Genomic DNA, 55,698 nt, shown 5'->3' on the forward strand with positions numbered 1-55,698 from the left:
GACCGGTCGGGCGCGGACGTCCTGGCCGCGTGCGAGGAGGCGGGCATCGCGTTCACCGCCTACTTCCCGCTCGCCGCCGGCATGCTCCGGCCCGGGCTGGACCTGTCGCAGGCCCCGCCCGGCATGGCCCCCTCCCCCGAGCAGTTCGCCGCACTCGACGATGTCGCCGGCCGATACGGCGCGACCCGCGCCCAGGTGGCGCTCGCCTGGCTGCTCGGCCGTTCCCCGGTCACCCTGGCCATTCCCGGCACCTCCTCGCCCGCCCACCTGGAGGAGAACATGGCCGCGGCCCGGCTGCGCCTGTCCTCCGAGGACATCGCCCTGCTGGACGGGCTCGCCTGAGCCGCCACCCGCCCGGCCTTTCCGGGGGAGGGGGCCGGGCGGGCGCGGGCGAGGTCAGGACGTGAGCTGGGGAAGCTCCAGGTAGGACTTGCCGCGGACGAACCACTGGAAGTCGGCCGCGTTCCTGCCGCTCGGCGAGGGCAGCCCGGCCCGCAGGTTCACGGCCGTGTTGACCAGGCCCCAGTTGAGGCCGCAGCCCGACGCCTTCGGCACGGCGAACGTCGTGTCCTTGGCCGCGACCTTGAAGACCGGCGTCCCGTCGATCGACGTCAGGTCCAGCGAGGTGACCTCGGGGTTCAGCACGATCGGAGCGGCGTCGCTCCCGATGTAGCACTTCTTGCCGAGCAGCGAGTGGATCATCCGGATCTTGATGCCGACGCCTCCCGGGAAGATCGGGCCGGCCTCGACCTTGCCGGTGCCCTGGGTCTCCACGTACACGTCGGTGAGCTTGGGCACCTCGAACGGCTTGCCGATGAGGCCGCCGGGCACCTTCATCCGGCCGCCGACGACGCTGCCGTACGCCGCCGCCGTGCTGCCGTCGGCGAGCTTGCCCTGGGCCACGGTGATCCGCAGCGGCTCGCTGATGTCCTGGGTGATCGAGCCGAGCTTGATCGAGCCGCCCACGGTGATGATGAAGATGCAGCTCCAGGTGTCGGGTGTGGCGCCGGCCGGAAGCCGTGGGCAGTCGGCCCAGTCGGCGTCGCTCGGGTGGTAGTCGTAGGCGGCGGCCGCCTGGGCGGGCGCCGCCGAGCCGGCCAGCAGCGCCGCCGCCGCCACGCCGATCGCCAGGCGCCGGGCAAGAACGCTCATGGACTCCTCCTTGGGTCCGCGTCGGGGGGTGCGGACGTGGATGAGTCCCGGTATATCTGCGAAAAAGACGACTTTCTATGTCGCTTTCACAAGGTGCAAGGGCGGATTGTTATCACGATCCGCGTAAAAGGCGTCAGACGGCCGCGTGCAGCCAGCGCACCGGCGCGCCCTCTCCCGCGTACCGGAACGACTCCAGCTCCTCGTCCCACTGCTTGCCGAGCAGGCGGTCGAGCTCCTCCTCCAGGACGACCCGGCCCTGGGCGGCCATCAGCATCACGTTGCGTAGCCGGTCCTCGGGGACCAGGATGTCCCCGTTCGCGCCGACGACCGCCGTGAAGGCGCCCAGCGTCGGCGTGTAGGCGTGCCGGGAGCCGTCGACGCCCGGCGAGGCGTCCTCGGTTATCTCGAAGCGGATGCGCTGCCAGCCCATGAGTGAGGACGTGATCGCCGCCGCCGTGCCGGGACGCCCTTCCCACTCGGCCTGGGCCCGCAGGGTCCCGGGCGCGGCGGGCTGGGCGGTCCACGTCAGGTCGACGGGCACGCCAAGAACGCCTGCGACGGCCCACTCGATATGCGGGCACAGCGCAGGCTGGGCCGAGTGGACGTACAGGACGCCACGAGCAGCAGCCACCGGACCTCCCAATTCGCATGAGGTGCGCCTTCCCCAACGGCCTCATACTTGGAATGATCACGGTTGGATGACTGTAGGAGAGACTACCGTCCGTCGCAGCTCGGCACCAGAGGGGGGTCATACCGATTGGTGCTTGGCGACCAACCGAATCGGGAAGGACGCGTTCCGTAACCATCACGGAAAGGCTCCCCCGATGCGCAGCCGGCTCGTCGAACCCCTCCCAGGACGGCCCGCCCTCATCCGGCCGGACGAACTCCTGACCTCCTCCCCCGCCGCCGTCGCCCGGTGGGCCCTTGCCACCGAGCCCCTTCCGGGCGCCGGCCGGGTCCACCACGTACGGCTGCCGCCGGGCACCGATGTGATCGACCTGACGGCTACGCTCCGCGACCGCGGACATCCGGCCTCCCCCAACCACGTCCTGTCGGGCCAGCCGTTGTTCTTCGGCGGGCCCGGCGGACCGCCCGTGCCCGCTGCGGCGCCGCCGTACGAGCCGGGCGAGCCGGGCGAGGTCACCGTCGCGGTCCTCGACACCGGCCTGGCGCCGCACCCCTGGGTCGCGCGGTGGTACAGCGACGACATCGCCGAGACGCCCGACGCGGACGGCGACGGCGTGCGCGACCGGCAGGCAGGGCACGGCACGTTCGTGGCCGGGCTGATCCTGCGGCACGCGCCCGGCGTCCGGCTGCGCGCCCTGCGCCTCCTCGACAGCGACGGCGTGAGCGACGAGGCGGCGCTGCTTCGCGCGCTCGCCGTGCTACGCGGCGGCCGGGCCGACGTGGTGAACCTCTCCTTCGGCGGGCACACCTTCGACGACGCGCCGCCCCTCGGGCTGGCCGAGGCGCTCGCGGGCTTCCCCGCCGTCGTCGCGTGCGCGGGCAACACCGCGTCGTCGCGTCCCTTCTGGCCCGCGGCCCTGCCCGGCGTGGTCGCGGTCGGCGCGCTCGACGGGGACGCCCGGGCCGGCTTCTCCGCCTACGGTCCCTGGGTGGACGTCTGGGCCCCGGGCGTCGGCCTGACCAGCAGCTTCCTCGATCACGGCGACTTCCACGGCTACGCCACCTGGAGCGGCACCTCCTTCGCCGCCGCCGTCGTCACCGGCGCACTCGCCCGCCTGTGCCGGGAGGTTCCGCCGGGCCGTGCCGTACGGCGCCTGCTCGATGGCGGCCGGCGGGTCGCGGATCTCGGGGTGGTCGTGACGAGCGGGGATCGGTAAGGTTCCTGTCACCATACGCTTCTCCCCGAGCGCGCAGAGTGACAGATGCCGACAGACAACTCCTTCGCCACCATCGACCAGGCCACCTGGGAGGACCTGGTCGCCCGATTCGACGGCAGGATGTGGGCGGTCGCCCGGGCGGTCGGGCTCAGCGCCGCCGACGCGGCCGACGCCGTGCAGGGCGCATGGCTCCGGCTCGTGGAGAACGCGGGCGCGATCCGCGACCCCGAACGGATCGGCGCGTGGCTCGTCACCACTACCCGACACGAGGCGGCCCGGCTCAGCCGCAGGGCCCGCGGCGAGGTGGTCTCCGACCTGGACGTGCCGGACACGGCGCTGCCCGACCCGACCGCCGCGGTGGTGGACGCCGACTTCGGCAGGCAGGTGTGGCGCAGGCTCGACCTGCTCGGCGAGCCGTGCCGGTCGCTCATCCGCCTCTACGTGCTCCACCCCGAGGCGCGGTACGCCCAGATAGCGGTCCGTCTGAACCTGCCGGTCGGCAGCATCGGTCCCACCCGGGCCCGCTGCATGGCCCGGCTGCGCGCCCTCGTGGAGGAGGAGACCCGATGAGGGAGGAATACCTGCTTGCGGCCCTGCGCATGGGAGCGGGCGCCGATCCGGTGCCGGAAGGCGTGTCGGCCGCCGCCCGGGCGGTCTTCGGCCTGCGGGTGCCCGGAGGCGTGCCCGCCGGGCCGGTCGACCTCCCTGTGCCGCCGGGAGCCCGCTCCTCCCCTGCAGCCGGGACGACGCAGACCGGGACGACGCAGACCGGGGCCGCGCAGGCCGGCGTCCGGCGCTTCAGTGCGGACGGCCTGGTCATCGACGTCGAGACGGCCGTCGCCGGCGGGCGCATGGAGGTGGCCGGTCAGGTGTCTCCCGCGCCGGGGCCGGACGCCAGGATCGAGGTGCGGACCCCGCACATCTCCAAGGTCCGCGTGCCCTCCGGCAGCGGCCACTTCGCGGTGGCCGGCCTGCCGCCCGGGTGGGTCAGCGTCGTCTGCCACCGGCCCGGCCACCCTCCCGTCTTCACCCGCTGGGTCCACGTGCACCCATGACTTCTCCCGGGGGCCCTACTGAACATGGACCTGCTGGACGTGGACCTGCTCGGCAGGGCCGAGGCCGCCGTGCGGCTCTCCGCAACCGACCCTCGGCTGGCCCTCGCGGAGGCGAGAGCCGTACTGGACCTGACCGCCGGCGCGTACGGCGAGGCGGCGTCGGTGGCGCTGCGCGCGGCGGCGCTGGCGGCCCGTGAGCTGGGCGACCTCGAGCTCGCCGGAGAGCGGCTGGAGGAGGCGATCGGGGCGGGGCGGGGGTTCCCGCGCCGGGTGGCGCAGGCCCGGATGTCGCTCGTCACGGTCCGGGCCCAGCTCGGCGACCCCGAGGGCGGGCTGCGGCTCGCCGATCTCGCCGAGCGGGATCTCGTGGGAGCGGACCTCGCGAGATTGGCCGTGCAGCGGTCGGTCGCCCTGATCCTGCTGGGACGGCACGAGGAGGCCGTGCGGCACTGCGACCGGGCGATCGGCCTGCTGGACGACGATCCCCGCTTCCGGGCGGGCGGGCTGCTGAACCGCGGCCTCGCCCACGCCTACCTCGACCGGTACGGCGAGGCCGAGGCCGACCTGGCCGAGTGCGCCCGGGTCGCGAGGTCCGCCGGCCTCGACCACGTCGCGATGCTGGCGGAGGGCAACCTGCCGTTCGTGTCCGCCCGGCGTGGCGACGTCGCCGCCGCCTTCGCGCGATATCGGGCGGCCGAGACCACGCTGTTCGGCTACCCCGAACGGCTCGCGGTGATGCGCACGGACTTCGCCGAGGCGCTGGTGGCCGCGCGGCTGCCCGGTGAGGCGCGCACGATGCTCGAACAGGCCGTCCCCGAACTGGTGGCGGCCGGGGCGCAGGCGGCGGTCCCCGGCGCGCGGCTGCTGCTCGCCCAGGCCGCGCTCCTCGCCGGGGACGCCCCGCTGGCCGAGACGACGGCCCGCACGGCGCTCGCGGAGCTCGACGCGCAGGGCAGGACGGCCTGGCTGCCCCTGGCCAGGGAGGTCGTCCTGCGCGCCCGCCTCGCGGAGACCCCCGACTCGTCGGCAGCGCGCCCACACGACGCGGCGGAGGCCGAGGGCCTGGTCACCGACGTGATCACGTGCGCCGACGACCTCGCGGCGTGCGGCTGGCCCGGGGCCTCGGCGGCGCTGCGGCTCACCGCCGCGGCGGCGGCCGTACGGCTGGGCGCGATCACCCACGCCCGCCCGCAGCTCGGTCGCGTCGCCGCCACCGCCACCCGCCCGCTCGTACGCTGGCACGCGGTGGCGATGCGGCACCGTTTGGACGGGGACCTCGACCGGGCCCTGGCCGCCGCGGCCCGGGGCATCGAGGCCGTGCACGCCCCGGACGGCGACGCCGGCCCACGCGACCGCGACGCGGCACGGGACGCGGAACTGCGGGTGCACGCGGCGCGGCCGGCCGAGGATCTCGCCGCGTTCGGCCTGGAGATCGCCCTCGACCGGGCCCGGCGGACGGGCGACGCGCGGACGGTGCTCGAATGGGCCGAGCGGTGGCGGGCGGTCGTGCGCGGCGTCCCGGCTCCCGGCTCGGTGCTGCACGATGTCCCGCCCGCCGGGGCCGGGCTCCTCGTGGAACTGGTGCGGCGCGGCGACGAGCTGTTCGCCGTCACCGCCGGCATCGAGGGATGCACGCTGCACACGCTCGGCTCCTACCAGGCGGCGGTGGAGGCGACCGTGCGGATCAGGTACGGCCTGCGCCGCCGCGCTCTTCTCGACACCCTGCGCGACACCCCGGGCGACGCCGGCACCCTCCCCGGGACGGCGGACGAGGGGATCACCCGCGAGCTGTCCGCGCTCGACCGCGTTCTCCTGTCCGGTCCTGGCACCCTCGCGTCAGCGGGGAGCCCGCCCGGCGGGCCGGTGACGGTCGTGCCCACCGGAGCGTTGTGCACGCTGCCCTGGCCGCTGCTTCCCTCGCTGCGCGCCCGGCCGGTGTCGGTGGCGGCCGACGCCGCCGCGTGGCTCGCCCCGCGCCCGGGCCCGGCCGGCATCCCACTGGTGCTGTCGCTCGCGGGACCGGGCCTCGACCACGCCGCGGCCGAGGCCGACATGGTCGCCGCCGCGCACGCGCGGGCGCGGCGCGTCGGCGCCACCAGGGCGGAGGTGCTCCGCGCGCTGGAGCGGGCCGACGTGCTCCACGTCGCCGCCCACGGCATGTTCAGTCCGCGCGGGCCCATGCTGTCGCAGATCACGCTCGACGACGGGCCGCTCATGGCCTACGACCTGCTGACCGCGCGGCGGATCCCCCGTCTCGTCGTGCTGTCGGCCTGCGACGCCGGGATGGCGCACGCCCCCGTGGACGGCGCCGCGCTGGGCCTCGCCGGCGCCTTCCTCGACAGCGCCGCCCGCGGCGGGCAGGCCGCCTGCGTGGTGGCCGGAGTGGTGCCGGTGCGCGACGAGGAGGCGCTGAACCTCATGACGCTCTTCCACACGCTGCTTGCCGAGGGCCGCTCCCCGGCCGAGGCGCTGGCCCTGGCGTCCGAGAAGACGGCCGTGCCGGGCTTCGTCTGCTTCGGCGCCGGCGACCGGCCCTTCGGCACGGGCTGACGGCCCACTCCCCCAACCGGCGGAGGGCTCAGCCGGTCGCGACCGGCCTGCCGGGGTCGGCGACCCAGTTGGACCACGAGCCGACGTACAGGGATGCCGGCAGCCCTGCGACCTCCAGCGCGAGCACCTCGTGGGCGGCCGTGACGCCCGACCCGCAGTACGCGCCGACGGGCACGCCCTCGACCGCCCCGAGGCTGTTGAAGCGCTCGCGGAGGAACTCCCTGGTGTGGAATCGCCCGCCGGGCTCGACGTTCCCGCCGGTCGGGGCGCTGACCGCGCCCGGAATGTGCCCGGCGACCGGGTCGACCGGCTCCACCTCACCGCGGTAGCGCTCGGCCGCCCTGGCGTCGAGCAGCACGCCGTCGGACGCCAGCGCGGCGGCCTGATCGGCGTCGAGCACCGGCATCCCGCCCGGCCGTGCGGTGAAGTCGCCCGGGGGGACGGGACCCTCCTCCTTGGTCACCGGGAGCCCGGCCCGCGTCCAGGCCCGCAGCCCGCCGTCGAGCACGCGCACGTCGCCGTGGCCGAAGTAGCGCAGCGTCCACCAGGCCCTGGCCGCCGCCGTCGCGTCGGCGTCGTCGTAGACGACCACCGGCCTGCCCCCGGACACCCCGAGGCGGCGCATCGCCTCCTGGAACGCCTCCGGAGCGGGCAGCGGATGCCGTCCCGCCGGTCCCGGCGGGGCGGCGAGATCGGCGTCGAGGTCGCAGAAGACCGCGCCGGGGATGTGACCCTCGCGATACGCCTCGACGCCGGGCGGTCCGCCCAGCCGCCAGCGGACGTCGAGGATCGCGGCGTCGCCAAGCGCGGCGAGCTCCTCAGGAGTGATCAGCGGGCTCATGCCATCCCCTCGCCTTTGGATCCCTGTCGGACGGTGTCGCAGCCATTGTGCCAACCCGGCCCGGGCGCCACGCGCCTCAGGACGCGGTGGCGGCGAGCAGGTCGAGGATCTCGGCGGTGGTGCCGGTCTCGCCGAGGCGCGGGAAGATCTTCTCGACGCTGTGACGGTGGGCCTCGGGGTCGAGGTCGGTCATGGCGTCGGTCGCCAGGGTGACGTGATAGCCGTGCTCGTGGGCGGCGCGCGCGGTGGACTCGACGCCGATGCTCGTGGCCACCCCGGTCAGCACGATCTGCGTGACGCGGCGGCGGCGCAGGTGCAGGTCGAGGTCGGTGCCGTAGAAAGCCGACCAGTTGCGCTTGGTGACGACGACGTCTCCCGGATGGCCGGCCAGGTCGTCGGCGATCTCATCCCAGCCGTCGGGCCAGGCGCGCCCGGGGCGCGACAGGTCGGTGCGTCCCGGGACGGCGTCCGCGCCGTCGGCCGCGGCGGTGACGCGCACCAGGACGACCGGCAGGTCGCGCGCCCGGAAGGCCTCGGCCAGCCGGACCGTCCGGGCGAGCACGTCGCCCGTGGAGTGCGGGCTGCCGGGGGCGGCCAGCACGCCCTTCTGCAGGTCGACGACGACGAGCGCGGTCCTGGGGTCGAGCGTGGTCGCGGGCATGGGAATCTCCCTTTCTGATGTGCGGACGGGGGTGGTCAGGCGGTGGGGAGGCGGCCGACGCGGCGGAGCGACCGGTCGGCGAGGACGCCGGCCAGCAGCAGCACCGAGACGCCCAGCAGGAGCAGGCTCAGGTGGTGCAGCCCGAGCGTGGTGGCGCCGTGCCGGTAGAACGCCGCGTCGGCGGCCGAGGCGCTCAGCGCGCCGAGATATCCGAAGGTGCGCAGCAGCCCGGCGGAGGAGCCCATGCGGGCCGGGTCGGCCTGCGCGTACAGCGCGTTCTGGTTGGCCAGCCCGTTGAGGCCCTGCGCGACGCCGACGAACGCGCCGATCAGCGCCAGCAGCCACATCGGGCTGGCGGAGCCGGCCGTCAGCAGCGCGGCGCAGCCGGCGATCTGCGCCGCGGCGCCTCCGGCGAGCTTGCCGCGCACCTCGGCGCGGCGGCCGGTGAGGGCCGTTACGGCGATGGCCATCGCCGACATGGGCAGGAGCAGCAGCCCGGCGGCCGAGGGGGTGAGCGACCGGCCGTCCTGCAGCCACTGGGGGAACCCGTACATGAAGGCGTAGGAGGTCGTGTAGGCCAGCCACTGCCTGCCGTACGTGGCCAGCAGCGGCAGGTTGCCGCCCAGCACCCGCAGGTCGAGGAACGGCTGCGCCACCCGCAGTTCCCGTACGGCGAAGCAGGTCCCGGTGATCGCGACGATCACCAGCAGCCACCAGAGCCCCCACACCGGGTTCATCAGGAACGTCATGAACGCCGTGAGCGTGCCGGCGAACAGCGCCATGCCGATCACGTCCAGTCCGCCGTCGGGCCGGGCGGCCGCGGAGGAGGTCGTGGCGCGCCGGGGCAGCCGCCGCGCGCCGAGGACGAGGCAGGCGGCCGAGAGCGGCACGTTGACGGCGAAGATGAGATGCCAGCCGCCCGCTCCGATGAGCAGACCGCCCAGGGTCGGACCGACGACCGCGATGACCTGGTTGGAGATCGACAGCGCCGCCAGGATTCCGCTGGGACTTCGCATGCCGGTGCGGTCCGCCTCGGCCCGCAGCAGGAACATCGAGGCGGGGTAGGCGGCAGAGGTGCCGATCCCGAGCAGGACCCGGGACACGATCAGGACACCCAGGCTGGGCGCCGACACACCCAGCAGCCCGGCGACGCCGACCAGCGCCGTGCCGGTCAGATACAGCGGCCGCGGGCCGAAGGTGTCCACCAGCCGTCCGATGACCGGCTGCCCGACCGCGGTGGCCAGGTAGAGCCCCGTCACCAGCCACGCGGTGTGCGCGGGCGAGGCGTGGAACCACCGGCCGATCGGCACGAGCGCGACCGCCAGCATCGAGGAGTTGATCGGGTTCAGGATCGAGCCCAGGATCATCGGGGCGATCAGCCGGCGGTCGAAGCCGCCGGCGTGCGATCGGCGGCCGGCCCTGGAGACGGCCGGAACCCGTGTCATGCCTGAGCCTCGATCATGATTGGGCCACGGCGTCCAGCAGCGCCATCGCCTCGATGATCGTCCGTAGTTGCGCCTCGGTGCAGTGTTCCTGCAGCGCCCGCGCCAGCCACGCCTCACGCGCCCTGCGGTCGTCCAGGCGGCGCTCGCGCCCCAGCTCGGTCAGCGTGACGAGCTGACGCCGGCCGTCCTCGGGATCGCGGTGGCGTTCCACCAGCCCGGCCCGTTCCAGCGCCTGGACGATCGCCGCCATGGACTGCGGCCTGACCCGCTCGGCCGCGGCCAGCTCACTGGCCGACGCCGGGCCGTGCTTGGCCAGCCGCACCAGCACGGAGACCTGCCCGGAGCTGAGGTCTCCCTCCGCGTCCAGCTCTCTCAGCCTGCGGACGAGCCGGCTGACCGCCACCCAGGCGTCGCCGGCCGCCTGCGCCGCCGCCTCCGAGACGGCATCGCTCATGGCACACCCCCAAAAAAGACAGTTCAGACTGTACACCTGAAACTGTGCAGTCCAAACTGTCGATCAGAAGGTAAGCGGATCGGCGGCGGATCCGGCAGGAGCGTCAGCGACGGATCTCTACGAGCGGGACGTTCTGCTCGGCGGGGGTCAGCGAGCCGTGGTAGCCGATCAGGGACGACTCCACCGGCTCGGTGGCCGAGGCCACGATCACGCACTCGCCGTACGGCACGGCCACCACGTCGCCGACGCGGCCGAGCCACTCGCGCCGGACGCGGCGGCCGAACCAGCCCGAGGAGACCGCCTCCTCGCGGCTGACGACCCAGGCCCGCCCGCGCAGGGCCTCCCGCCAGGTCTCCAGGACGGCGCAAGCCGCGCCGGGAGAGGTGTAGACATGGCGGGCGCGGGCCTCGCCGCCCAGCATGAGGACGCCCTCCCGCAGGTCGGGGCGGCGGTCCACGTCCACCTTCTCCCCGGCGTTGATCATGCCGTGGTCGGCCGTGACGTACAGCACCGCGCCCGGCGGCAGCGCCCCGGCGAGGCGCTCGGCCATGCGGTCCACGACGGCGAGCTGTTCGAGCCACTCGCCGCCGCCCCACCCGCTGAAGTGACCCACGCGGTCGACCTCGCCGTAGTAGACGGTGACGAACGCGGTCTCGCGCAGCGCCTGCCGCACGGACTCGACGCGCTCGCCGGGGCTCTCGGCCGCCCGGTAGCGCATGCCCCGGTAGACGGCGCGGGTCAGCCCTGTGCCGTCGAACGAGGCGGGAGCCACGTAGACGGGCTCGATCCCCGCCGCCGCCATGCGTTCGTAGACGGTCGGCGCGGGCTGCCACACGTCCGGGTCGATCGACAGGCCGGGGGCCGTCCAGCGCAGGCAGTTGAACAGCCGCCCCTCCCCCGGGACGGCCATCTGGCTGCCGAGCATGCCGTGCTCCCCCGGAGGGGCGCCGGTGCCCAGAGTGGCCAGGCTGATGGGGGTCGAGGAGGGGAAGCCGGCCGTGAGCGTCCCCCGCAGATGGGCCGACAGGAACGGCGCGGTGCCGGGATGGGCGGCCAGGAGCTCGGCCCCGAGACCGTCCACGAGGAACAGGCACACCCGCGGGGCCGGCTCCAGCGCCAGCGTGTTGTCGGCCGGCAGCCCGAGGGAGGCGAGCAGCGAGCCCGGCAGATCGGCCAGCGAGGCCGTGCCGTACGCGGGCACGTACGGCACGGGCACGGCCGGCGACGCCACGGGCGGGTCCCCGGGCAGAGCCCCCGAGGGCTGGGGGTCGATCACATCACCTCCCGGCGGCTCGAGGGGGGGACGGTCAGGTGGTCGCCGCCTTGGCGGTGGCCTCCGACAGCGCCTTGGCGAACGCCAGCACGTGGGTGACGGCCTCGGGGCCGTCGGCCGCCTCGCTGACCCGAAGGGACAGGTCGTCGGCCGTGATCGCGCCGGTGTAGCCGTGGTCGGCCTCGCAGTTCTCGTCGCCGCAGGTCGCCGGTTCGAGATCGACGTGGGAGATCGCGCCCCACCCGATCGTCAGCGTGACCTCTGTCGGAGGGACGCCCGGCACGTACGACGCGGGGTCGGGCACGACCCTGGTCACGGCGACCGACTGGATGCGGCTGAGCCGCACCGCCTCGGTGGTGGTGGAGGCGTGCGAGGCGGGCATGCCCTCGGCGGGCGGGTGCTCGTCGGTGTGGCAGACCAGCAGCCGGGTGGGTGAAAGGACCAGGACCGTGACGTGCCTGCGCACCTCCATCGCCGGGTCGAACGTGGCCTCGTGATGCACGACGTACGCCGTGACCGCCTCGTTGCCGAGCGCGGAGTCGACGGCGTCGGCCACCAGATCCGGGTAGTAGCCGCTGCGATCTATGGCCTCGCGCAAGCCCGCGGCGGAGACTCGGGTTTCCCTCATGGGTCCATCCTGCCCTGTAAGGGACACCTGTTTCACACCCCGGCGGGACGGGTTTTCCGCCCACGGCGTGACGCCGGACCGATCAGCTCAGGCGGCGGGGACCGACGTCGGGGCGCAGCGCGTTGACGTGCCGCAGGACGGCCCGCGCGCCCAGCACGGCCACTCCCGACCCGCCCACCAGGACCTGGTCGAGGTCCATCCTGGCGACCTCGGGCAGGGCGTCGGCCAGCAGCCCCACCCGCACCAGCAGTTCCTCCAGCGCCTCCACGGCCACCGCCTGGTAGCCGTACTCGCCGAACAGCAGCGGCGCGGCGCGGACCGACCGCACCAGCCCCGCCGCGTCCTCGGCGGTGAGCGGCGCGAGGCGGTAGGCCTGGTCGCCGAGCAGCCGGGCGGTGACCTCGCCGAGGCCGAACGTGACGACCCCGCCGAAGTAGCGGTCCTGGGTCACGCCGACGACGGTGGGCACCGAGGGCTGCGGCGCCATGCGCTGCACCGCGAGCGGCGTGCCGGGCCCGAGGAGCGCGGCGAGGCCGGCGTACGCCTGCCGGACCCCGGCGGGCTCGGTGAGGCCGATGCGGACGGTGCCTGCGCGGCGGGCGTCCTCGGGGTCGGCCGACTTGACCACCACGGGCCAGCCGATCCGCTCGGCGGCGGCGACGGCCTCCTCGGCGTCGGCGGCGACGTGCGCCGGCCACACCTCGATGCCGTAGCAGGCCAGCAGCGCGGTCGCGTCGATCTCCCGCTCCTCGCCGTCCGCCCCGTCCCCAGTCAATGCCGCGGCGACGATCTCCCGCGCCGCGGCGGTGTCGATTCCCTCGACGGACGGGACCGTGCCCGGCGGCTGCCTGCGCCACTGGGCGTACCGCACGACGTGGGCCAGCGCGCGGACCGCCTCCTCCGGGGCGGGGTACGACGGGATCGACCCGCGCTGGGGGGAGTCGTCGCCGGGGCCGCCCACCACACGCAGATCGGCCGGCATGCCCAGCGCGCCCTGGAAGGTGGCCAGCACCGGCTTCCCCGACTCCCGCGCGACCTCCAGCAGCGCCTCGGCCACCTCGCGGCAGTCGCCGGGGATCGGCGGCATGTAGATCGCGACGGCGGCGTCCACCTCGGGCAGGACGCTCCGCAGGGCCCTGGCGAACTCGGCCGCGCCGGCGCGGGCGCCGAGGTTCACCGGCGGGCTCGGCTGCAAGCCGGCGCCGGCGCACGCCTCCTCCGCGAGCAGCGTGAGCGCGTCGGAGTTGCCGACCACGCCCACTCGCGGCCCGGCCGGCAGCGGCTGGTGCGCCAGGAGCTGGGCGACGTCGAACAGCTGGACCAGGTCGTCCACCCGGATGACCCCGGCCTGCGCGAACAGTGAGCTCAGCGCGGTGTCGGGCAGCCCGAGCACGGGCGCGCGGTGCCCTCCGGGAACGCCCCGCGACTTGACCACCACGATCGGCTTGGACCGGGAGATCCGCCGGGCCAGCCGGGTGAACTTGCGCGGGTTCCCGATGGACTCCAGGTAGAGCAGGATCACGTCGGTCGCCGGGTCCTCCTCCCAGTATTGGAGGAGGTCGTTGCCGGACACGTCGGCCCGGTTGCCGGCCGAGACGAACGTCGAGATGCCCATGCCGCGCTGCGCCACCCGCTGCAGCAGGGCGGTGCCGAGCGCGCCCGACTGGCTGAAGAACCCGACCCTCCCCCGCCCGGGCAGGGTCGCCGCGAGCGTCGCGTTGAGCCGTACGGCGGGGTCGGTGTTGGCGATGCCGAGGCAGTTGGGCCCCACCACCCGGATGCCGTAGGCCCGGGCGATGCGGACCAGCTCCTCCTGGCGGGCCCGGCCCTCCGGCCCGGTCTCACCGAACCCGGAGGAGACCACGACCAGGCCCTTCACGCCCTTCTCCGCGCACTCCTGGACCAGTTCGAGCACGCCCTCGGCGGGGACCGCCAGCACGGCGAGGTCCACCTCGCCGTCGATGGCCGACACGCTGCGGTAGGCCCGCACGCCGGCCACGGCCCGTACGTGCCGGTGGACGGGATAGACGGGGCCGGTGAAGTCGGCGCCGAGCAGGTTGCGCAGCACCGTCTGGCCGATTCCCCCCGGTTCGCGGCTCGCGCCGATGACCGCGACCGACTCCGGCGTCAGCAGGCGGGCGATCGAGCGCGCCTCGGCGCGGTGCTCGCGGGCGAGCCGGACCTCCAGCGCGGTCTCGGTGCTGGAAAGGTCGAGCGTCATCCGCACGACGCCGTCCTCGAACTGGCTCTGCGCCGTGTAGCCGGCCTGGCGGAACAGACCCATCATCCGGTGGTTTCCCGGCAGCACGTCCGCGATGAAGGTCTTGATCCCCCGCTCACGCGCGGCGGCCCGCAGGTGCTCCATCAGCACCCCGGCCACGCCCCTGCCCTGGTGGGCGTCCTCGACCAGGAAGGCCACCTCGGCGTGGTCGCGCGGCTGCACCCGGTCATACCGTACGACCGCGACCATCTCGGTGCCGATCGTGGCGATGAGGGCGACCCGGTTGTCGTAGTCGACGTTGGTGAACCAGACCACGTCCTTGTCGGTCAGCCGCGGCCGTGGCCCGAAGTACCGGAAGTAGATGGACTCCGCGGACAGGCGCGAATAGAACGAGCGCAGCATGTCGGCGTCGTCCGGCCTGATCGGGCGGACGTGGGCGGTGCCGCCGTCCGACAGCACGACGTCCGCCTCCCAGTGGGCGGGGTACTGAGGGTGCACGCAATCGAGGCTAGCGGCGTCCGGCTTGGGGTGTATTGAGAGATTCCTTACGACTGTCGGGCCCGCTTTCCGGATCCTCTTATAGGGGATCTACCAGCCCTGACGAGGCAAGTTGGGCAACGCTTGTGCATCGACTGTTCCCGTCTGTCCGCTCTCCACCCCACGACGCCCCTGGAAGCTGTTAGGTTTCTGGACGTCAGCCTCACAGCACGGAGAGGACGCCGCCCCTCCTAGGGCATGGCTCACCTCCACAAGCAGTTGGCAAGGTGGTGACATCATGACGCGGGTCGTCGTGGTGGGCGATCTCATGACGGACGCGGTCGCCCGCGCGAAGTTCCCTCTTGCTAGGGCGAGCGACACCCCAGCCGTCGTGACCATGCACGGTGGCGGCTCCGGCGCCAACATCGCCTCCTGGCTCGCCGTTGAAGGCTCGGAGGTCGCCTTCATCGGCCGCCGCGGCGCCGACATCACCGGCCGCAACCGCGACATGGAACTCATGGGCTACGGCGTGGACGCCCGGCTCGTCATGGACCCCGAGCGGCCGACCGGCACCTGCGTCGTGCTCGTCACCCACAAGGGCGAGCGGACCATGCTGTCCGACCCCGGCGCCAACGCCGCGCTGTCCCCCGAGGACCTGCCGCGCGACCTGTTCGCCGCCGGCGGCCACCTGCACATGTCGGGCTACACGCTGATCAACGAGGGGTCGCGCGACGCCGGCCTCGCCGCGCTCGACATGGCCCGGCGCGCCGGGATGTCGATCTCCGTCGACTGCGCCTCCTCCGCGCCGCTGGAGCGGACCGGCGCCGAGCCGTTCCTCGAGTGGACCGACGGCGCGAAGCTGCTGTTCGCCAACGCCGACCAGGCCAAGGTGCTCACCGGCAGGGACGACGCCGCCGCGGCGGCCAAGGTGCTGACCGCCTGGTTCCCCCAGGTCGTGATCAAGCTCAACGCCGAGGGCTCGCTCTGGTACTCCAACAGCCGTCCCGAACCGGTCCGGGCGCCCGCCGAGGTCGTCGACCGGGTGGTGGACGGCACCGGCGCCGGTGACGCCTTCGCCGCCGGTTTCCTGCCCGTCTGGCTGGACGGCAAGCCGGCCGCCGAGGCGCTGGCGGCGGGCAACGCCCTCGCCGCCAAGTGCATCTCCAACCTCGGCGCCCGCCCTCGTCTCTGACAGGCCCCGCGGTTCAAGCGGCCCGGCCAAGAACGGCCCGGCTCAGAAGGGCCGGTTAGCAACGGCTCAGTCGAGAACGGCCCGGCTCAGGACGAGCTGCGCGCGAGCACGACCGGCCGCGCGGGCCGCAGGCGCATCAGCGGCACGAAGGCGAGCAGGAGCAGCGCCGCTCCCAGCGGGATCAGGTCCTTGCTCACGAGCGGGAGCACGGCCTGCACGAGCACCAGCGCCGGGCTCCACCACGGCACCCGCCGCCCCGCCGCGAGCCGGGCCACCAGCACGACCATGCCGACGTAGAACAGCATCGGCACGACGGTGTACACGACCGGCTCGACGCCCGGGATCGCCTTGACGGCGTCGAAGCGCGGCCCCATCGCGTCGTGGTCGGCGGACAGGAAGCCGACCACGATGTCGATCGTGAACTGCGCGGCCAGCGCCAGCGCCCCGGCGAGCACGGCGGCGAACCCCGCCGTGGCCGTCACACCGCCGCCGGCCATGGTCCGCAGCCGCCCGAAGACCTGTACGAAGAGGACCAACGCGGCCAGGAAGAACAGATGGCCCATGGTCCAGGCCGGGCCGGGCCCCCGGCTGCCGTCGAATCCGTCGACGATCCGGGCGACGCCGTACGCGCCGACCAGCACCGGAGCCGCAACAAGTGATCTCATGGCGACAAGTTTGGCGATCGGGCGCGGCCCCGGGATGGGGTGATCACCCTGACCTCACCCTGAGCCGTCCCCGAGTCCGGTCTCGGCTCGCCGCCCCGCGTGCCGGGGGCGCTCCGGCGCCGGGCTCGGGAGGTGGTCAGCTGGTGACGGCCAGGGCCAAGGGCAGCACGGCGGGCGCCCCGGCGTGACGGACCTGGGCGGCGGCCAGCGCCATCGTCCATCCGCTGTCCACGCGGTCGTCCACCAGCAGCACCGGCCCGCCCGCCGCCGCGATCCTCGCGGCGACGTCACGCGGCATCGCGAGCGTCCCGCGGATGGCCGTCACCCGCTGGGCGCTGTTGTGCCGGGCGGCGGGCGACCCGTCGCGGTAGCCGAGCGTCCCGAGATACTCCAGCCGGCCGACCTGGGCGAGCCGCTCGGTGAGCGATCCCACCAGCGCCGGCCGCGTGCCCGACGGCACCGCGACCACCGCGACCGGCCGCCGCTCCCACTCCCACGACTTCAGCACCTCGATCACGGCCGCGAACACGTCGTCGGGGACCGGCCCGTCCCCCGCCGCGAACAGTTCGCGCAGCCGGGTGCCCCAGCCGATGTCGGTCAGGCGGCCGAGCGCGCGGCCCGGCTCGGCGCACAGCTCCGGCTTGATCCGCCCCTTCAGGTCCGGCAGGCCGGTGGGCCACTGGCGGCGCGGCTCGATCTCGACGCCGGGACGCGCGAGACGCTGCTGGGCGGCCCGGACGGCCTCGTCCGGCACCTCGGCGGAACGGTGGGCGCCGGTGCAGTTGTCACACCTGCCGCACGGCGTCGCGGTCTCGTCGTCGAGGTGGCGGCGCAGGTACTGCTCGCGGCACTCGGTGGTCGCGATGTAGCCGAGCATGGCCTCCTGCTCCGCCCGCCGCTCGGCGGCCACCCGGGCGTAACGCTCGGTGTCGTAGCTCCACGGCTCGCCGGTGGCCTCCCATCCGCCCTTGACCCGGCGTACGGCGCCGTCCACGTCGAGCACCTTGAGCATCATCTCCAGCCGGCTCCGGCTGAGGTCGACCCTCGTCTCCAGTGCCGCGGTGGACAGCACTCCCCCCTCGGACAGCGCCTCCAGCGTCGCCCTGACCACGCCCTCCGGCGGGAAGGCGAGCGAGGCGAAGTAGGCCCAGATCTCCCGGTCCTCGGGGCCGGGCAGCAGGATGACCTCGGCCCGCTCCACGCCGCGCCCGGCCCGGCCCACCTGCTGGTAGTACGCCACGGGCGAGGCGGGCGCGCCCACGTGGACGACGAAGCCCAGGTCGGGCTTGTCGAAGCCCATCCCCAGCGCCGAGGTCGCCACCAGCGCCTTGACCCGGTTGGCGAGCAGGTCCTCCTCGGCCGCCAGCCGGTCGGCCGGCTCGGTCTGGCCGGTGTACGCGACGACGGGGTGGCCCTGCTCCCGCAGGTATGCGGCGATCTCCTGCGCCGCAGCGACGGTCAGCGTGTAGACGATGCCCGAGCCCGGCAGCTCGTGCAGCGTCCTGGCCAGCCAGGCGAGCCGCTGGTCGGCGCCGCCCAGCCGTACGACGCTCAGGTGGAGGCTCTCGCGCTCCAGCGGTCCGCGCAGGACGAACACCTCGCCGCCGGGCAGTTCGTCCCACTCCTGGGTGACGGCGAGCTGCTCGGCGACGTCGCGGGTGACCCGGGCGTTCGCCGTGGCCGTGGTGGCGAGCACGGGGATGCCCGGCGGCAGCTCCGCCAGCAGGGTGCGGAGCCTGCGGTAGTCGGGCCGGAAGTCGTGGCCCCAGTCGGAGATGCAGTGGGCCTCGTCGATCACCAGGAGTCCCGCGCTGCCGGCCAGCTCGGGCAGCACGTTGTCGCGGAAGTCGGGGTTGTTCAGCCGCTCGGGACTGACCAGCAGCACGTCGACCGCGCCCTCGGCGACCTGGCCGTAGACCTTCTCCCACTCTTCGGGGTTGGCCGAGTTGATCGTCTCGGCGCGGATGCCGGCCCGCTCGGCCGCGGCGATCTGGTTGCGCATCAGCGCAAGGAGCGGGGAGACGATGACCGTGGGCCCCTCGCCGAGCTCGCGCAGCAGCGCGGTCGCGATGAAGTAGACGGCCGACTTCCCCCAGCCGGTGCGCTGCACGACCAGCGCGCGCCTGCGGTCCATGACCAGGGCCTTGATGGCGGCCCACTGGTCGTCGCGCAGCCGCGCGTGATCGCCGGCGAGCGCCCGCAGCCGGGCCTCGGCCTCTTCCCGCAGCATCACCTCTTCTTCGCTCACCCGCCCATTGGTACCAGGTCCGGCCGACCGTTTCCGCCGCGACGGCGGGAGGCGGGGAGGGAAACTAGCCGCGGCCCGCGGGCGCGCCGTTTCCGGCGTCCTCGTCTCCGAAGCACAGGGGCAACCGCAGGCCGAGCTGCGAGTAGATCTGGAGCTGGTCGTAGTAGAAGCGCTGGCTCAGGATGAGGCCGTCCTTCAGGTGCCAGAACCAGGAGACGCGCACGTTGATGCCCCGGCCGGTCGGGGCGAGGAGGTCGCCCCCGGCGACCAGGTAGGGCCCGGTGTGCGTGCCCACCGCCGTCATCTCCGTCGCGACCGCGTCCGCGAGGGTGATCGTCTCCCAGAGGGTGAAGTGCAGATCGGGAAAGCCCTCCCACATCTGCAGCATGTAGGAACCGATCTCCCCGGGCTCCGCGGCCTCCATCTCCGGCCCGACCACCACCGCGCCCGGCGCGTAGCACCGCAACACCGCGTGCAGGTCGTGCGCGTTCATCGCGTCGAGCATCCGGTCCACGACGTCGTACACCGCGCAAGCACCTCCCTTTCCTGGGGGGAGGGTAGCGAAGAGCGGCTATAGCTGGACAAACAGCACATACATGCTGATTCCCCTTACGGCGGTATCGATGGAGGCGTACGCGGGAGGTGGCGGCGACCGCGGCCGGACGGACCCGGACGGGCGTCGTGGTTGGATGAATCCCGTTATGGACGTGACCACCTGGTATCTCGAACAGACCAGCCCCGCCGACCTGCGGCCGGGACGGCCGCCCGCGCTCCCCGCGCAGGTCGTCCGCGCCGAGGTCCCCAGCCCCGAGTTCAGCCGCTTCCTCTACACGGCCGTGGGCGGCGACTGGCAGTGGACCAACCGGCTGCCGTGGACCTGGAAGCAGTGGAAGGACTGGCTCGACCGGCCGGGCGTCGAGACCTGGGTGGCCTGGGTGCGCGGCACCCCCGCCGGCTACGCGGAACTGGTGGCCCAGGACAGCGGCACGGTCGAGATCGTCAACTTCGGGCTGCTGCCGTACGCGATCGGGCAGGGCCTCGGCGGGTGGCTGCTGGGCGAGGCCGTGGCCCGCGCCTGGGACCTCGCCGAGCGCTGGCCGGGGCGGGAGTCCACCCGGCGGGTCTGGGTGCACACCTGCTCCCTCGACGGGCCCGCCGCGCTGGCGAACTACAAGGCCCGGGGCTTCCGGATCTACGACGAGAAGAAGAACGAGCCGGGCGACGAGGACGAGGGCGAGACGCCCGGCCCCTGGCCCGGCGCCGGCCCCCGCGACTGACCGCCCCGGGACCGCGAAGGGCTGTCCCGTCGGGGAAGCCGGGACGGCGGGCGCGGGCCCGGCGATATGGTGTGAGTCGCGAACAGGGTGAACTCTCGGCAGAATGTTCGAGACGCACCACCGACGTTGACCTTCCCCGGCTCCGACGGGCCGGGGCCCGGCTCCTCGACACGCAGGAAACCACGACATGGCCCGACGCACGACGACACCCCCGCCGGACGAGGACTTCGAGGAGCGGATCGTCGACATCGACGTCTCCGCGGAGATGCGGACGAGCTTCCTTGAGTACGCCTACTCGGTGATCTACCAGCGCGCGCTGCCCGACGCGCGCGACGGACTCAAGCCCGTCCAGCGCCGCATCCTCTACTCGATGAGCGAGATGGGCCTGCGGCCCGACCGCGGGCACGTCAAGTCCTCCCGCGTCGTCGGCGAGGTGATGGGCAAGCTCCATCCGCACGGCGACTCGGCCATCTACGACGCGCTCGTACGGCTCGCGCAGCCGTTCTCGATGCGCCTGCCGCTGGTCGACGGGCACGGCAACTTCGGCTCGCCCGACGACCTGCCCGCCGCGATGCGGTACACCGAGGCCCGCCTCGCCCCGGCCGCCATGCTCATGGTGCAGTCGATCGACGAGGACACCGTCGACTTCAAGCCCAACTACGACGGCCAGGAGACCGAGCCGTCGGTCATGCCGTCGGCGTTCCCCAACCTGCTGGTCAACGGCGCCTCCGGCATCGCGGTCGGCATGGCCACCAACATGGCCCCGCACAACCTCGGCGAGGTCATCGCCGCGGCCCGCTACCTGATCAGGAAGCCGGAAGCGACGCTCGACGAGCTCATGCGCTTCGTCCCCGGCCCCGACCTGCCGACCGGCGGCACGATCATCGGCCTGACCGGCGTCAGGGACGCGTACGAGACCGGCCGCGGCACCTTCAAGATGCGGGCCAAGGCGACGATCGAGCAGGTCACGCCGCGCCGCAAGGGCATCGTCGTCACCGAGCTGCCGTTCAACGTCGGCCCCGAGCGGGTGGTCACCAAGATCAAAGAGCTGGTGAACGCGAAGAAGCTCACCGGCATCGCCGACCTCAAGGACCTGACCGACCGCCACAAGGGCCTGCGCCTGGTCATCGAGGTCAAGAACGGCTTCAACCCGGAGGCCGTGCTGGAGGAGCTCTACCGGCTGACGCCGATGGAGGAGACCTTCGGCATCAACAACGTCGCCCTCGTCGACGGCCAGCCGCGCACGCTCGGCCTGCGCGAGCTGCTGTCGGTCTACGTGGACCACCGGCTCGACGTCGTGCGCAGGCGGTCGCGCTTCCGGCTGCGCAAGCGCGAGGAACGGCTCCACCTGGTCGACGGCCTCATCATCGCGCTGCTCAACATCGACCAGGTCATCCAGGTCATCCGGAACTCGGACGACACGGCGCAGGCCCGGGCACGGCTCATGGAGACCTTCGAGCTGAGCGAGATCCAGGCGAACTACATCCTCGACACTCCGCTGCGCCGCCTCACGCGCTACGACAAGCTGGAGCTCGACCGGGAGAAGGAGCAGCTCCAGGCCGACATCGCCGAGCTGAACGAGATCCTCGGCTCGGAGGACCGGCTGCGCAAGGTCGTGTCGTCTGAGCTGGCCGAGGTGGCCAAGACGTACGGCACCCCGCGCCGCACGGTCCTGCTCGAGTCGTCGGAGGCCGCCAGGACCGCGGTCGTGCCGCTGGAGGTGGCCGACGATCCCTGCCTGGTGATGCTGTCGTCCACCGGCCTGCTCGCCCGTACGACCGACGCCTCTCCGGTCTCCGGCGAGGGCGACCGGACGGCGCACGACGTGCTGGTCTCGGTGGTCCGCTCGACCGTGCGCGGCGAGGTGGGCGTGGTGACCTCCGCGGGCCGGATGATCCGGGTCTCGGTGCTCGACCTGCCCGCGCTGCCGCCCTCGGCCAACCCGCCGTCGCTCGCCGGCGGGCATCCGGTGTCGGAGTACGTCGCCCTCGAACCGGACGAGAGGGTCGTCGGGCTGGGCTCGCTCGACCCGGACGGGCCGGGGCTCGCGCTCGGCACCAGCCAGGGCGTGGTCAAGCGGGTCGTGCCCGAATATCCCGTCAACCGCGACGAGTTCGAGGTGATCGGACTGCGGGACGGCGACGTGGTGGTCGGCGCCGTCGAGCTGACCTCCGTCGACCACGACCTGGTCTTCATCACCAGCGACGCGCAACTCCTGCGCTTCCCCGCCTCCGTCGTGCGACCCCAGGGACGTCCGGCGGGCGGCATGGCCGGCGTGCGCCTCGACGGCGACGCGAAGGTGGTCTTCTTCGGCGCGGTCGATCCCACCCGGGAGGCGCGTGTGGTGACGATCGCCGGGTCCTCCACCGCCCTGCCCGGCACGCAGATGGGCGCGGGCAAGGTCTCCGACTACGCCGACTTCCCGCCCAAGGGACGGGCGACCGGCGGCGTACGCGCCCAGCGCTTCCTCAAGGGCGAGGACGTCCTGCTGCTCGCCTACGCCGGCCCGGCGCCGGTCAAGGCGGTCTCCTCGACCGGCAAGCCGGTGCCGCTGCCCGAGGAGCTCGGCCGCCGCGACGGCTCGGGTGTGCGTCTCGTGCACGCCATCGCCGCGATCGGCGGCGCGCTCGGCGCGGACGGCGAGGAGGCCGCCGCGACGGAGGGCGGCATGGCCACCACGGGCGACACCGGAGGCGAAGAGCCACCGCTGTGACCCGCGGAGGCGAAGAGCCCCGGGTGACTCTGGCGGCGCGGAGCCGGTCTCGTGGCTCCGCGCCGCCGCCCCGGCGCGTGTCCGTGGCGTTCAGGTGGCGGCGGGGCCCCCGTGAGACGAGGAGTGGAACGAGGAGCGGTACCCCTGCGGCGTGGTCCCCACGACCCGCTTGAACCGCTCCCTGAACGCGGTCGGCGACCCGAAACCGGCCTGTGCGGCGATGCGCTCGATGCCGTGGTCGGTGTTCTCCAGCAGATACTGTGCCCGCCGGACCCGGGCGCGCAGCAGCCACTGAAGCGGCGTGCTGCCGGTCTGCTGGCGGAAGCGCCTGCTGAACGTCCGCTCGCTCATCCCGCCGCGGGCCGCCATCTCCCGAAGGGTGAGGTCCCGGCCGAGGTTGTCCTCGATCCACGCAAGCACCGGCTCGAGCAGCGAACCGCTGGGCACCGGCGGGTGCTCGTGGACGATGAACTGGGCCTGACCGCCCTCCCGCTCCAGCGGCATCACCGACAGGCGGGCGGCGTCGGCCGCGACGGCCGACCCGTGGTCGCGCCGGATCATGTGCAGGCACAGGTCGAGCCCGGCGGCCGCGCCCGCGGAGGTGAGCACCTGCCCGTTGTCGACGTAGAGCACGTCCGGCCGCACGTCCACGAGCGGGAACCGCCGGGCCAGCGCGGGCGCCGCCGCCCAGTGCGTGGTCGCCCGCAGGCCGTCCAGCAGCCCGGCCGCCGCGAGCGTGAACGCGCCCACGCAGATCGAGGCGAGGCGGGTGCCCCGCGCGGCCGCGTCGCGCAGCGCCTCCAGCGCCTCGGGCGGGGGCGGCCCCGCCCGTTCGGAGCAGCCGGGGACGACGACCGTGTCGGCCTCTGCCAGCGCCTCCAGGCCGTACGGCACGCGCAGGGCGAACGCCTCGGCCTCCACCTCGGGGGCGGGCCCGCACACCCGCACCCGGTAGGGGCGCCGGCCGTCCGGCAGGCGGGTGCGCCCGAACACCTCGATGGGGGTCGCCAGGTCGAACGGCACGACATGGTCCAGTGCCAGGATCGCCACGGTGTGCACAATCGCCACGATAGACGGGATCCCGCCAGCAACGCATCCTGGGCGAATCTCCGACTGCCCAGGTGACACCAGTTGGCGAGAATCCGTTGGTCTTTGTCGTTCCCGCCCCTGGGATCAGCCTCGGCCGCACTCCTACGGTTGGTGACCGCACCGCCGACGACAAGGAGAGATGCCGATGCCGGCCCAGTTCGTGCTGTTCGACGGGTTCGATCCCCTCGACGTTCTCGCGCCGTCCGAGGCCGGGGCGGCGGGGGACGTGCGCGCGGAGGAGGGCCTCACCGAGGAGGAGCGTCAGGGCACGGTCGCCTCGGGCCTCGACCTCGGTCTCCACCTGATGGAGCGCGAGTTCGGACCGCACGTCGCACGGGACGTGGGGCGGCTGTTCGCCCAGGAACGACGCGGCGTCGTCCGGCGCGAGCGCCGTCCGTCCGCGCCCGCCGCCCGCTGATCGGGGAGCCGCGCACGATGACGAAGTTCTTCCTGGCCGTTCACGTCCTCGCCGCGATCCTCGCGGTCGGTCCGGTCGCCGTCGCGGCGAGCATGTTTCCCGCCACCGCGCGCCGCCTATCCGATCACGGTATGGCGGAGCAGGGCGCGGCGGAGCAGGGCACACGGATCGGCGGCGTGGCCGCGCTCCGTGTCCTGCACCGCGTCTGCCGCGTCTACTCCGTCGCGGGCCTGGCCGTACCGGTCTTCGGGTTCGCCACGGCGAGCGGCCTCGGCGTGCTGCGCGACGCGTGGGTGATCGCGTCCATCCTGCTCACCGCCGCCGCGGCCGCGATCTTGGCCCTGGCGGTCCTGCCGCGTCAGGACGCCGTCCTCGCCCGGCTCGCCGCCGGCGACTCCACGCCCGCCGACGCCGGCGGCGGGGTGGCGCGGCTCGCCATGCTGACCGGCGTCTTCAACCTGCTGTGGGCGGCCGTCACGGTCCTGATGATCGTCCGTCCCGGCTCGACCACGGGAGTCTGACCATGTCACGCCCGCACTCCGCCCTGCGCGTCGCCGCCGCCGTCGAGCTGGGGTCCCTGGCCGTCCTCCTGGCCAATCTGGCCACCGTGCACCTGCCGCCCGTCTCCTCGCTCGTCGGCCCCCTGCACGGGTGCGCGTACCTGGTCGTCGTCGTGGCCGCCGCACGCGACGCCGAATGCGACCTGACCGGCAAGGCCCTGGCCTGGCTGCCGGGGATCGGCGGCCTTCTCGTCCTGCGGCGCCTCGCTCGTACGCCGCGGGAGCGGGCCGCCGCCGGCTCCCTGGGTTGAGGCGTCAGCTCACCCGGTGACCAGGCAGAACGGATGCCCGGCCGGGTCGAGGAAGACCGTCCAGTTGCCCTCGCCGGGCTGGTGCTCGTGCCTGACGGCCCCCAGGGCGAGCACCTGCTTCTCCGACTCGGCCATGTCGTCCACCGTGAGGTCGAGGTGGAACTGCTGCGGGTGCTCGGCGGACGGCCAGGCCGGCGGCACGTAGTCGGAAACCCTCTGGAAGGCGAGGCGGGTCCGGTCGTCGCCGGCGAGCGTGACCCAGTCCTCCTCCTCGTCGGCGACCTTCCAGCCGAGCAGCCCGGCATAGAAGCCCGCCAGGGCCTTCGGCTCCGGGCAGTCGAGCACGACCGAGTGCATACGCGCGACACCGCTCATGGTGACCTCTCTCGCTCAGATTTAAACACCAGTGAAGACCTTATACCGGTGTCGCGGGGATGGCCACCTGCCAGCAGTGCGCAAAAGCACGCCCCCCGCGATGACCGATTGGAGGGCATCGGGCAACATCTGTGACATGACCGGAGCTTTCGACGATCTGCTTGACGCCAACGAGAAGTACGCGAGCACGTTCACCCACTCCGGCCTCAGTGGCCGCGCGGCGCGTGGGCTAGCCGTGGTGACGTGCATGGACTCCCGCATCGACCCGCTCGGGCTGCTCGGCCTGACCGCGGGCGACGCGAAGATCCTGCGTAATGCGGGCGCGCGGGTGACCGACGACGTCCTGCGGACCCTCGTCCTCGCCGTCTACCTGCTCGGCGTCGACCGCGTGCTGGTGATGCCGCACACCGACTGCCGGATGTCCAAGTCGACCGACGAGGACGTGCACAACCTCATCGCCACCGACTACGGCGTCGACACCCGCAGCCTCGAGTTCCAGACCGTCCCCGACCAGCGGGCCGCGCTGCGGCACGACATCACCCGCATCAAGTCCAGCCCCTACCTGCCCGACGACCTCGTCGTCGGCGGCGCGCTGTACGACGTCCACACGGGACGGCTTCAGCCCGTCGAGCTCTGAGCCCACCCCCGTACGGCAGGCCGCCCGGCCTGCCGTACGGGGCCGGGAAGGGCGCCTTCTCCCGCGCTACCGGCCGTCCCGGAACCGGGGCACCCGGCTGCTACGTTGTCCTGGCCGACGACAACGTGAGCTTTTCCCCGGTACCGCAACCGGTCCCGAGGCGCCCCCCAAGGAGCCCGTATGCCCAGCCGCACCCCCTCCGCCTCCGGCGGCACCTCGCGCCGGTCCTTCCGCGGCATCGCCATCCTGGTGATCCTCGTGCTCATCGTCGCCGGGGCGCCCACCCTGATCGGCGCGTTCAGCGGGTTCGAACGCACCAGCGGCGGCGAGGTGGCGGTGGTCCGCGACGGCGGTCCGCTCGACGACAACAAGGTCCGCCAGGTCATCGACCCGGGCTCCGGGGTGACCTGGATCGGCTGGTGGTCCCAGATGCACCGCTATCCCGCCCAGCAGCGGTTCTACACGATCACCTCCGACGCCGGACACGGCGAGAGGTCCGGTGTCGACGTCGTCAACGTGCCGAGCGGCGACGGCGTCAACATGGGCATCGAGGGCACGCTCTACTTCGGCCTCAACCTCGACCACCAGACGCTGAAGTCGTTCGACGACAAGTTCGGCACGCGCAAGTTCCGCAGCACCAACGGCGGGACCTACTACCCCTGGGAGGGCGACGAGGGCTGGTCGGCCTTCCTCGATCAGATCATCCGGCCGGTGATCGACAACGACCTGCGCACCCAGATCAACAACTTCCGCTGCGCGGAACTGGTCTCCTCCTGCGCGCTCGTGCAGAACAACAGCGCCGGCCAGCAGGGCGGGGGCACGCCGCAGCAGGGCAACAACGCGAACATCGCCAAGATCCAGAATGCGGTGAACACGAGCCTGGCCGAGGACCTCAAGTCGACCCTCGGCGCCGACTACCTCACCGGCATCCACTTCAACCTCTCGCGGGTGACCCTGCCCTCTGAGGTCCAGGAGGCGGTCAACCAGGCGCAGGCCGCGTTCGCGAAGGTCACCGAGGCACAGGCGAAGGTCGCCCAGGCGCGCGCCGAGGCGGAGGCCAACAAGGCCCGGCAGGACGGCTACAACAAGTGCCCCACGTGCGCGGAGATCGAGAAGCTGAAGGCCCTGCCCCAGGGCATCACGGTGTACGCGCCGGGCAATACTGGAGGCGTCGCTCTGCCCACCAAGTAGGGAGCCGGGACCCCGATGCGCCTGCTCGCCCTTCCGGTGACGCTCATCGTCATCGCCGTGCTCGTGTATCTGCTCGTGACGCTCGCGCGCGGCGGCAAGCCGGCGTCCCGGCGGGAGGCGGCCGGCGCACCCCACTGGGAGACCGACACGGTCATGGAGAACGGGTGGACCTTGATCGTCGTGCGCAAGGTCGCTCCCGGCCCCAACGGGCCGGTGGAGCTCGCCAGGCAGACGGTCAGGGCCATCCGCGACGACGACCCGGACTGGGACGAGCGCTACCGGGAGGGCATGCTGGAGGCTCGCAACCGGGTCAGCACTCTGGAGATCGAGTCGGGCTGAACCCGAGCAGGCGCGAGCGCAGTTCGAGTTCGAGTTCGTGGTGGATCGGGATGCCGTCGAGACCGATCTCGGGGATCGACGGCTTGAGCTCTCGCGACCGGGCGACGGCGTCGCGGTGCACGGCGACGAGGTCGAAGCCGTATCGCTGGTAGAAGCGCAGCGCCCGCAGGTTGTCGTTCGTCGTGACCAGCCACAGCCGGACGGCGCCCCCGGCCTGCGCCGCTCCGGCCATGGCGTCGACGAGGGCGGTGCCCACGCCGGCGCCTTCGCGTACGGAGTCGAGCGTGACGAGTTCGCACTCCCGGCCGGTGATCGCGTAGGTGGCGACGCCCGCGAGCTCCCCGTCGAGCAGCGCGACGAATCGGGGAGCCTGTAAGACTGCTGTCACCCGCTACACGCGATTGCGTTAGAGCAGGTCAGGATCCCTGTGTCGAGACGGAAACGCCCCGACCCCGCGGTAAGTCGCCGGGCAGCAGCAGGGGGCCGGGGGAACTGATGCGATGGGTCAGGCTCGCCCGCGGCCACCGCGCCGGAGGGGGTCTCGTGCTGCGACGTGGTCGGCGACGGCGTCGACGCCGGGGCGGGCGTAGCGTTCCAGGGAGCGGACGGAGGCGTGCCGGGAGCGGGCCAGCAGGGTGGGGGTGTTTTCCCCTTCCATCTGCCGCAGTAAATGCGTACACCTCGCCCGTGATCGCCGGAGGGGGTGATCCAGCTCAGGATGGCATGGCGCGGGCGGCTGGCGCAGTAAATCCGGTATTTACTGCGCCAGCTTGCAGACGCGGAAGAAACTCCATGTGTGATGTGCGCCACGTCGTGTCACTCCGCATGGACGCGCGGTGTCTTGAGGGCATGACTGAACACGGCACCCTTCACAAGATCGTGGTCATTGGCGGCGGCTACGCGGGAACGGTCGCGGCCAACCACCTCCGTTTGCGCAACGACGTCGACATCACCCTGGTCAACTCCCGCCCGAAGTTCGTCGAACGGATCCGGCTGCACCAGTTCGTGGCCGGCGGCTACGACGCCTCGGTCGACTACGGCACGCTGCTCGGCGACGGCATCCGGCTGGTGGTCGACGACGCCACCCGCATCGACACCGCCTCCCGCACAGTGGAGCTGGCCTCGGGCCGGGCGCTGGACTACGACTACGTCATCTACGCGGTCGGCAGCACCGGCGCCACCCCCTCCTCGGTGCCGGGCGTGGCCGAGTTCGCCCATTCCCTCGCCGAGTTCGAGGCCGCCCAGCGGCTGCGCGCCAGGCTGGCGGAGCTGCCGGCCGATGCCGAAGTCACCGTGGTCGGCGCCGGGCTGACCGGCATCGAGACCGCGGCGGAGCTCGTGGAGCAAGGACGTACGGTCACCCTGGTCTGCGGCGCGGCCCTGGCTCCGTCACTCAGCACGGCCGGCCGCCGATCCGTCATGACGTGGCTGTCCGAGCACGGCGTCACCGTGCTGGAGGGCACTGCGGTGGCCGAGGTCCGGCAGGACGCGGTCGTCCTCACGGACGCAACGGTACGGCGAAGCGGTCTCACCATCTGGACGGCCGGCTTCGGCGTGCCCGGCCTGGCGGCGGCCAGCGGGCTGCGCGTCGACGCGCTCGGCCGGCTCCTCACCGACGAGACGCTCCTCAGCGTCGACGACGACCGCATCGTCGCGGCGGGTGACGCCGCCTCGCCGTCGGGCCGGCCGCTGCGGATGAGTTGCCAGGCCGCCGTACCACTCGGGGTGCAGGCCGCCGACACCGTGCTGAGCCGCATCGCGGGAACCGCGCCGGCGGTGATCGACCAGGCCTTCAAGGGATCGATCATCAGCCTGGGCCGACACGCCGCCACGATGCAGCCCGCCCGCGCGGACGACACCCCCCTGGACACCTGCATCGACGGGCAGCAGGCCGCCGAGATCAAGGAGGAGTTCTGCAAGAAGGCGGTGACGGGGATCGGCTTGGAGGCCCGGAGCCCGGGTGCCGTCGTCTGGCAGAAGAGCGGGCCGCGGGCCGCTCGGATGGCGGCGTCCGTATGAGCACCGACGAGCATGCCGAACGGTTCACCCTGCTGCGGCCGCTGCTGTTCGCGATCGTCTACGAGATCCTCGGGTCGGCGACGGAATCCGACGACGTGCTCCAGGACAGCTATCTGCGGTGGGCGGAGGTGGACCTGGCGACGGTCCGTGACACCAAGTCGTTCCTGGCGCGGCTGGTGACCCGTCAGGCGCTCAACGCGTTGCGGGCCGGCGCACGCCGCCGCGAGGACTACGTCGGTGTGTGGCTGCCGGAGCCGCTGCTGCTCGACGAGCGCGACGTGTCGGCGGACCTGGTGCTCGCCGAGTCGGTGTCGATGGCGATGCTGGTGGTGCTCGAAACGCTCACTCCCGATGAGCGCGCGGTGTTCGTCCTGCGCGAGGTGTTCGGCTTCGACTACGACGAGATCGCACCGGCGGTGGGCAAGTCGGTCGTGACGGTGCGCCAGGTGGCGCACCGCGCCCGTGAGCACGTGCGGGCGCGGCGCAGGCGCTTCCAACCCGCGGGCTCCGCCAGGACCGCGCGGGTCACCGAGCGGTTCATGGCCGCGGTGACCACCGGCGACCTGGAGGGGCTGCTGTCGCTGCTCGCGCCGGACGTCATCTGGACCGCCGACGGTGGCGGCAAGGTGATCACGGTACGCCGGCCTGTGGTGGGCGCGGAGAAGGTGGCCGCGCTCGTGCTGGGCATCTTCCAGCCGGACCTGCGGATCGAGCTCGTGAACTGCAACCACACGCCCGCGCTCGCCGCCTACAGCGGCGAGCACCTGGAGGGTGTGTTCCTGGCCGACGTCGTCGACGGGAAGATCACCCACTTCTACGCCATCCGCAACCCGGACAAGCTCCTCGCGCTGGCGGCCCCACGCCGGATCAGCCGCTAGCCGCCACGCCGATCCCGGCCGGCGATCCGTGGCTCCCACGCCTCGCACCACGGTGCGGCTGGCGTGCCACAGGACCAGCCGGCCGCCGGGCCCTGCGGCGTACGCTCGTCTTGTCAGTGCGCGTCTTCCGAACCCTGGGAAAGGGATGCACATGGGCGTGCCGGCGTTGCTCGCGATCGTCGCCGTCGTCCTGGTCGTGCCGGCCGCGGCGATCTACCGGGGAGAAGCGCGGGCTGGTCGGACTGCGGCGCGGCGGTCATGCCGCGACGCCTGGGACACATCTGGCCAGCCGCCCCCGGCGGGTCCTGCAGCAGCAGGATCGTCGGCCGGATCTGGCGGACGGCCTCGGCCAGATGCGGCCAGCGTCCCTGCGCTCGCTCCCGCTGCAGGTCACGGTCGCGCAGCCGGCGCGCCAGAAAGATCGACCTCTGGGCGCGGCCGACCTCCAGCAGTGCCGCGTAAGCGGGGTGCGTGGTCTCGCTGGTGAACCGGCGCAACAGGGCCTCGGTCCCCACCGCTCGGTGAACAGCTCCCGCACCCAGGTGACGTCCTCCGCCGTGAGCGGCCGCACGGCCACCCGGCTCTTCTGGTCGTGTCCAAGAGATGCCATGAACCCGTGATCACAGATGACCGACGGACACCTTCACCTCACAGCGGGTCACAATACCTATTGACTTGGTAGGAATAACCGGCAAAGGTGGGGCCAGCGACTCACGCGACCAGAAGGGGCACCACAATGAGCGTCACCGACGAACTCCTCGCCAACGCCGAGCGGTACGCCGCGGGCTTCGACAAGGGACATCTGCCGCTGCCCCCGGCGCGCGGAGTGGCCGTCGTCGCCTGCATGGACGCGCGGCTGAACGTGTACGGTCTGCTCGGGCTGGCCGAGGGCGACGCTCACGTCATTCGCAACGCCGGCGGCGTGGTGACCACGGACGAGCGGCGCAGCCTGGCCATCAGCCAGCGCCTGCTCGGCACGAGGGAGATCATCCTCATCCACCACACGGACTGCGGCATGCTGACCTTCACCGACGACGACTTCCGCCAGGGCATCGAGGCCGAGGTCGGGATCAAGCCCGACTGGGCGGCAGAGGCGTTCTCCGACCTCGACGCGGACGTCGTCCAGTCGATCAACAGGATCAAGGCCGACCCGTTCATCCCCCACAAGGACTCGGTGCGGGGGTTCGTCTACGAGGTCGAGACCGGGCGCCTGCGCGAGGTCAAGCCCTGACGCGACCCCCGGCAGGCCTGGGCTCGTGCCGCCGGGCGCCGGTCAGGCGTCGATGTGGTCGCGGTCAACCTCGGCGGCGCTGCCGATGATGAACTCGCGGCGCGGGCCCACGTCGCTGCCCATGAGGAGGTTGAAGATGTGCTCGGCGTCCTCCACGTCCTCGATCCGCACGCGGCGCAGGACGCGGTGGCGGGGGTCCATGGTCGTCTCGGCGAGCTGGTCGGCGTCCATCTCCCCGAGGCCCTTGTAACGCTGCACGGGGTCCTTCCAGCGCTTGCCGCGCCGCTCCAGGTCGCGCAGGACCTTGTGCAGCTCGGCGTCGCTGTAGGTGTAGATGTACTTGTCCTGGCCGCGTCCAGGGTTGGTGACCTCGATGCGATGCAGCGGCGGCACCGCGGCGAACACCCGCCCGGCCTCGACCATCGGCTTCATGTAGCGGTGGAAAAGGGTGAGCAGCAGGCAGCGGATGTGCGCGCCGTCCACGTCCGCGTCGGCCATCAGGATGATCTTGCCGTAGCGGGCCGACTCGATGTCGAACGATCGGCCGGACCCAGCGCCCACCACCTGGATGATCGCGGCGCACTCGGTGTTCTTGAGCATGTCGGCGACCGACGCCTTCTGCACGTTCAGGATCTTGCCGCGAATCGGCAGCAGCGCCTGGAACTCCGAGTCGCGGGCGAGCTTGGCCGTGCCCAGCGCGGAGTCGCCCTCGACGATGAACAGCTCGCTGCGGTCGACGTCGTCGCTGCGGCAGTCGACCAGCTTGGCGGGCAGCGCCGAGTTCTCCAGCGCGGACTTGCGCCGCTGGTTGTCACGGTGCTCGCGGGCGGCGATGCGGGCCTTGGCCGCGGCGACGACCTTCTCGAGCACCGCGCGCAGCTGCTGCTTCTGCCCCCGCTTGGGGCTGGCGAACAGGGCCTTGAGCTCACGGGCGACCACGTGGGCGACGATGCGGCTGGCCGCGGAGGTGCCGAGCACCTCCTTGGTCTGGCCCTCGAACTGCGGCTCGGGCACCCGCACGGTGACCACCGCGGTCAGCCCTTCGAGGATGTCCTCCTTGGTCACCGGCTCGTCGCCGTTCTTCAGCAGCCGGGTCTCCCTGAGCTGCTCGTTGATCGTGCGGACCAGCGCCCGCTCGAACCCCGCGACGTGGGTGCCGCCCTTCGGCGTGGCGATCACGTTCACGAACGAGCGTACGGTCGTCTCGTAGCCCTTCCCCCAGCGGATCGCGACGTCGACGGTGAGCTCCCGCTCGATCTCCGTCGGCGTCATGTGCCCCTGCTCGTCGAGCACGGGGACCGTCTCGTGGAAGTGGCCCTCGCCCTGCAGCCGCAGCACGTCGCACACGGCCTCGTCCCGCGACAGGAACTCGGTGAACTCGCTGATGCCGCCGTCGAAGCGGAACTCCTCCTCGACCGGCTCCTCGCCGCGCACGTCGCGCACCACGAGCGTGAGCCCCGGCACCAGGAAGGCCGTCTGGCGCAGCCGCACGTGGATCTCGTCGAGCGAGACCTCCGCCTCGGGCAGGAAGATCTGCCGGTCGGCCCAGAAGCGCACGCGGGTGCCGGTGGTGTTGCGCGGGGCCGGGCCGCCGTCGCGCAGGCCGGACTTCTTGCGGAACTTGGCGGTCGGGCCGTCGCCGTCGAACACGCCGGGCACGCCCCGGCGGAAGCTGATCTGGTGGACCTTGCCGTCGCGGTCGACCTCCACGTCGACACGGGAGGACAGCGCGTTGACCACCGAGGCGCCGACGCCGTGCAGACCGCCGGAGGCGCCGTAGGAGCCGCCGCCGAACTTGCCGCCCGCGTGGAGCTTCGTGTAGACGAGCTCGACGCCGGGCAGGCCGCTCTTGGGCTCGATGTCGACGGGAATGCCGCGCCCGTTGTCGCGCACCTCGATCGAGCCGTCCGCGTGCAGTTCGACCTCGATCCGCGTGCAGTAGCCTCCGAGCGCCTCGTCGACCGCGTTGTCCACGATCTCCCACAGGCAGTGCATGAGGCCGCGCGTGTCCGTGGAGCCGATGTACATCCCCGGGCGCTTGCGGACGGCCTCCAGGCCTTCCAGCACAGAGAGATGACGGGCGGTGTACCCCGTCTCCGCGCGAACCGCAGTCACACCCAACTCCTACTTATCAATCGAACACGCGTACGCAGCTTAACGCCACTCCTGTTTGTACGCGCACAAGCTTGCCAGGCGCAGCACAATGACCGGCACTTTCGCTGTGATCCCCGTCACTTTACGGATCATTCTGCTCTCGGCGTAGTCGGAGCATGATTGGGAAGGCCCGTATCGGGTTAGATGTTGTCCCAAGTGACTGACGCCAACGTCCCCACAGCGTGGGGCGACCCGAAAGGCGATACGTGACTGGAGCTCTCGCCCCCATCAAGCCGCTGACGGCCCTGGACCGGTGCGACCGGTGCGGTGCTCAGGCCTACATCCGCGCGACCCTGCCCGTGGGTGGGGAGTTGCTGTTCTGCGCCCACCACGGGCGTCAGCACGTGACTGTGCTGCGCGACAAAGGTGCTGAGATCCAGGACGAGTCGGCCCGACTCAGTGAATCCCCCGCGACCGCCCCTGACGGCGAGCGCTGACCCCATAGACGGCGTGCCGGAGCGTCGGACGATGATGTCGGCTCCGCGCGCCGTCGCCATATAAGCAACCCATCGACCCGGGCCGCCCGCCCGGCGCGGCCGCCGTTCCCCGCTTCCCCCGGGGCCCGCGGCGGACGGCGCCGGCGGGTCAGGACCGCACCCGGTAGTGGTAGCGGCCGGCGACGGCGAATCCCTCACGCTCGTAGAGCGCGCGGGCGCCGGCGTTGGCCTCGGTCACCACCAGGTACGCGTGGTCGGCGCCACACTGCCGCCCCCAGGCGAGCAGGGTGCGCAGCACGGCCGCGCCCAGCCCGCGCCGTCTGGCGTGCGGCTCGACGGCCATGCAGTAGACCCCGAGCCATCGCCCCTGTGGCACGCCCCTTCCCACCGCGCCCTCCTCGAGGAGGACGTACCCGGCGGGCACCCCGCGGAGGATCCGCTCGCCCCACGTCCGCGCCGGAACCTCCCCGGTGTCGCGGTGGCGCCCGCCGTCCACGCTCCACCAGGTGCGCAGCCACCGTTCGGACGGCCTGTCCTCCACCGCCCCATCGGCGGCGGCCTCGTCGCCGGCGAGCGGCCTGGTCATCACCAAAGTGGGGTCCACGAGCCGGTAGCCCCGGCGGCCGAGTTCGTCGTCGAGCCCGGGCGGCGCGCCCATCCCGACCGAGAACACGCAGGGCTGCCCGATGTCCGCGTAGAACCGCTCGGCGCGGTCGACCGCCTCCGGCAAGTCCGCGCACTCTCCCAATGGCAGCACCGAGTTGGCCCGTTTCGTCACGCCGCCCGCGTGCCGGTAGACCCAGCCGCCGTCCTCGGCCCGTCCCGGCGCCGGCCATGCCGCATCGACCAGCAGGTCGAACTGTGCAGTCTCCTCATCCACCCGCCGCAGCCTAGTTGACCTGCACTGCTCGGGGTTTAGATCTTGTGCCCGGGGCAGTGGGGGGCTCTCGATCCCTCGGACCCCCTCAAAGGAGCGGCGGTGTCCACTTCGCGCAGGAACCGTACCGGCGTCCTCGTGCTGGCAGGAGCCCTGTCAGCGGTGTTGCCCCTGTCCGCGTGCGGCGGCGTGGGAGCCTCGGACGGCGCGTCGGCGGGCGGCGGTTCCGCACTGACCACCATGGGCTTCGGCTTCCCCGACGAGATCGCCACGACCCGGGTGGACGCCTTCAAGAAGGCCCATCCCGAGGTGAAGCTCACCGTCAACCAGGGCCAGTTCGACGAGCAGGCCTTCCTGTCCGCGGTGGCGAGCGGCAACCCGCCGGACGCCGTCTACCTCGACCGCCAGCTGATCGGCACGTACGCCGCCAGGGGCGCGATCCAGCCGCTCGACGACTGCGTGGCAAAAGAGGGCATCCCGATGTCCGACTTCTACCCCGCCGCCCAGCAGCAGGTGAAGCTGAACGGCAAGTGGTACGGCGTGCCGGAGTTCTACACCTCGATCATCCTGCTGGTGAACGACAAGGCCGCCGAGGACGCCGGGGTGGACCCGGCGAGCATCGACACCTCCGACTGGGGCGCCCTGGCCGCCCTGGCCAAGAAGATGAACAAGGTCTCCGGCGGCAGGATCGAGCGCTTCGGCTTCTACCCCAAGCTGCCGGAGTTCCTCCCCCTGTGGGCCAAGGCCAACGGCGCCGACCTGATGTCGGCGGACGGGAAGACCTCCCGCCTCGACGACCCGAAGGTCGCGGAGGCGCTCGACTACGCCAACGGGCTGCTCGACGACCAGGGCGGCTGGACCAAGCTCAAGGCGTTCACCGACACCTTCGACTACTTCGGCGAGAAGAACCCGATCGCCGAGGACCAGATCGGGATGATGCTCACCGAGCAGTTCCTGGTCACCTCCCTGGCGAGCACCTCCCCCGACGCGAAGATCACCGTGCTGCCGTTCAAGGACAGGCAGGGCAACCCGGTCACCATGGTCGGCGGCAACGCCTGGGTCGTCCCCAAGGGGGCCAAGCACGCTGACGTCGCCTGCCAGTGGATCAAGACGATGACCTCGGCCGACACCTGGATCGCGGCGGCGAAGGCGCGGGCGGCCAAGCGGGCCCAGGAGGGCAAGCCCTACCCCGGCACGTTCACGGCCAACGCCAAGGCCGACCAGGCGATCTTCTCCCAGATCGTCAAGCCGAGCGGGCACAAGCCGTACGACGACGCGACCGCGACGATCCTGGGCGTGCAGGACAAGGGCTTCGTCGTCCCTCAGTCGGCCGCCGCGGTGGAGTTCCGCACCGCCTGGATCGACGCGGCGACCCGGGTGATGCAGGGACGCCAGGACGCGCAGGCCGCGCTCTCCCAGGCCCAGCAGGAGGCCGCCAAGGCCCTCCAGGCCGCGGCGGGCTGACGTGGCTCGCCCGCTTTCCGGACTGGCCCGCCACGAGGCCCGCTGGGCCTACGTGTTCCTGCTGCCGTGGCTGATCGGCCTGGTGATCTTCCAGGCCGGGCCCATGGTCGCGAGCCTCGTGCTCTCGCTCACCGACTACGACCTGATCTCCCAGCCGAAGTTCGTCGGCCTCGGCAACTACGCCGCGATGCTGGAGGACCCGAAGGTCGCCAGGGCGATCGGCAACACGGCCTTCTACACGGTCCTGCACGTGCCGCTGGCGCTGGTGATCTCCCTGCTGCTCGCGCTCATGCTCAACCGCGTCACCGGCCGGGCCGCCGGGTTCTTCCGCACGGCGTTCTACCTGCCGTCCATGACGCCGTACGTCGCGGTGGGCGTGCTGTTCCTGTTCCTGCTCAACGGCCAGGCGGGGCTGGTCAACCAGTTCCTCGGGCTGTTCGGCGTGGACGGGCCGCAGTGGACGACCGACCCCGCGTGGGTCAAGCCCGGCATCGTGCTCATGTCGCTGTGGAACCTCGGCTCGACCACGATCATCCTGTTCGCGGCGCTGCGCAACGTGCCGCGCGACCTGTACGAGGCGGCGATGATCGACGGCGCGGGCCGCTGGCAGCGGTTCCGCTCGGTCACCCTGCCCATGATCAGCTCCGCGCTGTTCTTCGTGGTGATCATCAACACGATCGCGGCGCTGCAGATGTTCGACCAGGTCTACACGATGTTCTTCGGCAACCAGACCGCCCAGCACTCCTACGGCGACTCGGCCCTGTTCTACGTCGTCTACCTGTTCCAGCAGGGCTTCCAGTTCCTGCACATGGGCTACGCGTCGGCGCTCGCCTGGATACTGTTCGCGATCATCGGGATCATCACGGTCGTGCAGGTCAGGGTCGGCAACCGGTTCGTCTACTACGAGGCCGAGCCGCCGGGAGGGACGCGATGACCGCGACGGCGGGCCGCACGCTGCCGGGGACCGGCGGCGTGGCGGAGCGGATGCGGGAGGCGGCGCGCGACGACCGCCCGGGCACGGCGGGCACCCGCAGGGCGTTCTTCCTCGTCATGCTCTCGGCCGCGGCGGCGGTGTTCCTCTACCCGTTCGTGTGGCTGGTCGTGGCCTCGCTCAAGCCGCGCGACCGGACGTTCGCCGACCCGTTCCTCCCCTGGCCGCACCCGTTCGCCCCCGAGAACTACGCGAACGTGTGGGACGCCGCCCCGATGCTGGCCTGGCTGTTCAACACGGTCGTCGTGGGGGTCATGGCGGCCCTCACCGTGACCGTGTCGAGCGCGTTCGTCGCCTTCGGGTTCGCCTACTTCCGCTTCCCGGGGCGCGGCGTGCTGTTCGGCAGCGTGCTCGCCACGATGATGCTCCCCGCGGCCGTCACGCTCGTGCCGACGTACCTGATCTGGAACTCGGTCGGCCTGACCGGCACGCAGGTGCCGCTGTGGGCGGGCAACCTGTTCGGCTCGGCGTTCTACATCTTCCTGCTGCGCCAGTTCTTCCTCGGCATCCCGCGCTACGTCTTCGAGGCGGCCAGGGTGGACGGCGCGTCCTACCTCGACCTGTTCTGGCGGATCGCGCTGCCCCTCGGCCGCCCGGCCCTGATCATCGCGTTCATCTTCGAGCTCAAGGCGAGCTGGTTCGACCTGATGAAGCCGCTGATCTACCTGCAGGATCCCGCGCTGTTCACGCTGCCGCGCGGGCTCAAGGCGGTGGTCGACCAGTTCTACCAGGGCGGCGATCCCAAGTGGGAGATCGTCCTGGCCGCGAGCGTGATCACCACGCTGCCGCTCGTCGTCGTCTTCTTCGCCGGCCAGCGCTACTTCGTCCAGGGCATCGCCACGACCGGCCAGAAGGGCTAGCTCGTCCTCCCGGGCTCGGGCGGGGCGTAGCCGAGCACGTGCTCGCGGAGCAGGACGCCCGCCTCGGGGTCGCCGCGCTCGAACGCCTCAACGAGAGGTTCGTGGCCGGCGGCGTTCTCGTGGGGGCGCATCCGGAACAGGCGGATCGACAGGTGGGTCCACACCTCGATGCCGAGCGACTCCCACACCGCCAGCAGCACCTCATTGCCCGAGGCTTTCACGATCTCCCGGTGGAAGGCGACGCCGTGCCGCACCTGATCGTGCAGGGAACCGGCGGCCGCCGCCTCGTGCATGCGGGTGAGGTGCGTACGCAAGGCCTCCACAGGGGGCCTGCCCATCCGGACGGCCATCTCCTCCAGGCCCGCCCGCACCTGGTACACCTCGCGGAGATCGGTGCGGGTGAGCCTGCGGACCCGCGCGCCCTTGTTGGGCGCGGACTCGATGAGTCTGAGCGCCTCCAGCTCGCGCAGCGCCTCACGCACCGGGGCCTGGCTGACGCCCAGCTCGGCGGCCATGCGCCGCTCGACGAGGCGGTCGCCGGGCTTCCAGCGGCCGTCGGCCAGGCCGTCGAGCACGGTTTGCCGGATGTGGTCGCGAAGCGGCGACCGCACGACGGGTTCCACGAGACCGATGATAGGGCCGTAGGGCAGACATGGGCTGATCGATCATAGGGTGTTTTAATGAATCCATGGACGTAGACCTGGACCCGCAGGAGACCGCCGAGTGGCTCGAATCCCTCGAGGCGGTCCGCCGTGCAGCCGGCCCCGAACGGGTCGACTACCTGCTGAAGCGGCTGGCCACGAGCACCCGCTACATCAACACCGTTCCGACCTCCGAGGAGCCCGTCTACCCGGGTGACCTGGAGCTGGAGGAACGCATCGCCGCCTACGACCGGTGGAACGCCGCAGCGATGATCACCAGGGGGAGCCGGCTGGGGCTCGGCGGCCACCTGGCGACCTACGCCTCGGCCGCCTGGCTGTACGAGGTGGGCTTCAACCACTTCTTCCACGCCGGCCGCGACCAGGTCTACTTCCAGGGCCACGCCTCCCCCGGGATCTACGCCCGGGCCTTCCTTGAGGGCAGGCTGAGCGAGGCGCAGCTCGACCTGTTCAGGCGCGAGCCCGAGGGCGGGCTGCCGTCCTACCCCCATCCGCGGTCCATGCCGGACTTCTGGCAGTTCCCCACCGTCTCCATGGGCCTCGGCCCGCTCAACGCGGTCTACCAGGCCAGGTTCAACCGTTATCTGCACAATCGCGGCATCAAGGACACCTCGCACAGCCACGTGTGGGCCTTCCTCGGCGACGGCGAGATGGACGAGCCGGAGTCGACGGCCGCCCTCACCCTGGCCGCCCGCGAAGGGCTCGACAACCTCACCTTCGTGATCAACTGCAACCTGCAGCGGCTCGACGGGCCGGTGCGGGGCAACACCCGCATCGTGCAGGAGCTCGAGAGCGTCTTCAGGGGCGCGGGCTGGCACGTCGTCAAGGCGCTGTGGGGCCGGGAGTGGGACGGGCTGCTCACCTCGGACGAGCTGGTGGCCCGGCTGGGCGAGGTGCCGGACGGGCAGTTCCAGACGTTCGCCGCCTCTACGGGCGCCTACATCAGGGAGCGGCTGTTCCGGGGCCTGGACGTGCCCTGCTCCGACGACGACCTGCGGCGCATCGTGGGCGGGTCGCGGGCGGGCCACGAGCCGCGGAAGGTGTACGCGGCCTACCGCAGGGCCCTGGACAACCGCGGCGCGCCCACGGTGATCCTCGTGCAGACCGTGAAGGGCTGGACCCTCGGTGCGGGGATCGAGGCGCGCAACGCCAACCACCAGATGAAGAAGCTCACCCAGGACGAGTTCCGCGCGTTGCGCGACCGGCTCGGCCTGCCGGTGCCGGACGAGGCGCTCGACGGCGACCTGCCGCCGTACCTGCATCCCGGGCCGGACTCGCCGGAGGCGCGGTACGCCGCCGAGCGGCGCCGCGACCTGGGCGGGCCCGTCCCCCGCCGCACGGTCTCCCACACCCCGCTGCCGGCCCCGGGCGAGGCGCCGTTCCGGGCGCTGGAGAAGGGCTCGAAGCAGCCGGTGGCCACGACGATGGCCTTCGTCCGCCTGGTCAAGGACCTGATGAAGGAGCCGGAGACGGGACGCCGCTGGGTGCCGATCGTGCCCGACGAGGCCAGGACCTTCGGCATGGAGTCGCTGTTCCCCACCGCCAAGATCTACTCGCCGCTGGGCCAGCGCTACGAGCCCGTCGACCGGGACCTGCTGTTGTCGTACAAGGAGGCGGCCGACGGGCAGATCCTGCTGGAGGGCATCACCGAGGCCGGGTCGATGGCCTCGTTCACGGCCGCGGCCTCCAGCTACGCCACCCACGGCGAAGTCATGATCCCCTTCTACATCTTCTACTCGATGTTCGGCTGGCAGCGCACCGGCGACCAGATGTGGGCGCTGGCCGACCAGCTCGGCCGCGGATTCCTCGTCGGCGCCACCGCCGGCCGGACCACCATGACCGGCGAGGGCCTGCAGCACGCGGACGGGCACTCGCAGCTCCTCGCCTCCGCCAACCCGGCGTGCCTGGCCTACGATCCCGCCTTCGCCTACGAGGTGGGGACGATCGTGCGTGAGGGGCTGCGGCGCATGTACGGCCCCGGCGGCGAGGACGTGTTCTACTACCTGACCGTCTACAACGAGCCGCTGCCCCAGCCCCCGATGCCCGAGGGCGTCGAGGAGGGCATCCTCCGGGGGATGTACCGGTACGCCGCCGGCGGCGGTCAGGCCCACCTGCTGGCCAGCGGCACCGCGATCCACTGGGCGCTGGACGCGCAGCGGCTGCTCAGGGAGGAGTACGGCCTGGGCGTCGACGTGTGGTCGGTCACCTCCTGGAGCGAGCTGCGCCGCGACGCCATGACCACGACGGGCGTGCCGTACGTCCGGCAGGCCATGGCCGGGACCGCGGGGCCGGTGATCGCGGTCAGCGACTGGATGCGCGCGGTGCCGGACCAGATCAGCCCGTGGATCGACCGGCCGTGGACCTCGCTCGGCACCGACGGGTTCGGGCTGTCGGGCACCCGTGACGCGGTCCGCAGGCATTTCGGCGTGGATCCCCGCTCGATCGCGGAGGCCGTGCTCAAGGCGGTGGAGACCGGCCGGGGGTGAGCGACGGGCGGCGCCCCGATCGGGGAGAACCCTCCGGTCGGGGCGCAGTAGGCTGCGGAACCGTGCTCATCCTGCTTCCGCCCTCGGAGGGGAAGGCCGAGCGGGGCACCTCCGCCGTCCGCCGGCTCGGCTTCCCCGAACTCGCCTCCCCGCGCGAGAAGGTCCTCGACGCCCTCGTCTCGCTCTGCCACACGCCCGAGGCGCGCGACGTGCTCGGACTGTCGGAGGGGCAGAGCGGCGAGATCGAGCGCAACCTGGCGCTGCCCACGGCGCGCACGCTGCCCGTCGCCGCGCTCTACACGGGCGTGCTGTACGACAACCTGGGCCTGGCCACCCTCTCCCCCGAGGCCCGGCGCCGGGCCGACCGGAGGATCGTCGTCTTCTCGGCGCTGTGGGGCCTGCTGCGCCCGTCCGACCGCGTGCCGCCCTACCGGCTGTCCATGGGCGTACGGCTGCCGCCGATGGGCGGCCTGGCCGCGTTCTGGCGGCCCTCGATCAGCGCGGTGCTCGACGCGACGAAGGGTCTCGTGGTGGACATGCGATCCGCGACGTACGCCGCCGCCTGGCAGCCCGGCGAACGCGGCGTGGCCGTACGGGTGCTGCGGGAGGCGGCCGGGAAGCGGACCGTCGTCAGCCACATGGCGAAGGCCACCCGGGGTGTGGTGGCCCGCGCGCTCGTCGAGACCCCCGACCGGCCCCGCACGGCCGCAGATCTGGCCGACCTGCTGGCCGGCCTGGGACATCGGGTGGAACTGGCGGCGCCGGCCGGGCGGGGAAGGCCGCGGACCCTCGACGTGATCGTGGACGAGTGAGTCAGAGATTGAGCCGGGCGCAGGCCCGGCGGTACTGCTGCGCCGGATCGCCGAGGTGCGACCAGGGCAGCCGGCTGAAGCGGCCGCCCGTCCTGGCCAGGTGCCCGCGCGCCGGACGCCGGAGGTCGGACAGGTAGAAGGCGGCGCCGAAGACGTTGTGCGCCTCGATCGAGCGCGGGTGCGCCCCGCCGAGGCGCCGCTCCGCCCAGTGGCCGGCGGCCGAGACGATCTCTCGCTGCGCCTCGAAGGAGAACCAGCCGCCCCGGGACATGGGGGTGCGCCCGGCGGCGACGATCTCGAAGTGGGCCAGCGGCACGAGCGCAGGAAGCGGACTGCCCTCCGGGGCGTGCGCGGCGGCCGAACGGGCGAAGCCGAGCATCTCCTGTGCGGTGCCGCCCCAGCCGGGTGACAGGGTGACCAGGCGGGCCAGCGCCCCCGAATACAGCGTCGGCCAACGTCGGGAGCATTCGTACCAGACCGCGTCCTTGTCGGTGCGCGGCCGGTCCAGCCCGATGGCCAGCCACATCAGGCACTCCCATGGCACGGGGTCGCCCGGCGCGAGCCCCGCCGCCGTCAGCAGCGGCTGCCTGGCCTGTTCCATCGCCGACTGGTAGGCGCGCTGCCGGTCCGCCTGCACCGCCCTGGCCCTCACGTCGGGCCGCAGTTCCCAGGCCTCCTCCAGGCGGGCCCGGCCGAGCCACAGCCAAAGGTCGGGATTGCCCTGGTCGTAGGCGAGCAGCGCCTCGATCGATCGGCTCGTCCCGATGACGGTCCGCGACAGCGCCTCCACCCGCAGCGACCGCGTCTCGGGGTCGCCCCTGCTGTCCGCGAGGACGGCCGCCGCCGGTCTGAGGTCGCCCCTGGAGGCGGCCTCGACCGCCTCGTCGAGCATGGTGTCCGCCCACGGGCGGTCCGGGATCACTCGTGGCCCCCGAGCACGCGCCCGATCCACTTCGATCACTCCCATGAGGCGGGAGCCTAGGAGCGGCAACGTGCCCGTGGCGCTACCAGGAGGTTACGGGGGCGTAAACGTCATCGTCCCCCGGCCGTGGTGCGTGGCCGGGGGACGATCGACTCGTGCGTCAGTCCAGGTAGTCGCGCAGCACCTGCGAACGCGAGGGGTGGCGCAGCTTCGACATGGTCTTGGACTCGATCTGGCGGATCCGCTCGCGGGTCACGCCGTAGACCTTCCCGATCTCGTCGAGGGTCTTCGGCTGCCCGTCGGTGAGGCCGAACCGCATCGACACCACGCCCGCCTCCCGCTCCGACAGCGTGTCGAGAACGGAGTGCAGCTGCTCCTGCAGCAGCGTGAAGCTGACGGCGTCGGCCGGGACGATGGCCTCGGAGTCCTCGATGAGGTCGCCGAACTCGCTGTCGCCCTCCTCACCCAGCGGAGTGTGCAGGGAGATCGGCTCGCGGCCGTACTTCTGCACCTCGATGACCTTCTCAGGGGTCATGTCGAGCTCGCGGGCCAGCTCCTCCGGCGTGGGCTCGCGGCCCAGGTCCTGCAGCATCTGCCGCTGGACGCGGGCCAGCTTGTTGATCACCTCGACCATGTGGACCGGGATGCGGATGGTCCGCGCCTGGTCGGCCATGGCTCGGGTGATCGCCTGCCGGATCCACCAGGTGGCGTACGTGGAGAACTTGTAGCCCTTGGTGTAGTCGAACTTCTCGACCGCGCGGATCAGGCCGAGGTTGCCCTCCTGGATCAGGTCCAGGAACAGCATGCCGCGGCCGGTGTACCGCTTGGCCAGCGAGACCACGAGCCGGAGGTTGGCCTCCAGCAGGTGGTTCTTGGCGCGGTGGCCGTCCTCGGCGATCCACTCCAGCTCGGCGCGGACGTCGACGGGCAGGTTGTCGGCCTCCTGGGCGAGCTGCTCCTCGGCGAACAGGCCGGCCTCGATCCGCTTGGCGAGCTCGACCTCCTGCTCGGCGTTGAGCAGCGGCACCTTGCCGATCTGCTTGAGGTAGTCCTTCACCGGGTCGGCGGTGGCGCCGGCCGCCGCGACCTGGGCGACGGGCGCGTCGTCATCGTCGTCGGTGAGGATCAGCACCTCGTCCTCGGACTGGACGAGCGCCTCGGCCTTGGGCTCCTCGCCTTCGGCCTCACCCTCGGTCTCGGTGTCGGACTCGTCGGTCTCCACCTCGGCGTCGATCTCGACGTCCTCGACCTCGATGTCGAAGTCCTCGATGTCGACGTCACCCTCGAGGTCGATGTCCTCGTCGTCCTCGGCGAGGTCGGCGGACTTCGGCTTGGGGTCGGCCTTGGGCGCCTTGACCTCGGGACCCGCGGTGGGGGCCTCCGGCTTGGCGGGTGCGGCCTTCTTCGGCGGAGCGGGCTTGGCCGGAGCCTTGGCGGCGGCCGGCTTGGCGGCGGGCGGCCCGGGCTTGGCCGGGACGGGCTTCTTGGGCGCCGGCTTGGCGGCGGGCGCGGAGTCGGTCACCACGGCGGTCACGGTCTCCGGCTGCGACTCCTTGGCCGCCGCGGATTTGGTGGTCTTCTTGACGGGCGCGGTGGTGCGGCGCTTGGCTTGACCTCGAGAACGCTTGGGAGCCGCGGAGTCTGCGGCCGTCACCACGACGGTCACACCCTCCTTGCTGAGGCTGCGCAGGAATCCAGCGGCTTGCGACATCGGGATGTCCGCTTCCTCGAAGGCCTTGCGGACATCCTCGGACTCGAGGAAACCCTGCGAGCGCCCACGCTCGAGGAGCTGCTGAATCACTGGCTCGTTCAGCTCCGACGGCTTCGAGCGAGTCGAACTTGCAGGCGACACGAACACCTCTCGAACGAACGCATGGCGAGAATGGACCCAGGTGCTTCTTCTTTTCCGGTGGTGAGGTCGCGCAGACCGCGACATGCCATTGTGGCACGCCACGGTACGTGATACGGCCGCGTCCCGCCGGTTGCCCCTCCACCCTAGGCCGACCGAGACACTAGTGCGTACGGAAGGAGGTCACTGATACCCGAAAGCAACCGTTATGACTGTTTCATTCAGTCACTCTTCGTGGCCGGTGGAACGTGGACCGCGAGTACCGTTACGTCATCGTCCTGTTCATACCCGGACAGCATGTGGTCCACCAGGAAATCGAGCAGCATATTCGGGCTGCTCAGGACCTCCGGGGGCGCTTCGGCCACGACGGACGAAAGCTCCCTGAGTCCGGCGTCCAGCCCGCGCTTGCGGTTCTCCACCAGACCGTCCGAGTACAGAACGGCGGTGTGACCCGGCGGCACGCAGAACCGGAACTGCTTACGGCTCGTGGCCCAGCCGAGCGGAGTGCCCGGCTCGGTCTCGTGCAGCAGCCCGACGCCCTGCGGCGAGACCAGCAGCGGCGGCGGGTGACCGGCCAGGGCCAGCGTGCCCTCCCCGGTCCCGGGCTCGACGACCATGTACGCCAGAGTGGTGACCTGCTCTTCCTCCTCGGTAGCCTCGAAGACGCGGTCGAGCCCCGTCAGCACCGCGGCCGGGGGCGGGTTGGTCAGCGCGAGCGCCCGCATGGCGTTGCGGATCCGGCCCATGCCGGCGGCGGCCTTGACACCCTTGCCCATGACGTCGCCCACGACGGCCGCCACCCGGCCGTCCTGCAGGACGAACGCGTCGTACCAGTCGCCGCCCACCTGCACGTGACGCGAGCCGGAGCGGAAGCGGTGCGCCAGCATCAGGCCCCGCACCACCGGCAGGCGGTCGGGCAGCAGGCTGCGCTGCAGCGTCTCGGCCGTCTTGTGCTCGCGCTCGAACAGCGTGGCCCGCTCGACCGCGAGGGCGCACTGCCCGGCAAGGGCCTCCAGGAAGACGCCGTCCTCCTGCGAGATCTTCTGGGTCCGCGTGAACGAGAACCGCAGCGCGCCGAGCGCCCGCCCGGCCGCCAGCAGCGGCAGGCCCACCCAGGCCCGCTCGTCCGTCTGCGCGAGGAAGCCGGAGATCTGCGTCTCGTCGGCGCCGGCGTCCACGAGCTGGGCCCGCAGGCTGTCGGGCGACTCGGCGAAGACCGGGCGGCGGCTGTTGACCGCCATCGTCATCACGTTGGGCTGCGCGAGATCGATCTCCTCGCCCCGGGTGTCCGGGGTGCCGCCGCTGCTGATCAGCTTCAGCGTCGCCCGGTCCAGGTCGAGCAGGGCCACGGACGAGTGGTCGGCGGCGAGGGCCGTACGGCCGACGTCGATGATGACCTGCACCACCTGCTCGACGGTGAGCGCCTCGGCGAGCTGGGCGGTCGCGCCCTGGAGGCGGGCGGTGCGCAGCGCGGCGGCGCCGAGCTGGTCGGTGAGCCGGCCGCGCATCTCCTCGGCCTCACGCTGCGGCGTGACGTCGGTGTTCGCCCCGACCCACTCCACCACCCGGCCGTGCCTGATGATCGGCACGGCCCGGACCTCGAAGTGCCGGTAGCCGCTGGCCCGGGTGCGCACCCGGTAGCTCCACTCGAACATCGTCCGGCCGCGCAGCGCCTCGCGCCACGCCTCCTCGGTGCCGGGACGGTCGTCGGGGTGCACCGCGTCCAGCCAGCCGTGCGCGAGGTACTCCTCCAGGCCCTGGCCGGTGATGGCCCGCCACTGGGGCGCGTCCTCGACCACCCTGCCGCTGGGCGAGGTGATCCACACGAGTTGCTGCTGCGACTCCACCAGTGAGCGGTAGCGTTCCTCGCTGCGCTCCAGCACCTCCTCGTTCAGCTGCCGCTCGGTCACGTCCACCCCGAAGAGCGCGGTCCCGACGACGCCGTCGTCGTCGCGCATCGGGAAGAACGAGACCGTCCAGTGGCGGCTGTCGCCGTTCTCGGCGCGGGTCCTGATCCGCTGGTCGGTGACCGGCAGCGCCTCGTCGGCGATCCGGCGCAGCGCCGCCTCGATCAGGGTGGTCAGGTCGGCCGGCAGCAGCTCGGCCGGTTGGCGGTCAAGATGCAGCTCGACAGGATGGCCGGTCAGCTCGGTAAAGGTGGAGTTGACCCGGACGAAACGCCCATCCGGGTTGAAAAACGCGAAGGCGAACGGCGCCTCCGACATCAGGCCTCTGAAGAGGTCGGAGTCTGATATGTCCAAACCGGGCTCCCGGGGCCGGGGCACGGAGGTTTCGGCGCTCATGGTCGGCACCTCCGTCGCGTGCCAGCGTCTCCCACGAGGCACATCTCCATAACTGTGATTGGTAGCGCAGATCTGCCCTACATCATGGGCGATCGGCATGCGCGGACGGAAGCCCCGCCCGCCATGCGGTCAACGCATCCTGTCAAAAGACCGGCGTCTCGCGCAGGAAGATCCGGCCTACTTCTTGGCCGCCCGCTTCGCTTCCTGCTTGGTCGCGCGAACCAGCTGCAGGCTCTCGGCGTCCACGACGTCGGCCACCGACCGGTGCACCCCCTCCTCGCCGTACGGCCCGGCCGCCTCACGCCAGCCGTCCGGGCGCACACCGCACTGCTTGCCCAGCAGAGCCAGGAAGATCTGGGCCTTCTGCCGGCCGTATCCGGGGAGGGCCAGCAGCCGGCGCAGCAGCTCGGCGCCGTCGCCGACATCCTCCCACACCCTCTCGGCCGAGCCATCGTAGTGCTCGACGAGATAGGTCGCGAGCGCCTGGACGCGGGCCGCCATCGCCTTGGGATAGCGGTGGACGGCGGGCGCCGCCGCGAGCAGAGCCGCGAACTGGTCAGGATCATAGGAGGCGATCTCACGCGCGTCCAGGTCGCGGCCGAGCCGGTCGGCGATCGTGCGGGGCCCCGCGAAGGCCCGCTCGAGCGGCACCTGTTGATCGAGCAGCATGCCGATGAGCAGTGCGAGGGGGCTGCGGCCGAGCAGCTCGTCGGCCTCGGGATCCTGGGCGAGCCGGATGCGCATGTGTTCAGCTTCCCACGCGGCGGCCCGCGAAGGGTTGACACCGCCGGGGAAAGAGGTGAAATAAGGGGCGGCAGGTCCCCATTCAGCGAGGAATGCAGTCCATGCCCGTACTCGCAGCACGAATCAGTGGCGGCCCGAAACCGGAGCCGGGTCTTCGTGAACCGGCGGAACTCGTGACCCACCGGCTGGCCGCGGAATTCCTGACCGTCCCCCTGTCCGCAGTCGCCCGCTGCGTCGCCGACGCCTGGGCCTGCGGCGAGCATCTGGGGCTCGACGTCACCCCGGAGATCGTCGAACGGGTCGCCCGGGAGCGCCTCCTGGGTATGGTGAACTCGGCGCCGCCTTCCCGGAGGTGAGGCGGCGCACGACGGTCGCTCGGCGGTCGCCCCGGCCCGCCGCCGTACGGCGGGGAAGGCTGGAGCGGCAGATAACGGGGAAGTCACCGGGCCGTGTTCCTGATGCCCTCCGCGGCGGGAATGCGAGAAGGTGGTCACCGTGAGCGAGCGGAGCGAGATCTCGTGAGTCGCCGGCGCCGACGTGACCCCCGGGAGACCCGGCCGCCGGACGACGTGTTCGCGGAGATGCTGCTGGCGGCCAGGGAGCTGCTCGCCGTGCGCAGCCCGCTCGACGCCGAGCTCATGGTCTCCGACATGGTCGGCGCGTGGTGGGGCAGGCGGCTGCGCGGCGGCGACGTCGAGCAGATCCTCGGCGAGGGCCTGGTGGACTACGCGGCCAAGGCCGGCACGCCGGCCGCGCTCACCCTGCTCATCTGCGTCGCCTACCTCGGCACCGCCCGGCAGGCGGCAAAGGCGGAGGGCGCGGCGCTCGCGCTGATGGAGTCGGACGTCGCCCGGCCCCGCTGGGCGGACCGCGTCGGCGCCGTCAAGCCGACCGGCTGCTACGTCTCCAGGGACGTGTACGGCGACCAGGACACCGTGGTGTGCACGTTCGCCTACAACGGCGAGGACAGGCACGCGCTGGTCGTGGTCGTCGACTACAACATGGGCGGCATGGCCCGCGACGCCTGGGTGTCGTCGCAGGTCGACAAGCTGCTGGAGCAGGCCAGGCTGGAGGCCGCGGGCAACGCGCTGCTGCGGTTCGAGGAGCTGGAGCCGCAGCAGGCGCGGGCGCTGCTCGAGTTCGCGATGAAGGCGGCCCGGGCCGCCGCGCACGGCCGCACGGGCCCGAAGCCGGTGAGCGACAGCTACAGCGCCTACCACGCGTTCGCGCGGGCACGCGTCAAGGCGCTGCCGCCCGGGCGGATGCGGCCCGCCCCCGCGCACGCCGAGGCCCCCTACAGCCGCGACCGCCGGGCGATGCTGGCGGCCGAGTTCCTCGCCTCGGACGCGGCGGAGAACCTCTCGGACCCCTCCGCCGCCTCGCGGTGCGCCGACCACATCATCGACTACGGCTGCGACCAGGACTTCGGCCGGCCGATGCGGGTGAGCCCGACCAAGTGCGAGACGTTCCTGCTCGACTGGCTGCCGCGCAAGGTCCTGCTCACCCCGGCGGAGCAGGACGCGATGCCCCACGTGCTGTCGGCGTGGGTGCGTTTCGCCGGCCCCCGGATCGGGCTGCCCGACGAGGGCGTGCGCGCGACGCTCGACGCGGTCTGGGAGGCGACGGCCCGCTTCACCGAGGCCTACCGCGACCCGACCACCTTCGGGCTGGACCGCTCTCTCGTGGAACGGCTGCTGCCCGACGGCGACCTGTCCGCGCTGGCCCGGCGCGCGTTCGCGTTCCCCCTGCTGCAGGGCATGCGCGGCTCGACCAACCTCGACCTGCTGAATCCGGCGGACGAGGCCGACCGGCGCATCCTGCTGGAGATCGACCACGCCGGCGAGCTGGACCGCACGGACCTGGAGGAGCACCTCGCCTGGCACGAGGAGATCGCGGGCCGGCTGTGGGTCGGCGACCCGCCGCAGCTGTGGGAGGCCGCCCAGCGCCTGATCGACCTGGGGCACGACAGGCACGACGTGCTGCACGTCCTCATCGAGATCGCCGAGCGGATCGGCGACCATCCGGACGAGCTGGCCGCCGCCCTGGACGACATCGCCGACATACCGGACGAACCTCCCGCTTGACGTCGGGAGCTCCTTCCCCCTGCGACGGGATGGACGCCGCGCCGAGCCGGGAGCAGGCGCGACCCGGCGCCGGCGCGCCGGGGGCGGCCCGCCGGCGGCCGCTCAGGAGGCGTAGCCGATGTCCTCATACCTCAGGTCGAAGAACCCGTTGGCGCCGATGTTGGCCAGCGCGGACCGCACGGCCACGCCCTGCGGGCACTGGTAGAGCGGCAGCACGTTGACCTTCTTCCAGACCAGCCGGTCGGCCTCGTTCAGCAGGCCGGGCACCTTGTCGGGGTCGAGCGTGCTGCCGGCGCGGTACATGGCCTCGTCGATCTGCTTGCTCCCGCTGCGCCCGAGGTTGGAGTACCACTCGACGTCGTCGCCCCGGCCGCCGCTCTCGCCGTCCGCGTAGATGTCGAAGGCGCTCGACACCGGGAACGGCGTGCTCGGATAGGCGAAGGCGGTGATGTCGAAGTCGCCGGGGATGAGGTGCTTGCCGAAGAAGTCGTCGAAGGACACCTTGCGCACGTCGACCCGGATGCCCACGCGCTGGAGCATCTGCCGGGCGACGTCGGCCTCGACGCCGCTCATGACGATGCCGTCGGGGACGACGAAGCGCAGCGTGAGCGGTTTGCCGTTCTTCACGCGGGTCTTGCCCGACAGCTTCCAGCCCGCCTGGTCGAGCAGCCGTCCGGCCCGCTTCGGGTCGTACGCGCCGACCTCTCCGGCGTTGCCGTGGTAGCCGTACTGGCTGTTCATGAGGAAGTGGTTGTCCAGCGTCACGGTCGGCCAGCCGAGGCCCTTGAGATCCACCTGCATGAGACCGCGGCGGTCGAGCGCCGCCGCGACGGCCTCGCGCACCCGCGCGTCGGACAGGACGGGGCTCTCCCCGTTGAGGGTGAGCTGCCGATACTGGGCGCCCGCGGCCTGCCGGACCACGGCGTCCCAGGCCTCCCTGACCCTCGCGTAGTCGTCGGGGGACGGGCCCACCTCGAAGACGTCCACGTCCCCCCTGGTGAACGCGTGGACCATCTGGTCGGGACGCACGGTCCTGAACTCGATGGCGTCCAGCTTGGGCCGGTTGCCCCACCAGGCGGGGTTGCGGGTGAGCGTGACCGTCCTGGCCTTGGCGTCGAGGCGCTCCACCCGGAACGGCCCCGCGGTCACCGGGATGCGGTTGATCCAGTCGGCGTTGAACGCCGCCGCGGTCGCGTTGGTGGTGCTGGGATACAGCGGCGTGAACAGGGACTGCCATTCGTTGAACGGCTGGGCGAGGGTGACCACCACCTCGCGGTCGCTCGCCCCCCTGGCCACGCTCTGGATGTTCTCGTACGCGATGGTCGAGTCGACCCGGTAGTCCCGGTCGCGGCCGCTCATGGCCTTCCACTGCGCGGCGAAGTCCGTCCAGGTGATCGGCCTGCCGTCCGACCATTTCGCCTTGGGGTTGATGGAGTAGGTGATGACCTGCCGCGGGGAGGTCGCGGTGATCCTGGCGTTGGTCACGTAGTCGGTGTCGAGGGTCAGCCGCCCCCGCTCGTCGGACCGGAAGGTGCGGGGCATCAGCGCGTCCGTCACCGCCTTGACGCCGGTGCCGTCGCCGCCGACGTGGTTGCGGTTCCACTGCGTCGGGAAGTCGGTGAGCCCCCACCGGAGCGTGCCGCCGTCCTTGACCTTGTCGCGGGCCAGCGGGTTGATGTCGTAGGCCTTGACCGGGGAGGGGGCGAGCCCGCTGTCCGGTTCACCCGGCCCCCGCTGCACGCCGCAGGCACCGGCGGCCCACAGAGCGGCCAGTGTGGCCAGGACAACCGGCCATCGTGCTCTCACGTGCTTCTCCGATCCTCCAGCTACCATACGCAGTCGATTAGTAGCAGGAAGTGACGGCCCGCGGCCATCGGGACACGCGTCCGGGGTTACCCCTACGACATCAGGACAACTCGTCTACCGCGCTGCGGACGTCCTCGCTGGTGATCGTCGTCAGCTCGGCGGCGTTCGCCGACCCCTGCTCGGCGAGGCGGACGTCGCGCCGCAGCGCGGCCCGCTCGTACAGCGAGCGCGCGAAGCGGCCGTTGCCCAGCCCGTCGATCAGCCCCTCGCGGCAGACCCAGTCGAAGACGTCGGCGAGGTCGCGGGCGGCGGAGGCGTCGAACCTGTCGCCGCTCCGGGCGGCCAGCAGCTCCGCGATCTCGGTCAACTCCGAGGGCCTGTAGGAGGGGAACGACACGCGCTGGTTGAACCGCGAGGCCAGACCGGGGTTGGTCGCCAGGAACGCGTCCATCTCGCGCTCGTAGCCGGCCAGGATGATGACCACGCGGTCGCGGTCGTCCTCGGCGCGCTTCAGCAGGGTCTGCACCGCCTCGGCCCCGAAGGCGTCGCCCCCCGAGTAGCCGGTGTTGACCAGGCTGTAGGCCTCGTCGATGAACAGCACGCCGCCGAGCGCCCGGTCGACCAGCTCGTTCGTCTTGATGGCGGTGGCGCCGAGGTGCTGGCCGACCAGGTCGGCCCGCGACGCCTCGACCACGTCGGGCCGGGCCAGCAGGCCCAGCGCGGAGAAGATCCGGCCGAGGATGCGCGCGACGGTCGTCTTGCCGGTGCCGGGAGGGCCGACGAACACGAAGTGCCGCATCTGCGACTGGACCGGCAGGCCCTGCTCCTGGCGCATCCTGGCCACCTTGAGCTGGGCGGTGATCGCGTGGACCTGCCGCTTGACCGGATCGAGGCCGGCCATCCTGTCGAGGTCCGCGAGCGCCTCGTCCAGGGTCGGGGTGACCTGGTAGCCGCGGTATCGCGCGGTGATCTCGTTGAACGCCTTGGTCACGTCGTCGGCGGTGGTGGTGACCAGGTCCTCGCCGCGCGGCGCCCCGCCCGCGCTCACCACGCGGACGTCGCGAGCCTGCGCCGCGGCCTCGGCGAGGCTGCGGGCGAAGCGGGCGTTGCCGAGGTCGTCGACGAGCCCCCGGCGCTCCACGTCCTCGAACAGCCGGCGCAGCACGGGACGGGCCTCGGGGTCGAGCCGGTCTCCCCGGCGCTGCTGCAGCGCCTCGGTGATCTCCAGCAGTTCCGCGGGGCTGTAGCTGGGGAAGCGCACCCGGGTGGCGAAGCGGCTCGACAGCCCGGGGTTGGACGCGAGGAAGTCGTTCATCTCCCGCTCGTAGCCGGCCAGGATGACGATGAGCCGGTCGCGGTCGTCCTCGGCCCGCTTGAGCAGCGTCTGCACGGCCTCCGCGCCGAACCGGTCGGGCTGGCCGTCGCCGGAGTTGATGAGGCTGTAGGCCTCGTCCACGAACAGGACGCCGCCGAGCGCGCGGTCGATCAGCTCGTTGGTCTTGATCGCCGTGGCCCCCAGGTACTCCCCCACGAGGTCGGCCCGCTGCGCCTCCACCACGAACGGCGTCTCCAGCAGCCCGAACGCGTAGAAGATCTTGGCGAGCGACCTGGCGACGCTGGTCTTGCCGGTCCCCGGAGGGCCGACGAACACGAAGTGGCGCATCGGCCGCTCGTTGGCGTAGCCCGCCTCCCTGCGCAGCCGGGCCGCCTCGATCGACGCGGCGATGGCGCGCACCTGCTCCTTGACCGGTTCGAGGCCGATCATGGACTCCAGCTCCGCGAGCGCCTGCTCGACCGTGATGGGCGGCGGAGCGCCGGTCTCGGCCGCGGCGGGCTGGTGGCCGCCCGCCCTGGCGCGCACCTGCACCTGGGTCTCCGCGCCCGCCGCCTCCCGCTCCGCCTCCGCGCGCACCTTGCGGGCCAGCACCAGGCGGTAGAGGAGCACCGCGGCGGCCACGCCGTACGCCCCCCACAGAGCGGCGGACGGCGACAGCGGCGACAGCGACAGTGCGACGACCCCGGCGGCCGCGAGGGACATCAGCGTCGTCAGCCACGGCGGGACCCACCGGATCAGGTGGGCCGCGCCGCCGGTCAGCGCGCCCAGCAGCATCAGCAGGCCGGGCAGGATCGACTGCCCGCCGAACACGCCCATGAACAGCGGCAGCAGCAGGCCCCACCCGGCGAGCACGAGCACGGTCGCGGCGGCGCGCGGGTAGCTGAGCGCCAGCGCGAGGAAGCACAGCGCCAGGAACGTGTAGATGAACGTGGGCGCCAGCGACCAGTTGAGCGCCGCGGCCAGTCCCATGGTGGCGACGAGCAGCACCACGAACAGCGCGCGTCGCGCGAATGGCGGAAGTTGGAAATAGCGGAAACGCACCTGTTCGAACAGATCACGTGCCGCAGTCCGGCTTAAGAGGCTCGCCGCCCGTGCCCTGTCGGAGTCCCGCATCGACGCCTCCCCGCTTCGACCCCGGTTATACCGCACGTGCGAACGGAATGGGTGGACCCATGCGGCACGGTGGACGACGTACGTCGCCGGAACCGGCCGGCCGGCCGAATCGCGCCCCCTGAGCCGCACCGCACGAGTGGCACAAGTGGCACGGTGCGAGTGGCACGGTGCGCGGCTATCGGGTGCGGGCCTGGTGGCGTCCGGGGTGCTCGCGCATCGGAACCTGCCGCGGCGTGACCCGCGGCACGTCGTCGTCCGGCACGGCGACGCCCCGTCCCTCTGCCCAGAATCGCGGCTCTCCCGCGAAGAGGACCACGCGCGGGTCGCGCCGCACCGAGGCGATGCCGAGGGCTTCGAGGAGTACCTCGACGAGCACCGTGATGGCCCCTCCGCGGACGCCGCCAGGGATATTCTGCGCAGAGCGCGGGAGGAAGCCTTCGGCTCCGGGAGGCATCCCACTCCGTGCGAGATGGCCAGGTCGGACGCACGAGGCAGACACCTGGCTCGGTAAGGCGTACAAGCCGGGTGCGGACTGGTAGGGAGAGACATGGCTCCGGGGAAGGCAACACGGCCGAGCGCCGAGCTGATCGCCCGCCTGGCCGCGCTCGCCGAAGTCCACGCCGAATGGGAGCGCGAGCACCTGGCCGAGGCCGACTTCCGCCCCGAGGGTCGCAGGCAGGGCTCGGACTATCAGCAGCACTACCTCGACGTGAACCCGCCCACCTCAGCGGAGGACGAGTTCCACCGCCGCGCTCAGCAGGCCATGGGCCTCACCCCGGGCGACACCACGCCTTGACGGCCTTGAGGACCTGACGGGCCTGCGCTGTGGTGATCGCGGCGTTTCCGCCGGGCAGTTCCTCGGCCGTGTACCGCTTCACGCTCATGGTGCGGTCTGAAGGGTTGATGGATCCGCTCGCACACCCGCTCGGCGCGGCGGATCGCCTATATACCTATGGCTCTCCAAAGAGCCGGATTGCTCCGCTTGATCACCTGGGGTGATGGGGATCCGGCGATTTGTTCCCGACATCACCGGAAGGGCTGAGAGATCCGCTTCACATGGCCTAAGCTGCCACGCATGTTCCAGCGGGCCAGGATCTTGGGGCAGGAGCACTGAGCG

At 72.1% G+C, this 55,698-nt stretch carries 53 protein-coding genes (1 of these 53 running past the window's edge); 26 read left to right on the forward strand and 27 right to left on the reverse strand.

The window, feature by feature from the left end:
• Positions 1 to 342, forward strand: partial view of an oxidoreductase gene (locus ABZ860_RS17360; RefSeq protein WP_357220890.1) — the 3' end only. Its footprint begins 585 nt before the window's first position; only the last 342 of its 927 coding nucleotides appear in the window; its start codon lies beyond the left edge, outside the window; it ends in the stop codon at positions 340 to 342.
• A 54-nt stretch (positions 343 to 396) separates the two neighbouring features.
• On the opposite strand, the gene ABZ860_RS17365 is transcribed toward ABZ860_RS17360, so the two are convergent.
• Both ABZ860_RS17365 and ABZ860_RS17370 read right to left on the reverse strand, forming a co-directional pair.
• Positions 397 to 1,152 carry a hypothetical protein gene (locus tag ABZ860_RS17365; protein WP_357220892.1) on the reverse strand — a complete coding sequence of 252 codons (756 nt, stop codon included), beginning with the start codon at positions 1,150 to 1,152 and terminating at the stop codon, positions 397 to 399.
• Between the two features lie 133 nt (positions 1,153 to 1,285).
• Entirely contained in the window at positions 1,286 to 1,783 is a 498-nt protein-coding gene (locus tag ABZ860_RS17370; RefSeq protein ID WP_357220894.1) for a DUF3145 domain-containing protein, read from the reverse strand.
• Between the two features lie 193 nt (positions 1,784 to 1,976).
• On the opposite strand from ABZ860_RS17370, the gene ABZ860_RS17375 reads away from it, so the two are divergent.
• The 4 genes from ABZ860_RS17375 to ABZ860_RS17390 are packed head-to-tail and all read left to right on the forward strand — an operon-like array spanning position 1,977 to position 6,601.
• The gene (locus tag ABZ860_RS17375) at positions 1,977 to 2,996 is read left to right on the forward strand and encodes a S8/S53 family peptidase (protein ID WP_357220896.1); all 1,020 of its coding nucleotides are present in this window, start codon (positions 1,977 to 1,979) and stop codon (positions 2,994 to 2,996) included.
• 45 nt (positions 2,997 to 3,041) lie between these two features.
• Positions 3,042 to 3,566, forward strand: coding sequence for a sigma-70 family RNA polymerase sigma factor (locus tag ABZ860_RS17380; protein WP_357220898.1), 525 nt, complete (start codon positions 3,042 to 3,044; stop codon positions 3,564 to 3,566).
• On the forward strand, positions 3,563 to 4,051 hold the full coding sequence (locus ABZ860_RS17385; protein WP_357220900.1) for a hypothetical protein: 489 nt from the start codon (positions 3,563 to 3,565) through the stop codon (positions 4,049 to 4,051). Before ABZ860_RS17380 ends, ABZ860_RS17385 begins: the two co-directional genes overlap by 4 nt.
• 24 nt (positions 4,052 to 4,075) lie before the next feature.
• A complete protein-coding gene (locus ABZ860_RS17390; protein ID WP_357220902.1) occupies positions 4,076 to 6,601 on the forward strand; it encodes a CHAT domain-containing tetratricopeptide repeat protein in 2,526 nt (841 codons plus the stop codon).
• Positions 6,602 to 6,629: 28 nt separating this feature from the next.
• On the opposite strand, the gene ABZ860_RS17395 is transcribed toward ABZ860_RS17390, so the two are convergent.
• The 7 genes from ABZ860_RS17395 to ABZ860_RS17425 all read right to left on the reverse strand — a co-directional run bounded on the left by ABZ860_RS17395 (position 6,630) and on the right by ABZ860_RS17425 (position 14,622).
• Positions 6,630 to 7,442 (reverse strand): sulfurtransferase, encoded by an 813-nt coding sequence (locus tag ABZ860_RS17395; protein WP_357220904.1) that lies wholly within the window; start codon positions 7,440 to 7,442, stop codon positions 6,630 to 6,632.
• 76 nt (positions 7,443 to 7,518) lie between these two features.
• The gene (locus ABZ860_RS17400) at positions 7,519 to 8,103 is read right to left on the reverse strand and encodes a hydrolase (RefSeq protein WP_357220906.1); all 585 of its coding nucleotides are present in this window, start codon (positions 8,101 to 8,103) and stop codon (positions 7,519 to 7,521) included.
• A gap of 35 nt (positions 8,104 to 8,138) precedes the next feature.
• Complete coding sequence (locus ABZ860_RS17405) at positions 8,139 to 9,548, reverse strand: MFS transporter (RefSeq protein ID WP_357220908.1); 1,410 nt, start codon at positions 9,546 to 9,548, stop codon at positions 8,139 to 8,141.
• A gap of 13 nt (positions 9,549 to 9,561) precedes the next feature.
• On the reverse strand, positions 9,562 to 10,002 hold the full coding sequence (locus tag ABZ860_RS17410; RefSeq protein ID WP_182901577.1) for a MarR family transcriptional regulator: 441 nt from the start codon (positions 10,000 to 10,002) through the stop codon (positions 9,562 to 9,564).
• 103 nt (positions 10,003 to 10,105) lie between these two features.
• On the reverse strand, positions 10,106 to 11,278 hold the full coding sequence (locus ABZ860_RS17415; protein WP_357220910.1) for a nucleotide pyrophosphatase/phosphodiesterase family protein: 1,173 nt from the start codon (positions 11,276 to 11,278) through the stop codon (positions 10,106 to 10,108).
• A gap of 31 nt (positions 11,279 to 11,309) precedes the next feature.
• On the reverse strand, positions 11,310 to 11,903 hold the full coding sequence (locus tag ABZ860_RS17420; protein ID WP_357220912.1) for a DUF5998 family protein: 594 nt from the start codon (positions 11,901 to 11,903) through the stop codon (positions 11,310 to 11,312).
• Positions 11,904 to 11,985: 82 nt separating this feature from the next.
• Positions 11,986 to 14,622: a GNAT family N-acetyltransferase gene (locus tag ABZ860_RS17425; protein WP_357220914.1), complete on the reverse strand. Its 2,637-nt coding sequence runs from the start codon at positions 14,620 to 14,622 to the stop codon at positions 11,986 to 11,988.
• Between the two features lie 277 nt (positions 14,623 to 14,899).
• Between ABZ860_RS17425 and ABZ860_RS17430 the strand changes: the two genes are divergently transcribed.
• On the forward strand, positions 14,900 to 15,793 hold the full coding sequence (locus ABZ860_RS17430) for a sugar kinase (RefSeq protein WP_357220916.1): 894 nt from the start codon (positions 14,900 to 14,902) through the stop codon (positions 15,791 to 15,793).
• Positions 15,794 to 15,879: 86 nt separating this feature from the next.
• On the opposite strand, the gene ABZ860_RS17435 is transcribed toward ABZ860_RS17430, so the two are convergent.
• The 3 genes from ABZ860_RS17435 to ABZ860_RS17445 form a co-directional block, all read right to left on the reverse strand.
• The gene (locus ABZ860_RS17435) at positions 15,880 to 16,458 is read right to left on the reverse strand and encodes a hypothetical protein (protein ID WP_357220918.1); all 579 of its coding nucleotides are present in this window, start codon (positions 16,456 to 16,458) and stop codon (positions 15,880 to 15,882) included.
• A 136-nt stretch (positions 16,459 to 16,594) separates the two neighbouring features.
• Positions 16,595 to 18,688 carry a RecQ family ATP-dependent DNA helicase gene (locus tag ABZ860_RS17440; RefSeq protein ID WP_357221451.1) on the reverse strand — a complete coding sequence of 698 codons (2,094 nt, stop codon included), beginning with the start codon at positions 18,686 to 18,688 and terminating at the stop codon, positions 16,595 to 16,597.
• Positions 18,689 to 18,770: 82 nt separating this feature from the next.
• A complete protein-coding gene (locus ABZ860_RS17445; RefSeq protein ID WP_357220920.1) occupies positions 18,771 to 19,232 on the reverse strand; it encodes a nuclear transport factor 2 family protein in 462 nt (153 codons plus the stop codon).
• Between the two features lie 175 nt (positions 19,233 to 19,407).
• Between ABZ860_RS17445 and ABZ860_RS17450 the strand changes: the two genes are divergently transcribed.
• Complete coding sequence (locus ABZ860_RS17450; protein ID WP_357220922.1) at positions 19,408 to 19,983, forward strand: GNAT family N-acetyltransferase; 576 nt, start codon at positions 19,408 to 19,410, stop codon at positions 19,981 to 19,983.
• Between the two features lie 187 nt (positions 19,984 to 20,170).
• On the forward strand, positions 20,171 to 22,696 hold the full coding sequence (locus ABZ860_RS17455) for a DNA topoisomerase IV subunit A (RefSeq protein ID WP_357220924.1): 2,526 nt from the start codon (positions 20,171 to 20,173) through the stop codon (positions 22,694 to 22,696).
• Between the two features lie 90 nt (positions 22,697 to 22,786).
• Here the strand turns inward: ABZ860_RS17455 and ABZ860_RS17460 are convergent, their stop codons facing one another.
• Positions 22,787 to 23,764: a helix-turn-helix domain-containing protein gene (locus ABZ860_RS17460; RefSeq protein ID WP_357220926.1), complete on the reverse strand. Its 978-nt coding sequence runs from the start codon at positions 23,762 to 23,764 to the stop codon at positions 22,787 to 22,789.
• 166 nt (positions 23,765 to 23,930) lie between these two features.
• Between ABZ860_RS17460 and ABZ860_RS17465 the strand changes: the two genes are divergently transcribed.
• The 3 genes from ABZ860_RS17465 to ABZ860_RS17475 are packed head-to-tail and all read left to right on the forward strand — an operon-like array spanning position 23,931 to position 25,014.
• Entirely contained in the window at positions 23,931 to 24,203 is a 273-nt protein-coding gene (locus ABZ860_RS17465) for a hypothetical protein (RefSeq protein WP_357220928.1), read from the forward strand.
• Between the two features lie 17 nt (positions 24,204 to 24,220).
• The gene (locus ABZ860_RS17470) at positions 24,221 to 24,724 is read left to right on the forward strand and encodes a hypothetical protein (RefSeq protein ID WP_357220931.1); all 504 of its coding nucleotides are present in this window, start codon (positions 24,221 to 24,223) and stop codon (positions 24,722 to 24,724) included.
• Between the two features lie 2 nt (positions 24,725 to 24,726).
• A complete protein-coding gene (locus ABZ860_RS17475; RefSeq protein WP_357220934.1) occupies positions 24,727 to 25,014 on the forward strand; it encodes a hypothetical protein in 288 nt (95 codons plus the stop codon).
• Positions 25,015 to 25,023: 9 nt separating this feature from the next.
• Here ABZ860_RS17475 and ABZ860_RS17480 read toward each other — a convergent pair whose 3' ends face one another.
• Entirely contained in the window at positions 25,024 to 25,389 is a 366-nt protein-coding gene (locus ABZ860_RS17480) for a VOC family protein (protein ID WP_357220937.1), read from the reverse strand.
• Between the two features lie 136 nt (positions 25,390 to 25,525).
• Between ABZ860_RS17480 and ABZ860_RS17485 the strand changes: the two genes are divergently transcribed.
• The 3 genes from ABZ860_RS17485 to ABZ860_RS17495 all read left to right on the forward strand — a co-directional run bounded on the left by ABZ860_RS17485 (position 25,526) and on the right by ABZ860_RS17495 (position 27,556).
• On the forward strand, positions 25,526 to 26,026 hold the full coding sequence (locus ABZ860_RS17485) for a carbonic anhydrase (protein WP_357220940.1): 501 nt from the start codon (positions 25,526 to 25,528) through the stop codon (positions 26,024 to 26,026).
• Positions 26,027 to 26,206: 180 nt separating this feature from the next.
• Complete coding sequence (locus ABZ860_RS17490) at positions 26,207 to 27,217, forward strand: SPFH domain-containing protein (RefSeq protein WP_357220943.1); 1,011 nt, start codon at positions 26,207 to 26,209, stop codon at positions 27,215 to 27,217.
• A 15-nt stretch (positions 27,218 to 27,232) separates the two neighbouring features.
• Positions 27,233 to 27,556 (forward strand): hypothetical protein, encoded by a 324-nt coding sequence (locus ABZ860_RS17495; protein WP_357220946.1) that lies wholly within the window; start codon positions 27,233 to 27,235, stop codon positions 27,554 to 27,556.
• On the opposite strand, the gene ABZ860_RS17500 is transcribed toward ABZ860_RS17495, so the two are convergent.
• Together ABZ860_RS17500 and ABZ860_RS17505 are read right to left on the reverse strand one after the other, a co-directional pair.
• Entirely contained in the window at positions 27,528 to 27,944 is a 417-nt protein-coding gene (locus ABZ860_RS17500; protein WP_357220949.1) for a GNAT family N-acetyltransferase, read from the reverse strand. The genes ABZ860_RS17495 and ABZ860_RS17500 overlap by 29 nt on opposite strands.
• Before the next feature lie 117 nt (positions 27,945 to 28,061).
• Positions 28,062 to 28,214, reverse strand: a complete 153-nt coding sequence (locus ABZ860_RS17505; protein WP_357220952.1) for a hypothetical protein — start codon at positions 28,212 to 28,214, stop codon at positions 28,062 to 28,064.
• 191 nt (positions 28,215 to 28,405) lie between these two features.
• On the opposite strand from ABZ860_RS17505, the gene ABZ860_RS17510 reads away from it, so the two are divergent.
• Together ABZ860_RS17510 and sigJ are read left to right on the forward strand one after the other, a co-directional pair.
• The gene (locus ABZ860_RS17510; RefSeq protein ID WP_357220955.1) at positions 28,406 to 29,575 is read left to right on the forward strand and encodes an FAD-dependent oxidoreductase; all 1,170 of its coding nucleotides are present in this window, start codon (positions 28,406 to 28,408) and stop codon (positions 29,573 to 29,575) included.
• Complete coding sequence (sigJ, locus tag ABZ860_RS17515) at positions 29,572 to 30,453, forward strand: RNA polymerase sigma factor SigJ (protein WP_357220958.1); 882 nt, start codon at positions 29,572 to 29,574, stop codon at positions 30,451 to 30,453. Before ABZ860_RS17510 ends, sigJ begins: the two co-directional genes overlap by 4 nt.
• A gap of 113 nt (positions 30,454 to 30,566) precedes the next feature.
• On the opposite strand, the gene ABZ860_RS17520 is transcribed toward sigJ, so the two are convergent.
• Positions 30,567 to 30,968, reverse strand: coding sequence for a Tn3 family transposase (locus ABZ860_RS17520; RefSeq protein ID WP_357220961.1), 402 nt, complete (start codon positions 30,966 to 30,968; stop codon positions 30,567 to 30,569).
• Positions 30,969 to 31,189: 221 nt separating this feature from the next.
• Between ABZ860_RS17520 and ABZ860_RS17525 the strand changes: the two genes are divergently transcribed.
• Complete coding sequence (locus ABZ860_RS17525; protein ID WP_357220964.1) at positions 31,190 to 31,684, forward strand: carbonic anhydrase; 495 nt, start codon at positions 31,190 to 31,192, stop codon at positions 31,682 to 31,684.
• 42 nt (positions 31,685 to 31,726) lie between these two features.
• Here ABZ860_RS17525 and ABZ860_RS17530 read toward each other — a convergent pair whose 3' ends face one another.
• A complete protein-coding gene (locus tag ABZ860_RS17530) occupies positions 31,727 to 33,799 on the reverse strand; it encodes a DNA topoisomerase IV subunit B (protein ID WP_357220966.1) in 2,073 nt (690 codons plus the stop codon).
• Between the two features lie 245 nt (positions 33,800 to 34,044).
• On the opposite strand from ABZ860_RS17530, the gene ABZ860_RS17535 reads away from it, so the two are divergent.
• A complete protein-coding gene (locus tag ABZ860_RS17535; protein ID WP_142561501.1) occupies positions 34,045 to 34,275 on the forward strand; it encodes a hypothetical protein in 231 nt (76 codons plus the stop codon).
• Between the two features lie 148 nt (positions 34,276 to 34,423).
• Here the strand turns inward: ABZ860_RS17535 and ABZ860_RS17540 are convergent, their stop codons facing one another.
• On the reverse strand, positions 34,424 to 35,155 hold the full coding sequence (locus ABZ860_RS17540) for a GNAT family N-acetyltransferase (RefSeq protein ID WP_357220969.1): 732 nt from the start codon (positions 35,153 to 35,155) through the stop codon (positions 34,424 to 34,426).
• Between the two features lie 99 nt (positions 35,156 to 35,254).
• Here ABZ860_RS17540 and ABZ860_RS17545 point away from each other — a divergent pair, with 99 nt between their 5' ends.
• Genes ABZ860_RS17545 through ABZ860_RS17555 form a run of 3 tightly spaced genes read left to right on the forward strand, consistent with a single transcriptional unit; the run spans position 35,255 to position 38,467 of the window.
• Entirely contained in the window at positions 35,255 to 36,616 is a 1,362-nt protein-coding gene (locus ABZ860_RS17545) for an extracellular solute-binding protein (RefSeq protein ID WP_357220972.1), read from the forward strand.
• Position 36,617: 1 nt separating this feature from the next.
• Entirely contained in the window at positions 36,618 to 37,550 is a 933-nt protein-coding gene (locus tag ABZ860_RS17550; RefSeq protein ID WP_357220975.1) for a sugar ABC transporter permease, read from the forward strand.
• Positions 37,547 to 38,467 carry a carbohydrate ABC transporter permease gene (locus tag ABZ860_RS17555; protein WP_357220978.1) on the forward strand — a complete coding sequence of 307 codons (921 nt, stop codon included), beginning with the start codon at positions 37,547 to 37,549 and terminating at the stop codon, positions 38,465 to 38,467. The genes ABZ860_RS17550 and ABZ860_RS17555 overlap by 4 nt, the downstream gene beginning before the upstream one ends.
• Here the strand turns inward: ABZ860_RS17555 and ABZ860_RS17560 are convergent.
• Positions 38,464 to 39,090, reverse strand: a complete 627-nt coding sequence (locus tag ABZ860_RS17560; protein WP_357220981.1) for a GntR family transcriptional regulator — start codon at positions 39,088 to 39,090, stop codon at positions 38,464 to 38,466. The genes ABZ860_RS17555 and ABZ860_RS17560 overlap by 4 nt on opposite strands.
• 65 nt (positions 39,091 to 39,155) lie before the next feature.
• Between ABZ860_RS17560 and aceE the strand changes: the two genes are divergently transcribed.
• Both aceE and ABZ860_RS17570 read left to right on the forward strand, forming a co-directional pair.
• The gene (gene aceE, locus ABZ860_RS17565; RefSeq protein WP_357220984.1) at positions 39,156 to 41,612 is read left to right on the forward strand and encodes a pyruvate dehydrogenase (acetyl-transferring), homodimeric type; all 2,457 of its coding nucleotides are present in this window, start codon (positions 39,156 to 39,158) and stop codon (positions 41,610 to 41,612) included.
• A 62-nt stretch (positions 41,613 to 41,674) separates the two neighbouring features.
• Positions 41,675 to 42,424 (forward strand): peroxide stress protein YaaA, encoded by a 750-nt coding sequence (locus tag ABZ860_RS17570; protein WP_357220987.1) that lies wholly within the window; start codon positions 41,675 to 41,677, stop codon positions 42,422 to 42,424.
• Between the two features lies 1 nt (position 42,425).
• On the opposite strand, the gene ABZ860_RS17575 is transcribed toward ABZ860_RS17570, so the two are convergent.
• From ABZ860_RS17575 to ABZ860_RS17590, 4 genes are all read right to left on the reverse strand, one after another.
• Entirely contained in the window at positions 42,426 to 43,391 is a 966-nt protein-coding gene (locus tag ABZ860_RS17575; protein WP_357220990.1) for a hypothetical protein, read from the reverse strand.
• Between the two features lie 115 nt (positions 43,392 to 43,506).
• Positions 43,507 to 45,198, reverse strand: a complete 1,692-nt coding sequence (locus tag ABZ860_RS17580) for an RNA polymerase sigma factor (RefSeq protein WP_357220993.1) — start codon at positions 45,196 to 45,198, stop codon at positions 43,507 to 43,509.
• Between the two features lie 218 nt (positions 45,199 to 45,416).
• Positions 45,417 to 47,498 carry a SpoIIE family protein phosphatase gene (locus tag ABZ860_RS17585; RefSeq protein ID WP_357220996.1) on the reverse strand — a complete coding sequence of 694 codons (2,082 nt, stop codon included), beginning with the start codon at positions 47,496 to 47,498 and terminating at the stop codon, positions 45,417 to 45,419.
• Between the two features lie 177 nt (positions 47,499 to 47,675).
• Positions 47,676 to 48,242: an HhH-GPD-type base excision DNA repair protein gene (locus ABZ860_RS17590; protein WP_357220999.1), complete on the reverse strand. Its 567-nt coding sequence runs from the start codon at positions 48,240 to 48,242 to the stop codon at positions 47,676 to 47,678.
• 101 nt (positions 48,243 to 48,343) lie between these two features.
• Here ABZ860_RS17590 and ABZ860_RS17595 point away from each other — a divergent pair, with 101 nt between their 5' ends.
• Positions 48,344 to 48,598, forward strand: coding sequence for a hypothetical protein (locus ABZ860_RS17595; protein WP_357221002.1), 255 nt, complete (start codon positions 48,344 to 48,346; stop codon positions 48,596 to 48,598).
• A gap of 225 nt (positions 48,599 to 48,823) precedes the next feature.
• Positions 48,824 to 50,326, forward strand: a complete 1,503-nt coding sequence (locus tag ABZ860_RS17600; RefSeq protein WP_357221454.1) for a hypothetical protein — start codon at positions 48,824 to 48,826, stop codon at positions 50,324 to 50,326.
• A 102-nt stretch (positions 50,327 to 50,428) separates the two neighbouring features.
• Here the strand turns inward: ABZ860_RS17600 and ABZ860_RS17605 are convergent, their stop codons facing one another.
• The 3 genes from ABZ860_RS17605 to ABZ860_RS17615 form a co-directional block, all read right to left on the reverse strand.
• Positions 50,429 to 52,132, reverse strand: coding sequence for an ABC transporter family substrate-binding protein (locus ABZ860_RS17605; RefSeq protein WP_357221005.1), 1,704 nt, complete (start codon positions 52,130 to 52,132; stop codon positions 50,429 to 50,431).
• Positions 52,133 to 52,232: 100 nt separating this feature from the next.
• Positions 52,233 to 54,581, reverse strand: a complete 2,349-nt coding sequence (locus ABZ860_RS17610) for an AAA family ATPase (protein ID WP_357221008.1) — start codon at positions 54,579 to 54,581, stop codon at positions 52,233 to 52,235.
• A 175-nt stretch (positions 54,582 to 54,756) separates the two neighbouring features.
• Entirely contained in the window at positions 54,757 to 54,957 is a 201-nt protein-coding gene (locus tag ABZ860_RS17615; RefSeq protein ID WP_357221009.1) for a hypothetical protein, read from the reverse strand.
• Between the two features lie 171 nt (positions 54,958 to 55,128).
• Between ABZ860_RS17615 and ABZ860_RS17620 the strand changes: the two genes are divergently transcribed.
• Entirely contained in the window at positions 55,129 to 55,377 is a 249-nt protein-coding gene (locus tag ABZ860_RS17620) for a hypothetical protein (protein WP_357221012.1), read from the forward strand.
• The last annotated feature ends 321 nt before the right edge of the window (positions 55,378 to 55,698 follow it).

The sequence above is a fragment of the Microbispora sp. NPDC046973 genome (assembly GCF_040644495.1).
Classification (GTDB): Bacteria; Actinomycetota; Actinomycetes; order Streptosporangiales; family Streptosporangiaceae; genus Microbispora.

What these genes read in the sequence shown, in the direction of transcription:
- ABZ860_RS17365 (WP_357220892.1), bottom strand. Translation starts at nt 1,152, where the DNA reads ATGAGCGTTCTTGCCCGGCGCCTGGCGATCGGCGTGGCGGCGGCGGCG.
- ABZ860_RS17375 (WP_357220896.1), top strand. Translation starts at nt 1,977, where the DNA reads ATGCGCAGCCGGCTCGTCGAACCCCTCCCAGGACGGCCCGCCCTCATC.
- ABZ860_RS17380 (WP_357220898.1), top strand. Translation starts at nt 3,042, where the DNA reads ATGCCGACAGACAACTCCTTCGCCACCATCGACCAGGCCACCTGGGAG.
- ABZ860_RS17385 (WP_357220900.1), top strand. Translation starts at nt 3,563, where the DNA reads ATGAGGGAGGAATACCTGCTTGCGGCCCTGCGCATGGGAGCGGGCGCC.
- ABZ860_RS17390 (WP_357220902.1), top strand. Translation starts at nt 4,076, where the DNA reads ATGGACCTGCTGGACGTGGACCTGCTCGGCAGGGCCGAGGCCGCCGTG.
- ABZ860_RS17395 (WP_357220904.1), bottom strand. Translation starts at nt 7,442, where the DNA reads ATGAGCCCGCTGATCACTCCTGAGGAGCTCGCCGCGCTTGGCGACGCC.
- ABZ860_RS17400 (WP_357220906.1), bottom strand. Translation starts at nt 8,103, where the DNA reads ATGCCCGCGACCACGCTCGACCCCAGGACCGCGCTCGTCGTCGTCGAC.
- ABZ860_RS17405 (WP_357220908.1), bottom strand. Translation starts at nt 9,548, where the DNA reads ATGACACGGGTTCCGGCCGTCTCCAGGGCCGGCCGCCGATCGCACGCC.
- ABZ860_RS17410 (WP_182901577.1), bottom strand. Translation starts at nt 10,002, where the DNA reads ATGAGCGATGCCGTCTCGGAGGCGGCGGCGCAGGCGGCCGGCGACGCC.
- ABZ860_RS17420 (WP_357220912.1), bottom strand. Translation starts at nt 11,903, where the DNA reads ATGAGGGAAACCCGAGTCTCCGCCGCGGGCTTGCGCGAGGCCATAGAT.
- ABZ860_RS17430 (WP_357220916.1), top strand. Translation starts at nt 14,900, where the DNA reads ATGACGCGGGTCGTCGTGGTGGGCGATCTCATGACGGACGCGGTCGCC.
- ABZ860_RS17435 (WP_357220918.1), bottom strand. Translation starts at nt 16,458, where the DNA reads ATGAGATCACTTGTTGCGGCTCCGGTGCTGGTCGGCGCGTACGGCGTC.
- ABZ860_RS17440 (WP_357221451.1), bottom strand. Translation starts at nt 18,688, where the DNA reads ATGCTGCGGGAAGAGGCCGAGGCCCGGCTGCGGGCGCTCGCCGGCGAT.
- ABZ860_RS17450 (WP_357220922.1), top strand. Translation starts at nt 19,408, where the DNA reads ATGGACGTGACCACCTGGTATCTCGAACAGACCAGCCCCGCCGACCTG.
- ABZ860_RS17455 (WP_357220924.1), top strand. Translation starts at nt 20,171, where the DNA reads ATGGCCCGACGCACGACGACACCCCCGCCGGACGAGGACTTCGAGGAG.
- ABZ860_RS17465 (WP_357220928.1), top strand. Translation starts at nt 23,931, where the DNA reads ATGCCGGCCCAGTTCGTGCTGTTCGACGGGTTCGATCCCCTCGACGTT.
- ABZ860_RS17470 (WP_357220931.1), top strand. Translation starts at nt 24,221, where the DNA reads ATGACGAAGTTCTTCCTGGCCGTTCACGTCCTCGCCGCGATCCTCGCG.
- ABZ860_RS17475 (WP_357220934.1), top strand. Translation starts at nt 24,727, where the DNA reads ATGTCACGCCCGCACTCCGCCCTGCGCGTCGCCGCCGCCGTCGAGCTG.
- ABZ860_RS17480 (WP_357220937.1), bottom strand. Translation starts at nt 25,389, where the DNA reads ATGAGCGGTGTCGCGCGTATGCACTCGGTCGTGCTCGACTGCCCGGAG.
- ABZ860_RS17485 (WP_357220940.1), top strand. Translation starts at nt 25,526, where the DNA reads ATGACCGGAGCTTTCGACGATCTGCTTGACGCCAACGAGAAGTACGCG.
- ABZ860_RS17490 (WP_357220943.1), top strand. Translation starts at nt 26,207, where the DNA reads ATGCCCAGCCGCACCCCCTCCGCCTCCGGCGGCACCTCGCGCCGGTCC.
- ABZ860_RS17495 (WP_357220946.1), top strand. Translation starts at nt 27,233, where the DNA reads ATGCGCCTGCTCGCCCTTCCGGTGACGCTCATCGTCATCGCCGTGCTC.
- ABZ860_RS17505 (WP_357220952.1), bottom strand. Translation starts at nt 28,214, where the DNA reads ATGGAAGGGGAAAACACCCCCACCCTGCTGGCCCGCTCCCGGCACGCC.
- ABZ860_RS17510 (WP_357220955.1), top strand. Translation starts at nt 28,406, where the DNA reads ATGACTGAACACGGCACCCTTCACAAGATCGTGGTCATTGGCGGCGGC.
- sigJ (WP_357220958.1), top strand. Translation starts at nt 29,572, where the DNA reads ATGAGCACCGACGAGCATGCCGAACGGTTCACCCTGCTGCGGCCGCTG.
- ABZ860_RS17525 (WP_357220964.1), top strand. Translation starts at nt 31,190, where the DNA reads ATGAGCGTCACCGACGAACTCCTCGCCAACGCCGAGCGGTACGCCGCG.
- ABZ860_RS17555 (WP_357220978.1), top strand. Translation starts at nt 37,547, where the DNA reads ATGACCGCGACGGCGGGCCGCACGCTGCCGGGGACCGGCGGCGTGGCG.
- aceE (WP_357220984.1), top strand. Translation starts at nt 39,156, where the DNA reads ATGGACGTAGACCTGGACCCGCAGGAGACCGCCGAGTGGCTCGAATCC.
- ABZ860_RS17575 (WP_357220990.1), bottom strand. Translation starts at nt 43,391, where the DNA reads ATGGGAGTGATCGAAGTGGATCGGGCGCGTGCTCGGGGGCCACGAGTG.
- ABZ860_RS17585 (WP_357220996.1), bottom strand. Translation starts at nt 47,498, where the DNA reads ATGAGCGCCGAAACCTCCGTGCCCCGGCCCCGGGAGCCCGGTTTGGAC.
- ABZ860_RS17590 (WP_357220999.1), bottom strand. Translation starts at nt 48,242, where the DNA reads ATGCGCATCCGGCTCGCCCAGGATCCCGAGGCCGACGAGCTGCTCGGC.
- ABZ860_RS17595 (WP_357221002.1), top strand. Translation starts at nt 48,344, where the DNA reads ATGCCCGTACTCGCAGCACGAATCAGTGGCGGCCCGAAACCGGAGCCG.
- ABZ860_RS17600 (WP_357221454.1), top strand. Translation starts at nt 48,824, where the DNA reads ATGCTGCTGGCGGCCAGGGAGCTGCTCGCCGTGCGCAGCCCGCTCGAC.
- ABZ860_RS17610 (WP_357221008.1), bottom strand. Translation starts at nt 54,581, where the DNA reads ATGCGGGACTCCGACAGGGCACGGGCGGCGAGCCTCTTAAGCCGGACT.
- ABZ860_RS17620 (WP_357221012.1), top strand. Translation starts at nt 55,129, where the DNA reads ATGGCTCCGGGGAAGGCAACACGGCCGAGCGCCGAGCTGATCGCCCGC.